This is a genomic window from Oryzicola mucosus (genome assembly GCF_014534685.1).
Taxonomy (GTDB): Bacteria; Pseudomonadota; Alphaproteobacteria; order Rhizobiales; family Rhizobiaceae; genus Oryzicola; species Oryzicola mucosus.
The window spans coordinates 621030-677022 of sequence record NZ_JACVVX010000002.1; the positions used below are offsets into that span (position 1 = coordinate 621030).

The window sequence follows — 55993 nt, forward strand, 5'->3', positions numbered from 1 at the left end:
CGGTCAAGCTTCTGCTTTATCTCGGGACTGACTCGAATTGTCATTGTCGTGCTGGCTGCCACGATCGTCCTCCTGTGTTGAAGTGTGTACACCTTTAGCACAGGCGCACTCGATCCGCCAGTTCTGCCAGTTTTGCGACCGTCAACCGCCCGCCCTGTAGGCGCTCATGGAGTTACCGTGCCAGATCGGCAACCACTGCGTCCAGCACGATCATGCCTTGCGGCGTGGCGCGCAATCGTGAATTGCCGATGGGCGCGACGAGCCCATCCTGTTGCAGCCGGCTGAGATAGCGCCCCGACAGCGTCTTGCCCGAGAGCATCTCGTAGCGGGCGAGGTCGATGCCCTCGGCCAGCCGCAATCCCATCAAAAGAAACTCGTCGGCCTCTTCGCTGCGCGACAGCACTTCGCCATCGACAATGCCGTGTCCTTGCGCCTCCACCAGTCCGGCCCAAGTCTCGGGATGCTTTTCGGCGATGGTGACGATGCGCGTGCCGTCTTCGAGGAAGCGGCCATGCGCGCCGGGGCCGACGCCGACATATTCACCGTAGCGCCAGTATGTCAGGTTGTGGCGGCTTTCGGCACCCGGTCGGGCGTGGTTCGAAATCTCATAAGCCGGCAGTCCACGCGCCGCCGTGATCTCCTGCGTGGCGGCATAGAGATCGGCGGCGTGGTCGCCATCGGGAATCTGGAATTTCCCGGCATGGTACAGCGCGTGAAAGCGCGTGCCTTCCTCGATGGTCAGTTGATAGAGCGACAGATGGTCGACGGCATAGCCGATTGCCTGTTCAAGCTCCGCCGTCCACGCCTCGGGCGTCTGGCCGGGGCGGGCATAGATCAGGTCGAAGGACAGGCGCGGAAAAATCTCGCGCGCCAGCCCGATGGCATGCAACGCTTCCGACACGCTGTGCATGCGGCCCAGAAAGCGCAGATCCTTGTCGTTCAGCGCCTGCACGCCCAGCGATACGCGGTTGACGCCGGCTGCGCGATAGCCGCGAAACCGCTCGGCCTCCACCGAGGTCGGATTGGCCTCCAGCGTGATCTCGGCATCGGCCGCTATCGTCCAGTTTTGGGCGATGGCGTCGAGCACGGCGCCCACCGTTTCGGGCCGCATCAGCGATGGCGTCCCGCCGCCGAGAAAGATGCTGGTGACTTCATGCGCCCCGGTGCGTCGCCGCATCGTCGCAAGTTCGGTCGCGAAGGCCGCTGCGAACCGCTCCTGATCCACCGGCTGGTGGCGGACATGGCTGTTGAAGTCGCAATAGGGGCACTTGGCCGCGCAGAACGGCCAATGCACATAGACGCCGAAACCGGGCGAGAGGTCCAGTGTCATTGGCCATTGCCTGGACGGTCAGTGCCGAAGAATATCCCGACGCCTGACATCGGCTCCCAGGGGCTGGCGATGGTGGCCAAGCACCCCCTCACCGACCCTTCGGGCCACCTCTCCCCCTGCCCGGGGGAGAGGAACCGCTGCCTTTGAGGGCGCATCGTCTGCAGAACTTGGGTTCCTCGCCCCCACGGAGTGGGGGAGAGGTGGCGAGCGTAGCGAGCCGGTGAGGGGGACTGGCGCTGCCATTTCTTCATATGCGATGTCCCTGGCCCAAAAAATCAGGGGTTAGGGGTGGGGGTGAGCCGCGCTGGTCGCGAGACGGCATCATCCCTTTACGCAACCCCCAGCATGGCGCGGGCGAATTTCTGGAAGGCGCGGGCGCGGTGCGACAGCGCCTCTGCCTGGCCCGGCGTCCAGCCGTGCTTTTCCTGCGCGGTCATCTCGCCGAAGGTCTTGTCATATCCCCTCGGCAGAAACGCCGGATCGTAGCCGAAACCGTCCGTGCCGCGCGGCGGCCAGACCAGCGTGCCTTCCGCCTCGCCTCGGAAATATTCGGCATGGCCGTCCGGCCAGGCGACGCAGATGACGGCGACGAAGCGGCCGCTGCGTTGCGTGGCCTCGGTGGCGCCGCGCTCGAGAAGGGCCGTTTCGGTGCGCTGCATGGCCATGGCGAAGTCGCGCGTGCCGTCCGGCAATTCCGCCCAGTTGGCGGTGTAGACGCCGGGCGCGCCGTCAAGCGCGTCGACGACGAGGCCGGAATCGTCCGACAGCGCCGGCAGGCCGGTGGCCTTGGCCGCTGCGAAAGCCTTGATGTAAGCGTTTTCCTCGAAGGTCGTGCCGGTCTCGTCGGGCTCGGGCAGACCATAGTCCTTGGCCGATTTCGCCTCGAAGCCGAACGGCGCCATCAGGTCGGCGAATTCCCTGAGCTTGCCTGCATTGTGGCTGGCGACGACGATCTTCCGCTCTTCCAGTATGCGCATCACAGCCCCCATATCCTTGGTTCGGCGAACTCAAGCGAGTTGCCGGACGGGTCGCGGAAATAGATCGACCGTCCGCCTGCCGGCCATTCGACCCCGCCTTCGATCTCGACGCCTTTTGCAGTCAGCCGTTCTTCCCAGGCCAGAAGTTCCGCGGCCGTGGCCGAGAAGCACAGATGCCCTTGCCCGGTCGCGCCATGCGGCGGCACCTGAAGCCTGGCGTCGGGGGCAGGCGGCACGCGGGTGGCTTCGGCGTTGAACAGCAGCAGCACGCCCTGGCCGCAGCGGAAGAAGACATGCCGGTCCGGCACCTTGGCGAGCTTTTCAAGCCCGAGAACGTGCTCGTAGAACTGCTCTGCTGCGTCGAGGTCATCGACATACAGCGCGGATTCGAGAATGGCCGACGGCTTCATCCCTATGCCACGGCCATCTGCTGCAGGCTGACGAGACGGGTGATGCCCTTGCGGGCCAGGTCCATCAACGCTGCGAACTGCTCTTCGCTGAACGGCTCGCCCTCGGCGGTGCCCTGGATCTCGACGATCCCGCCCTTGCCGGTCATGACGAAATTCGCGTCCGTGCCGGCCGACGAATCCTCGAGATAGTCGAGGTCGAGCACCGGCTGGCCGTCATGGATGCCGCAGGAAATGGCGGCGACATGATCCTTCAGCACCTTGTCGACCTTCACCATCTGCCGCGCTTCCATCCAGCGCAGGCAGTCGTGCAGCGCCACCCAGGCGCCGGTGATGGAGGCCGTGCGGGTGCCGCCATCGGCCTGGATCACGTCGCAGTCGACCGTGATCTGCATCTCGCCCAGCGCCTGCATGTCGACCACCGCGCGCAAGGACCGGCCGATCAGACGCTGGATTTCCAGCGTGCGGCCACCCTGCTTGCCCGAAGAAGCCTCGCGCCGCATGCGGTCGCCGGTCGAGCGCGGCAGCATGCCATATTCGGCCGTCACCCAGCCCTTGCCGGTGTTGCGCATCCAGCCCGGCACCTTTTCCTCGAGGCTCGCCGTGCACAGCACATGCGTGTCGCCGAACTTGACGAGGCAGGAGCCTTCCGCATGCTTGGAAATGTTGCGCTCGAAGCTGACGGCGCGCATTTCGTCGAACTGGCGTTTGGAAGGGCGCATTTTTTAGTCTTTCTGTTCAAAATCGGAGTCTGGCGGGGCTTGTAGCCGCATGAGACCACCAGCGCAAAGGAAAAGGCGCCACCTTAGCTGTGCTGGCTGCCTGGCGGCTGTTGTGTTCGACGCCACGGAGCCTATATCCTTCTGCCCGGAGGTTGTTCGACCAGATGACCAAGGCGATGATCGATACCACACTGCAGTCGCTCGACACGCGTTCCCGCGACATCTTCCGTTATATCGTCGATTCCTACCTGCGCGACGGCGAGCCGGTCGGCTCGCGCAACTTGTCGCGTATGCTGTCGGCGTCGCTCTCACCCGCCACCATACGCAATGTGATGAGCGATCTGGAGCAACTCGGTCTGATCTATGCGCCGCACATCTCCGCGGGCCGGCTGCCGACGCAAAAGGGGCTGCGCTTCTTCGTCGACGCCTTTATGGAAATCGGCGACCTGTCCGACGAGGAACGCCGCGCCATCGATGCCCAGGTCAAGGCCTCGGGCAGCGGCGCGTCGCTGGAGCACATGCTGACCGAGGCGAGCCAGATGCTGTCGGGCCTGTCGCGCGGGGCAGGGCTGGTGCTGGCGGCCAAGAACGAGACCTCGCTGAAACATGTCGAGTTCATCCAGCTCGAACCCACCCGCGCGCTTGCCGTGATGGTCTCGCAGAACGGCGATGTCGAGAACCGGGTGTTCGAACTGCCGCCGGGCGTCACCGTTTCGCAACTGCATCAGGCCTCGAACTTCCTCAACGCCCATATTCAGGGACGGACGCTCGCCGAGGCGAAGATCGAGATCAACCGCATCAAGGACGAGACGCGCGCGGCCCTCGATGCGCTGTCGCAGGACCTGATCGAGCGCGGCTTGGCTGTCTGGGCCGGGGCTGAGAGCGGTGTGCCGGGGCGCACTCCCGGACGCATCATCGTGCGCGGCCGGTCCAACCTGCTCGAAAACGTCACCGCCCAGGCCGATATCGACCTGCTCCGTCATCTCTTCGACGACCTCGAAACCCAGGACGGCATGATCCAGCTTCTAGACCTGGCTGAGCAAGGATCGGGCGTGCGCATCTTCATCGGCTCGGAAAACAAGCTGTTTTCGCTGTCGGGCTCGTCTTTGGTGGTCGCGCCCTACCGCGACAAGGACCAGCGGGTCGTCGGCGCGCTCGGCGTCATCGGCCCGACGCGGCTCAACTATGCCCGCATCGTCCCGATGGTCGACTACACCGCGCAGGTCATCTCGCGTATGCTGCGCTGACCGCCGCCTCGGCGGAGACCTGAAAGGATTGTCCCATGGCGTTTGAAGACATCAAGGCCGAACTGGCGCTGCTGATGCAGGAGATGGTCAACCAGCCGGAGGATATCCGCGAACTCGAAGAGCAGGTGCGCGCCAAGCTGATCGAGCTGCGTGCCCAGGGGCTGCCGCTCCCCGCCGATCTGGTCGAACTGGAACGGCGTCTCGACGCCGATCTGGACGCCGAGGTCGAGGATGATGCGCCGGCGGCTGAAATCTGATCGTTCGCTTTCGGGGCTGCTGATCTCCCCAATGCGGGGGAGATGTCCGGCAGGACAGAGGGGGGTCAACCTAGGAAACCGTCCCTAGCGTCGTGTTCCTAACTGACCCTTTGCCTCACCCGAACTTCCGCTGTGCGTCCAGCGCGAGCCCGAGCCCGACCGAGCCGAACATATCGCCTTCCACCACCTGAGCACCGGGAACCAGCGCCAGGATGCTCTGCCGCGCGAGCGGGATGGCGGTCGAACCGCCGGTCAAAAACACTGCCGTGATGTCCGACGCCGCAATGCCGGCGTCGCGGATCGTCTGTTCGACCGTAGCCGTCACCCGGCCGACATCTCCGCGGATCGTCTCTTCCAGTCCAAGCCGTGTCAGCGGTGCGCTGAAGGTCGCGCCATGGATGCCGACATCGATGCTCGTCCGCTCATGGTCGGTCAGGGCAATTTTCGCGCGCTCGACGATGGTCGCCAGGGCATGGCCGTAGCGGCGCTCGACAATCGCCATCATGCGGTCCACCAGATCGGGGCGGGCGGCCTCGTAGCGGATCTGCTTCAGGTCGTTCATCGCCTTGGCGGTGTAGAGCAGGTTGATCCGCTGCCAGGTGGCGAGATCGATGAAATAGCCCGCCGGCAGGTTGCGCTTGCCGTCCTTGGTCGGCGTCAGATAGCCGAGTTCGGGCATGACGTGGGCAATGCTCAAAAGCCGGTCGAAATCCGTGCCGCCGATATGGATGCCGCGATTGGCGAGGATGTCGTCCTTCCGGTCGGTGGAGCGGGCGCGCTCGGGCGAGACGCGCACCACCGAAAAGTCCGAGGTGCCGCCGCCCATGTCGACGATCAGCGCCAGTTCCTCGCGGGCCACGCCCTGCTCGTAGTCGAGCGCGGCCGCGATCGGCTCGAACTGGAAGGCGATGTTCTTGAAGCCTTGCGCGCGGGCGGCTTTCTCGAGCTCGTTCTGCGCATCGGCGTCGGCCTTGTCATCCTCGTCCACGAAACGCACCGGACGGCCCAGCACCACGGTGTCGACCGCGTCGCCGACATCGGCCTCGAGCTTGGCCTTCAGATTGGCCACGAACATGCCGATAATGTCGGTGAAGGCGATGTATTTCGCCTTGATGCGCGTTTTCTCATGCACCAGCGAGCTGCCCAGAACGCTTTTCAGCGCGCGCATCAGCCGTCCTTCGGCGCCGTCTGTGTATTCCGAGATAGCCTTGCGGCCGAGATAGGTCTGGTTGTCTTCGAAGTTGAAGAAAACGGCGCTCGGCAGCGTCACCTGCTCGCCTTCCAGCGCCACGAGGCGGGCGCGGTTGCCGGTCATCACGCCCACGGTCGAGTTGGAAGTGCCAAAGTCTATGCCGCCGAAAACCGGTCGCATCGTGTCGTCCTCTGTGTCGTGCCCGAGACGGAAGGGGCGGCCCTGCCGCGGCGGGACGCTGCGATTACACAAGCCGGCGCTCGATGTCGATGCCGGGAGACGGTTTTTTGTCTACAAACTCAACTTGGTTCACAATTCCCCTTTATAGTTCGCTAAACCATGCTGGGGCCGTCGGGGAGGAAACCAAAGTGGAGTGGCGTGAATGATGGATGCGATCGAGTTCTCCCGGGCGCAACTGAGGCCGGTAAACGAAGCAGATCGACAGCTTGTGGTGAGAAGTCTTCTCCCGTCCCAGATGCCGGACATGCCGGAACTTAAGGCCCTGTCATTCCTTGTTCGCGAAATCTTCGATATCGCCACCTGTTCTGTCTCCATCATCGATGAAGACTGGCAGCGCATTGCCGCAAGTTCGGGGCTTCCGACGTCCGACTGCGCCCGCGACGAGTCGATCTGCACCCGTGTCGTCTACAAGAACGCGCCGTTCATCGTGGAAGACCTTCGCAAGCACCCCGAGCTTTCCAAGATGCCTTACGTCACCGGCGAGCCGGGCTACCGCTTTTATGCCGGCGCGCCGCTGCAGCTCGACCCGGGCATCAGCATCGGCGCGCTCTGCGTCATCGACACCAAGCCGCGGCGGCTGGAGAAAAGCCAGCTCGAGCAGCTCCGGCATTTTGCCACCGTCGCCACAGGCTTGATCAAGCTGCATCGCGCCAACGTCATGCTGCAATATGACGAGGCGGCGTTGAAGCTGGCGGCCATGACCGATCCGCTCACCGGCCTCTACAATCGCGGTGCGTTGCGCGATCTCATCGACCGGGCGTTGGACACGGCAATTTCCAGCGGCGGTACGCTCGGCGCGATCTATATCGACATGGACAAGTTCAAGTCGGTCAACGACACCCACGGTCATATCGTCGGCGACATGATGCTGAAGGAAGCGTCCGACCGCATCCGGTCCGTGCTGAGGGCCAGCGACTATCCATTGCGCATGGGCGGCGACGAATTCGCCGTTCTCTTCAATGCGCCGATGACGCGAGAAGCGCTGGAGTCGGTCGCGGTCCGGCTGCTCGATGTGTTCCGCAAGCCGTTCGAGCTCAATGGGCTCCAGTTGCAGACGCATGCCAGCATCGGCATCGCGCTCGCCCCGCAGGATGGCAATACGTGGGAAGAGCTCGAGCGAAACGTCGACAAGGCGCTTTATGCAGCCAAGGCGGCGGGACGCGACCGCTTCGTGTTCTTCGACACGCTCGGTCCCAACAAAATACACTGAACGGCTGCGCCAACGGGCGGGGATGGCTGCGTCATTTCCATGAGCTTCGGTTCATGCGAAAGGTCGCAGCATCATCGACGTCTGGATATCTGTCATGACCTTGTCGGGTTTCGTTGCCTATAGCGGTGCGCTCGCGCTTGCCGCCGCCATTCCCGGGCCGGGGGTTACCGCTCTCGTCGCGCGAGCGCTGGGCTCCGGCTTCCGCTCGTCGCTGGCGATGTCGTTCGGGCTGATCCTCGGCGACCTGACCTATCTCACCGCCGTCGTTCTCGGCCTGGCCTTCCTGGCGCAGACCTTCGGGCTCGTCTTCCTCGCCATCAAATGGTTCGGCGTCGCTTATCTCACCTGGCTCGCCTACAGCTTCTGGACCGGCGGCATTTCGGCCGAAACGGTCGAGGCGAAGAAGAGCAGGGGCGGCATGGTGTCGGCGTTCCTGTCTGGGCTGACCGTCACCCTGGGCAACCCCAAGACGATGATCTTCTATGTCGCCATCACGCCGACGATCGTCGATCTGAAGGCCATCACGCTGTCCGACTATGCCATTCTCGCGGCCGTCACCATTGCCGTGCTTCTGATCGTGCTGGTGCCGTATCTCGTGCTGGCGGCGAAGGCGCGCTGGTTTCTCCGGACGCCGCGGGCGCTCAAGCTGCTCAACCGGACCGCGGCAGTGTTCATGGCCGGCGCAGCGGCCGCTATCGCCGCTCGCCAGTAAGGTGCTGGATTAAATTTTCTTCATTTGCGTATTTGAAGAAATCAGTTTCCATTCGAAGCTATTAATCAGCACGTCATCCTCTCGGATTTTCGCTTCGCGCGCACTATCTTTGAGCTTGGAAATTTATTCCAGGCAATCCGGGAGCACTACCGATGAACCAACCCGTCACCTCCACGCGCGCGCCGGGGCGTGGACGCGTCTACGACTCCATCACCGAGACCATCGGCGATACGCCCATCGTGCGGCTCGACAAGTTTGCCAAGGAAAAGGGTATCGTCGCCAACCTCCTGGCCAAGCTCGAATTCTTCAATCCGATTGCCAGCGTCAAGGATCGTATCGGCGTGGCGATGATCGAGTCGCTGGAGGCCGAAGGCCGCATCACGCCCGGCAAGACCACGCTGGTCGAGCCGACCTCCGGCAACACCGGCATTGCGCTTGCCTTCGCTGCGGCCGCCAAGGGCTACAAGCTGATCCTGACCATGCCCGAGACCATGTCGATCGAGCGCCGCAAGATGCTGGCGCTGCTCGGCGCAGAACTGGTGCTGACCGAAGGCGCCAAGGGCATGAAGGGCGCCATCGCCAAGGCTGAGGAACTGGTGCAGACCATTCCCAACGCGATCATCCCGCAGCAGTTTGAAAACCCGGCCAATCCCGAGATTCACCGCAAGACGACCGCCGAGGAAATCTGGAACGATACCCAGGGCGGCGTCGACATCATCATCTCCGGCATCGGCACGGGCGGCACCATCACCGGCGTCGGCCAGGTGATCAAGCAGCGCAAGCCTTCCGTGCATGTCGTGGCGGTCGAGCCCGAGGCCTCGCCGGTTCTGTCGGGCGGCCAGCCCGGCCCGCACAAGATCCAGGGCATTGGCGCCGGCTTCGCGCCGAAAATCCTCGACACGACGATCTATGACGAGATCGTCAAGGTCTCCAACGACGAAGCCATCGCCAATGCGCGTCTCGTCGCCCGGCTCGAAGGCGTGCCTGTCGGCATTTCCTCGGGTGCGGCGCTTCAGGCCGCCATCGTTGTCGGCTCGCGTCCGGAAAACGCCGGCAAGAACATCGTCGTCATCATCCCGTCCTTCGCCGAACGCTATTTGTCGACGGTTCTCTTCGAAGGCCTCGGCGGCTGAAGCATTCTCCCAGGCTTCAAGGAAAACGGGCGGTCTTCGGGCCGCCCGTTTTCGTTAAGCAATAAGGCGCTTTCGCACGCGTTCCGTCGGCACTTCGCAGGTTTCCGTCCGGCCGAACAGGCGATAGCGGTTGCGCGCGATCAGGCTATAGATGCTGTCGCGGATCGGTTTCGGCACCAGCTTGAATATCACCGCTGCCCGCCACGGCCAGCCCATCGCACCGAGAAGGGCGACCAGGCTACCCGATTTCAGGTTCGGCGTGCCGCCGACAAAGACGATGTTGGTCTGGTAGACATCCGTGTCAAGCCCGAGGTGGTGGTAGAGCGCTGCACCGAGCGGTGATTGCGCGGTAACGAATTCGAAGCGCTGCTGCGTGTCGAAGCGGGCGGTGAAGCGCATCAGTGCCGAGCACATCACGCACACGCCGTCGAATACCACGACATCGCGCCGGCCTGCGAGAATATCGGCCAGCACGGCGTTCGTGGTTTCGACCAAGGTGTGTGCCTCCGCTTCCATCGTGGAAGCATAAGGCTTTTAGCGCATCGAGCCCATATCGAGACGGCGCGAGCAGGCGGGGCCGGGGCCGCGCATATAATGTCGTTCGGGACGGTAGGTCGGCGAGACGAATTCGCGGAATGCCGCGGCGAGTTTAACGATGCTGTTCCAGACTTTCATGTCCATTGTCCCTGTCCGTTCGGATGTCCCTTCCGAAGCGGTGCCGATGTTAGCGTCCGCGGGTGAATAAGCGGTGAATGCGATGTTAACCTTTGCCCTAAAATGCGCCGGATCGTGACCGGATTGCGATCTATTCGAGGCGATTCGAAGCCTTGCAGCGACATTCCCGCCGGTGTTGCTTTTGCGTCACGTTTGTTTCGGTCTTATGCCGCTGGAAAGGACAGCTGTATCGCTGAGCCGGCGATCCTGAGTTTTTCTGTCCGGGTACGATTTCATTCGGAACGGACCAAACCGGCGGGCGTTGATTGGGCAGTGGCGGCGTATCGGCCGCCCCAATCATTTCATCGAACGTGATCAACGGAAGGCAAGAACAATGGGCTTTTTCTCGAAAGACATCAAAACGCTGGACGACCTCTTCGTGCATACGCTGCGCGACATCTATTATGCCGAAAAGCAGATCGAAAAGACGTTGCCGACCATGGCCGAGAAGGCCACCAACCCTGAATTGAAGGCCGGCTTCGAAAAGCACCTGATGGAGACCAAGGGTCACATCGAACGGCTCGAGGAAGTCTTCGAGATGCACGGCGTCAAGGCCAAGGCGGTCAACTGCCCGGCCATCGACGGCATTCTCAAGGAAGCCGACGAGATAACCGGCGATATTGCCGACAAGCGCGTCCTCGATGCGGCGCTGATCGCCTCGGCGCAGGCGGTCGAGCATTACGAGATGACGCGTTACGGTACGCTCGTCGCCTGGGCCAACGAGCTTGGCCGCAGCGACTGCGCCGCCGTGCTCACCAAGAACCTCAAGGAAGAGCAGGCGACCGACAAGAAGCTCACCAAGCTGGCCGAAGGCGACGTCAACCTTCAGGCGGCCGAGTAAAGCCTACTACCCGTTATCGGCCTACCCACTACCGAAGCGGTCGGCCCCGCCGGCCGCTTCGTGCTGTCAAAGCTTCGGCAAAAACGTCTTCTCGAAGGCGCGCTTGCCCGGCGGCGTGAAGCTGATGACCCGGCTGCCCTCGATGCGGCGTGCCCATTTCTCGGTCAGAATCTTGTCGAGGATCGCTGCCCCCAGCGTGCCCGCCAGATGCGAACGCCGGACGCTCCAGTCGAGGCAGCCGCGGCAGACCGGGCGCCGCGATTTCTTTCCCAGCGTCTCTATGTCGATTCCCCGCGCAGAAAAGAAGCCGTGCCCCTGCGGTCCGAGGCTCACCGTTTCGTCTTGCACCTCGAGGATGCCGCGGGCTGCAAAGCTCTCGAACATGTCGACCGCATGGATGCCGGCGAGATGATCGTAGCAAATCCTCGCCTCGCGCAACGAGCTGTCGCGTGGCCCGGGCCGCGTCCGAGTCGGGCCGGAGCTCGCGGCGACGCCGGAGATCGATTCCAGCATGGCCGCCACCTGATATCCCGATAGCGCGTAATAGCGGTGCCGACCCTGGCTCTTCAGTTTCAGAAGCCCGCCCTCGGTCAGCTTGGCGAGATGCGAACTCGCCGTCTGCAGGGTCACGCCGGCCTCCAGCGCCAATTCGCTTGCCGTCAGCGCGCCGCCATCCATCAGCGCCGACAGCATGTTGGCGCGGGCGGGGTCGCCGACCAGAGCGGCGATGCGGGCGATGTCAGGTCCGTCTTTCATGGTTCGATCCTAGTCGAAGCATTCCCGTCAGGCAATCCGTATCCTTGGGCCATTCAAGGAGACGAAAATGTCCACCCGTTCCAAAATACTCTCGCATCCCGCACCATCCCGGTCACTGGTTCTGCGCTGCGCCCTTCGCCTTGTGCGCAGGTGGCATCAGCGTCATCGCCAAAGGCTGCATCTCGACGAACTCAGCGACGACCATTTGCGCGATATCGGGCTCAGCCGCCGCGATGTGGAACGCGAATGTGCCAAGCCGTTCTGGCGCTGACCGGGCATCCTACGCGTTCCAACCCGCCGATGTTTCGATCCGGCTCGAAGCGTGGTTGCGTTAAGGGTCTGGTTGAACCGCTTTCGCGCAGTTTCCAACAGACGCTATGCGCTGCCGATCAGGATGCCGGCGGCGAGCACCAGTCCGCCGCCCACCACGACCTGAAGTGCGGCGCGCAGGAAAGGCGTTTCCATGAAGCGGTTCTGGATGAAGGCGATGGCCCAGAGTTCGACGAACACCACGGCGATGGCGATGCCGGTGGCAATGGCGAAGTTCGGGATGAGGTAGGGCAGGGCATGCCCCAGCCCGCCCACCGCCGTCATGATGCCGGAGGCCAGGCCGCGCTTGATCGGCGAGCCGCGACCCGACAGCTTGCCATCGTCATGAGCCGCCTCGGTGAACCCCATCGAAATGCCCGCGCCGACCGCCGCCGACGTGCCGACGAGAAAGGTCTGCCAGGTGTCCTGGGTGGCGAAGGCCGCGGCGAAGATCGGGGCGAGGGTGGAGACCGAGCCGTCCATCAACCCGGCCAGGCCCGGCTGCACATAGGTCAGGATGAACTGGCGGCGCTCCTTCTGGTTCTCGTCGGAGCGCGCGTCCTCCGGCAGATGCTCGTCCTCCAGCCGGTGCGCCAACGCGCCATGCGACTGTTCGGCGGCCGCCAGATCGCCCAGAAGCTTGCGGGTCGACACGTCGCTCGTCCGCTTGGCCGCCTCCTCGTAGAAGCGCTGCGCCTGCTGCTCCATGATCTCCGCCTGGGCGCGGACGGTATCCAGCCCCAGCGGCTTGACCAGCCAGTCCGGCCGGCGCTCGTAGTAGCCTCGGACGTGCTCGCGCCGGATCAGCGGCACGCGCTCGCCGAAGCGGCGGCGGTGCAGGTCGAGCAGGCTCGCCCGATGATGATCCTCCTCCTCCGCCATGGCGTCGAACACCTTGGCCGATTGGGGAAAATCGTCGCGCAGCCCGTCTGCGTAAGAGCGGTATATGCGGCCGTCATCCTCTTCGGAGGAAATGGCGAGCGCCAGAATCTCCTGTTCGGACAGCGTATCGAACGACCGCTTTCCGGCCCCGAAAATCAGCGAAAACATGTGTTGGACCGCCTAGTTTAGAATAATTCTAAACTAGGCCTGCGCCGCGCGTCCGTCAATATGCTGTGGACGCCTGTGACATTTCTGCCAAATGCGGCACCGCACCGCATCCTCCGTCTTGTGACGCCGCCCAGCATAGCTATATAGGCTAACATCAGCCTATAAGAGGATAGCGCATGTCCAGCCGTCGCCAGACACCCGGCCTCGATCCGAAACCCGTTCTGGAACTCATCGCCAGCATCGAGACCGACCTGCAGCGGCTGAAGGATATGCTGGCCTGCAAGGCCGAGCAGTTCGATCCCGCCAATCCGCACAACAAGACCTGCGACGGCAAGCTCACCGCCGATGGCGTGGAATGCTGCTACCGCATGTTCGACGAAGGCAAGTCGCGCTATTCGGTGGCGCAGTCGATGAAGATTTCCTTCGCCGCCGCCACCCATCGCTTCAACGCCTGGCGCAAGGCCGGCGGCGAAAAGCGCCAAAAGACGCTCTTGGGCTAGTGCAAGATGCGTTCAGATTGAGGCGTTCCGTTTCACCGCTGGCGAAACGATCCGGCAGGAGAGTCGCGCAGGTCGATGGGGGTCCAACGTCCGAGCGGCTCGACGTACCGGGTGTCCGCCAGCGGGAGACCCTTCGGGCTGGGTTAATTCGGCAGAACGCTTCAATCTGAGCGCATCTTGCTCTAAGCGCCGTCACGGCCGATAGCCGATGCAGATCGCGCCCATTGCCACCACGGCACATGCCATGACACGCCTGGCGGTCAGGCTTTCTCCCAGGAACAGCCGGCCGATCAGCGCTGCGAACACGACGCTGGTTTCCCGCAACGCGGTGATCGGGCCTGCCGGCCCCAGCGCGAAAGCCGCCACGACGATGCCATAGGCGGCCAGCGCCACGACGCCGCCGGCAAGCGCGTTCCACGTCTCGGGCGAACCGATCTCGACGGAAATTCTGCCGCGCACCGCCAGGAAGGCCGCGACCATCAGCACGCCGTAAACAGCCACCACCCATACCGTATACGCGCCGCTGTTCCCCGCCAGCCGCACGCCGATCGCATCGACAGTGACATAGCTTGCGATCACCGCCCCCGTCGCCAGGGCAAACAGGATGGAATGCGCCGAGGCCCTGCCTCTGCCGAGCGAAAGGCTCATGATGCCTCCCGCCACCAGTACGACGCCGCCGATCTGATACGGCCCCGGAACCTCTCCGGCCAAGGCGACGCCGCCCAGCATAACCAGCAGCGGCACGGTCCCGCGCACGATGGGGTAGACCTGGCCCAGGTCGCCGGTTCTGTAGGCGGCGACGAGAAAGACGCTGTAGCCGACCTGCAGCGTCGCCGAAAGCACGACATACACCCAGGCCGAAGGGTCGGGCAGGGGATAGAGTGCGATCAACGGCAGCGCCACGGCCGAACTCGCGAAACTCATCACCGTGACCGTCCACAGCCGGTCGGCGCCGGTGCGCAGGAAGGCGTTCCATGTCGCGTGAAGAAGCGCCGCCGACAGCGCCAGCGCGATGACCAGGACGCTCATTAGCCGGGCGCGTCGAGAATGCGGGCTGCTGCCTGGCGCATATCGGCAATGGCGGCCTTGCCCTGTCCCATCTGCGCCAGAAGCGTGGCGCCCTCCAGAAGCATCAGCAATGTCGCGGCGATGCTTGCGGCGCGTTCGCCCGGCATCCGGGCCGCAAGGATGTCGCGCATGCGGCGCTTCAATCCATCCTTCTGCCTGGTGACGGCCTTGAAGACCACATGGTCCGGCTCGCCGAACTCGGCCAGCGCGTGCTGGAACAGGCAGCCGTGGAAGTCGGGGCTGTCGAACCAGCGCTGATACCAATCCAGGATCGTGGCGATCTTGTCGTCCGGCGTCTGCGCCGTCTCGGCAAGCCGGTCGAGCTGACGTTCGAACCGTGCGGTGCGCCAGTCCAGCACCTCGGCGATCAGCCCGTCCTTGTTTGGAAAATGCCGGTACATCGTCATCTTGGCCACCTCGGCCTCGGCGATGATCCTGTCGATTCCGGTGGCGTGAAAGCCGCCGCGCTTGAACAGCCGATAGGCGGTTTCAACGATATGCTGGCGTTTTTCGGCGGCGAGGCGGCTTGGTGCCATGGATTTTACTCAAGTGAGACAGACCTGTCTCACCTTTGCGCCCGTTGGGGTGCTCCGTCAAGGGCCCAGGTGCGACTGGACCGAGCCCGTCCGCTCAATCCAGAGTGCGCCTGAAGCGCAGCAGCGCCATCCCGGCGAAGACGAAGACGAACAGCCACAGCGCGCCGATCTCGATGGCGATGTCGGAGAAGCCGGCGCCCTTCAGCATCACGGCGCGGATGATGCGGATGAAATGGGTGAGCGGAAACACCTCGCCCAGCGCCTGCGCCCATTCGGGCATGCCCCGGAACGGGAACATGAATCCCGACAGCAGGATCGACGGCAGGAAGAAGAAGAACGACAATTGCATCGCCTGCATCTGCGTGCGCGCCACCGTCGAAATCGTGTAGCCCAAAAGCACCAGCGACATGACGAACACCAGGATCGAGAACAAAAGCAGCGTCAGGCTGCCGATGAACGGCACGCCGAACAGATATTTCGCCGCCGGCAGCACCACCAGCACCTGCACCGCGCCCACCGCCGCATAGGGCAGCACCTTGCCCAGCATGATCTCGGCGGGCGAGGCGGGCATGGCGAGCAGGTTTTCCATCGTGCCGCGCTCGCTCTCGCGGGTCAGTGCCATCGACGTCATCATCACCATGGTCATCTGCAAAATGACGCCGAGCAGGCCGGGCACGATATTGTATTGCGAGATGCCTTCCGGATTGTAGCGGCGATGCACGATCACCTGCAGGCGGCTTGCCTGTTCCTCCGCCGCCTCCGCTTGTTTGCCCTGCTCGCGCAGCAGCGCCTGGCTGGCAACCGTGCCGAGCGTCGAAATCGCGCCCGATGCCACAGAAGGATCGGTCGCGTCCGCCTCGATCAGGATGGTCGGGTTGTCGCCGCGCGCGACGCGTCGGGCGAAATCGCCGGGTATGGTCACGACGAACGCCACGTCGCCGCGCGCCATCAGGCTTTCCGCTTCCTCCGTATTGGCCACCAGATGCTCGAAGCGGTAATAGCCGGTCATCTCAAGCGCCGAGACGATGGCCCGGGTGTAGTTGTCGTTGCTGGTCGCCACCAGGGCTGCGGGCAGGCTTTTCGGGTCGTTGTTGATGGCGAAGCCGAACAGCACCAGAAGCATCAGCGGCACGCCCAGCATCATGGCGAAGGTGACGCGGTCGCGCCGCATCTGGATGAATTCCTTCGACAGCAAGGCGCCGAGCCGGGTGAGGGAGAAGCCGCCGTTCATGGCATATTGTCCTTCGAGCCGGCCATGAACTGGATGAACACATCCTCCAGGCTGGTTTCGCCGGCTTCGACCGTCACGCCGGGACGGGCGCGGATGTCGGCCAGGGCGGTCTCCAGCTTGTCCTTGTCGGAGCCCACCACATGCAGCGTCGTGCCGAAGGGCGCGACCTGGTCGACACCGTCGCGGCCTTCCAGCGCGCTGGCGACTTCGTTGAGCGTGTCGCCGCGCAGCACGAAAGTGGTCAGCCCGGCATTCTTCACCACCTCGTCCACCGTGCCGGTCGCGAGCAGCTTGCCATAGGAAATGTAGCTGATGCGGTGGCAGCGCTCGGCCTCGTCCATGTAGTGGGTGGAGACCAGCACGGTCAGCCCGCCGCGCGCCAGGAGATGGATTTCGTCCCAGAACTCGCGCCGCGCCTTGGGGTCGACGCCGGCGGTCGGCTCGTCCAGCAAAAGCAGCTTCGGCTTGTGCATGATGCAGGCGGCCAGCGCCAGACGCTGCTTCCAGCCGCCTGACAGCGTGCCGGCAAGCTGCTTGCGCCGCGAGGTCATGCCGAGATCGGCCAGCGTGTCGGCGACATGCTTGTCCACCGGGCTCATGCGATAGAGGCGGGCGACGAACTGCAGGTTTTCCTCGATCGTCAGATCCTCGTAGAACGAGAATTTCTGCGTCATGTAGCCGACTTCGCGCTTGATCTTCAGGCCCTCGTGGCGAAGATCGAAGCCCAGAACCTGGCCTTCGCCCTCGTCGGGCGTCAGCAGGCCGCACATCATGCGGATGGTGGTCGTCTTGCCCGAGCCGTTGGGGCCGAGAAAGCCGACGATCTCGCCCTCCGCCACGCTCATCGAGACATGGTCGACGACGGTCTTGTCGCCGAAGCGCTTGACGAGGTTGCGGACGTCGATGGCGTTCATCGGACGCGGTCCGATGAGAGCGAATAGCGAGTAGCCAATAGCGAATAGGGAAGAATAGAAGAACCGTTTGACATCAAAGACCTGCCTGTAATCTCTCGCTACTCGCTACTCGCTACTCGCTACTCGCTACTCGCACATCCACGATCTGCCCTGGCTGCAGCGCCCGCGCATCGCCTTCCGGCCGGGCCTCGACGAGGTAGACGAGCTTCTGGCGGTTCTCGAGCGAGTAGATCACCGGCGGGGTGAATTCCGGGTCGGGCGAGATGTAGCTGATGCGGGCGCGCATGCCTTGCGGGCAGCCGTCGCAGCCGACCTCGAGCAGACCGCCCACCTTCAGCGAGGAGAACGCCGCCTCGGGCACGAACACCGACAGCTTCACCGCGCCGTCGGGCAACAGCGAGATCACCGGCGCGGCCGGGCCGGCGGTGTCGCCGGGGTTGCGGATGACGTCGTCGACGCGGCCGGGCGAAGGCGCCGTCAGCGTGCGCTTGGAAAGCTGCCATTGCGCCTGTTCCAGCGTCGCGCGCGCCTGCTTGACCTGATTTTCGGCGGCTTTGATCTCTTCGGGCCGCGCCGGCAGGCGAGCGACATCCAGATTGGCCTCGGCCTGGCCGACGGCGGCGTCGGCGACCTCGACCTGTGTCGTCGCCTCGTCCTGCTGCGCCTGGGTGGCGGTGCCGCGGCGAAACAGGTCCTGGATGCGGTTCAGCACCCTGGCGGCTTCCGCCGACTGCGCCTGGGCCGAGCGCACAGCGGCCTGCAGCACGGCGATTTCCTCGGGCCGCTTGCCGACCTGCAGATTGGCCAGCTGCGCCTCCGCCTGGGCAAGCGCTGCTTCCGCCTGCGATACGGCGATCACCGCATCGGTGTTTTCCAGCGTGACGATCGGCGCGCCGGTCTCGACGCGGTCGCCGCGCGCAACCTTGACCTCCAGCACCTGCGCGACCTCGATCGGCGCCATCAGCACGAAATCGCCCTCGACATAGCCGACGGCCAGCGGGCCGGGTGCCGCGCAGGACGCAAACAGGCTGGCTGCGAAAGGGATCGAACACAAAAGGCTCATGCGGGCTTCCCTTTCCGGGCTGCGAGAATGGCTGTCAGATTGGTGCGCACGGCATCGACGATCTGCGCCGACTCCGCCGTGCCGATCTCGGCCCACCCCATCCGGCGCAACACCGCCTCGCGGCCGATGCGGAAATAGATGACCTGGCCGATCATGGTGAACACGGTCAGCTTGGTGGCGTCGGCTTCGGCCTCGTCGTCCGTGGCGCGCTGCCAGATCAGGCACAGGCGGCGGTGCAGCGGCTCGAACAGGCCATCATAGATGCGGTCGAGCGCCTCTGTGGGGCGGGCGAGTTCGCGCAGGACGAACTGCACGATGTCGCCGGCCTCGGGCCGCGCCACCATGAAGGAGACCATGCGGTCGACCGCCGCGTAAAGCTGCGCCTCCGCCTCGTCGCGGCCGGCCGGCGCGCTCTCGGCGTCGAGCTTGCCCAAAACGGGGCCGGCAATGGTCTGGATCATCTCCACGATCAGGTCGGCAGCTGCAGTCCGCAAGCCGTCCTTGCCGCCGAAATGATAGGCGATGGAGCCGATATTGGCCTTCGCCTCGGCTGCGATCTCGCGCGTCGATGTGCCGTCGAAACCTTGCTGGCCGAATAGCTTCAGCGCCGCCATGGCAAGCGCCTTGCGGGTGGCCTCCGGACCGGATGAGGGCTGCGTCTCTTTCATGTCGAGCATTTAATCAATCGATTGATTAAATGTCAAGGCCAGCCTTAATCTGCCTACCCGTCGCTTTTCATCGAGTGGTCGTCAAATGTTATCGGGCGCCGTATCCTGGCGTCCCAGCCACTGGCTTGCCAGCCAGCACAAGGTCGCCCAGGCAAAGCCGGCGCACCAGCCGGCAAGCACGTCGCTCGGCCAATGCACGCCGAGATAAAGCCGGCTCATTCCCACCATCAGCGTGGTCAGTATGGCGACGCAGAAGACATAGAGGGTCGCCGCCCGGTTCGGCATGGCGCGCGATAGCAGCGCGCCCAACGTCAGGTAGGTCACCGCCGACAGCATCGCATGGCCGCTGGGGAAACTCATCGTGTGCACCTGCGACAGATGCGAGACCAGTTCGGGGCGAGGGCGGTCGATGCCCAGCTTCAGCAGGCTCGACAGCAGCTGCCCGCCGGCGATGGACACGAAGGCGAACACAGCCAGTCCCCAGCGCCGGACGAGCAGGAGATAGATGATGACGATGGCCGTGAAATAGATCAGAACGACCGCGCCGCCGAGGGCTGTGATGTCGCGCACCGCTTCCTCGAACCAGCTCGGCCCGATCGGGTCGGATGGGTCCCCCGCCGTGCGGAAGGCGAGCAGGATCCTCATGTCGAAGGCATGCGGGTCGCTGTCGCGCGCCACTTCGGAGAGTTCGACGAAGCCCCACAGCCCGCCGGCGATGATCAGGCCCGCGATCAAAAGCGAGAGCTGGATCCTGTTCCTGAGGCTCTGGAACATTCCGCCCATGCGACATCTCTCCTGTTTGAATGGCACCACATAGGATGCGACCCCACGCAAGGCCATAGGGCTACGGCGTTTTCCTCCGTTTGCGATGCCACGCCTCGTGCTGCGAAAAATTGTCTTCGATATCTTGCTCTGAATCGACCTCACTCTATTTGAGCCGCGATTGAGCTGCGTTCACGAGGGTTTCAGCCGGCAACTGCTGCATTTCGGAATCGGGGGGTCTTGCCACTTGAGCACACAGGACGCGTCGTTCAGGGCCATTGTCGACAGCACGCTGTCGTTTGCCATCATCGCCACCGATCGCGACGGCCTCATCACCCATTGGAACAGCGGTGCCGAGCATGTCTTGGGCTGGCCGTCCGCCGCGATGGTCGGTGGCTCCATCGCCGGCATTTTCACGCCCGAGGACCGCGCGGCGGGACGTCTGGAGCAGGACCTTGCACTGGCGAAACAGTCCGGCCGCGCCAATGGCCAGCGCTGGTATATGCGCGGCGACGGCTCCCGCTTCTGGGCGTCGGGCGAACTGACGCCGCTGCGCTCGGAACAGGGCGATCATATCGGCTTTGTCATGGTCCTGCGCGACGCCACCGGCGAGGAAGACGCGCGGCGCGAACTTGCCATGCGGCGGGAGCATCTGTCTCAGATGTTCGAGCAGGCGCCCACCTTCATGGCGATCCTGAACGGGCCGGAGCACCGCTTCGAGCGTGTCAATCCCGGCTACCGCAAGCTGATCGGCCACCGCGAAGTGCTTGGCATGACGGTGGCGGAGGCCTTGCCCGATGCCGTCGAGCAGGGCTTTCTGAACATTCTCGACGAGGTCTATCGCACAGGTGTGCCGTTCCAGGCCGACGGCTATCGCTATGCCGTGCAGACCGAGCCCGGCGGGCCGGTTGACGAACGCTTCGTCAATTTCGTCTACCAGCCGTTGCGCGACGGCGATGGCGCCGTCACCGGCATCTTCGTCGAAGGCGCCGATGTCACCGACCGCACCGTCGTGGCCAACACGATGCGCGAGAACGAGCAGCGCTACCGCACGCTGTTCGACGCCATCGACGAAGGCTTCTGCATCATCGAGTTCTTCGACGGGCCGCATGGTCCGCTCAGCGACTACATCCATGTCGAGGCCAACGCCGCCTATGCGCGCCATGCCGGCATTCCCAATGTCGTCGGCCAGAAGCTGCGCGAGATGGTCGGCGAAGAGGCCGATTCCTGGGTGGCGCGCTATGGCGGCGTGCTCAGGACCGGCCAGCCCATCCGCTTCGAGCAGGAGCTGATTGCCACCGGCCGCTATCTCGAACTCGCCGCCGTCCGGATCGAGCCGCCGAGCCGCAAGCAGGTCGCCGTCATCTTTCAGGACATCTCCGCCCGCAAGCAGGCGGAGGTCGCCCTGCGCAAAAGCGAGGAACAGTTCCGCGTCTTCGCCCAGGCCGTGCCCAACCATGTCTGGGCCGCGCGCCCCGATGGCGAGCTCTACTGGTTCAACAACCGCGTCTACGAATATGCCGGCGAGGCGGTCGGCACGCTCGACGGCGCGAAATGGGCCGCCATCGTTCATCCCGCCGATCTGCCGCATGCGTCCGAAGCCTGGTCGGCAGCGCTTGCCACCGGCAAGATCTATGAGACGGAATTCCGCATCCTGCGCGCCGACGGCGCCTATCGCTGGTTTCTGGTGCGCGCAGAGCCGGTCTTCGGACCCGATGGCGCTGTCCTGTCCTGGATCGGCACCAACACCGACATCGAAAACAGCCGCCGCCAGGCGCATGAACTCGCCATCCTCAATGAAACGCTGGAACATCAGGTCGAGCAACGCACCCATGAACTGATGGCGGCGGAAGAGGCGCTCCGGCAATCCCAGAAGATGGAGGCGGTCGGCCAGCTCACCGGCGGCCTGGCGCATGATTTCAACAATCTGCTCGCCGGCATCACCGGCAGCCTGGAAATGCTGGAGAAGCGTATCGCCCAAGGGCGCTCCAACGAGGTCGAGCGCTATGTCACGGCGGCCCAGGGTGCTGCCAAGCGGGCGACCGCGCTGACGCATCGTCTGCTCGCCTTCTCGCGCCGCCAGACGCTCGATCCCAAGCCCACGGACGTCAATCGTCTCGTCGCCGGCATGAACGAGCTCGTCCGCCGCACCATGGGTCCGCAGATCGAGGTCGAGGTGGTCGCCGCCGCCGGTCTGTGGCCGACGCTGGTCGATTTCAACCAGCTCGAAAATGCGCTGCTCAATCTGTGCATCAATGCGCGCGACGCCATGCCGGACGGCGGCAAGCTGACCATCGAGACCGGCAATCGCTGGCTTGACGAGGTCGCCGCGCGCCAGCGCGAAATCCCCCCCGGCCAATACATCTCGATGTGCGTGTCCGACAACGGCACCGGCATGGCGCCAGAGGTCGTCGCCAAGGCTTTCGATCCGTTCTTTACCACCAAGCCGATCGGCGTCGGCACCGGCCTCGGCCTGTCGATGATCTACGGTTTCGCCCGCCAGTCGGGCGGTCAGGTCCGCATCTATTCCGAAGTCGGGCAGGGTACCATGGTGTGCCTCTATCTGCCGCGTTATCACGGCGCGATGGAAGACAGCCAGCACATCGACCCTGGTCCGGAAGCCGAGCGCGCCGATGGCGAGACGGTGCTGGTGGTCGACGACGAGGCGCTGGTGCGCATGCTCGTGGTCGAGGTGCTGGAGGAACTCGGCTATGCCGTCATCGAAGCCGAAGACGGCGCGTCGGGGCTGAAAATCCTCCAATCGGATGCGCGCATCGACCTGCTGGTCAGCGATGTCGGCCTTCCCGGCGGCATGAACGGGCGCCAGATGGCGGATGCCGCGCGTGTCAAGCGGCCCAACCTGCCGGTGCTGTTCATCACCGGTTATGCCGAAAACGCCGTCGTCAGCCACGGCCATCTCGACCATGACATGCACGTCATGACCAAGCCCTTCGCGCTCGACGCGCTCGCCGCCCGCATCAAGGAACTGGTCGGCAGCAAGTAGCGGCGAGCACCGGCGCTACCGGCGATGCAGCAGGCGGTCGAGCGACAGCCAGCCGCCGCCATAGACCACCAGTGTCAGTGCCATGGCCGCCCAGGGCAGATGGAAATTGGCCCATCCTTCGGGCACAGTCAGCTGGATGATCGCCGTCATCGCCAGAATGCCGAGTGCTGCAAAACGCGTTCCCAATCCGAGCACGAGCAGGATCGGCAGGACGATCTCTCCGATACCCGATAGCGTCGCCATCAGGATCGGCGCCGGAAAGGGGTACAGCCCGCCGAAGATGTGCAGTTGAAACTCCTGGGTGAACAGATAGCGCGCACCGTTGGAGAGGGTCAGGAAACCGTCCCATTTGGTCAATCCGGATTTGAAGAAGGGGACCGCCAGAGCGACACGCAATGCGGCCAGCGGCAGCGCGGCCGGAATAGCGGCCAGAAGCGTCTCGGCGCGCGCCAGGGGCGAAGTCGGTTTCGGTGCGGATGCGAGGGCGGTCATGGTTTGCTCTCCTGCGGTAACAAGGCTTGAAATGCGCCCAGCGAGACGAGCCCGACCAGAGCGGGCCCGAAGGCGAAGCCGCTGTCGGCTTCCAGCGCCAATTCGGCGGCGGCTTGCATCGTCTGCCCGGCAAAAAGCGCGCGGGCGAATGCGGCATCGCGGTCGGGAATGATGTGGACGCTCACCTCCATCCCGGGCCGGGCGACAACAACGGTTTCGCGGCCTCGCACAGTGATCTCGCCCGCGCTGTCCGTCTGATGCGCCTGCCAGATGCTGCCTGCCGGATATGGCGAAGTCAAAAGCGCTGCGGCTGGATGCGGAACCAGCGCGCAGTTGGCAATATCGGCCGCATCGGCCAGCGCCGAAGCGCCGATCGCATCCGTGTCGGCAGCGTGATAGGCGCGGGTCCACAAGGCCTCCAGCGCGGCGGTATCGGCGAGATAGGGCAGGCTCCTGGCCGGCTCGAAGGTTGCGATGTATTCGGGGAAGCCGTCGCCATAGTCGAAGATCAGCGGCGATGCCGGCTTTTCCCTGGCGATGAAGCCCCGCGCCATAACGGCGAAGAAATCCTCGCCGACAAGGCGGCGCGTCACCGGAAACCGGTTCGCCAGCGCATTGTGCAAGGCAACGGCGACATTGTTGCGATAGACGGCGAAGCGCTTGGCGTCGGGCAGGCCGCGCGCCGTGGTCACGCCGACGGGCAGGGGAGCCGCCGGATCGAGCAGCGCCGTGACGAAATCGTGCTGGAAGGCGGCGTGGTTCATGCTCAGGCGCGCTTTCGGCTGGGCGACACCGATGCCATGGCTGCGTCGGCGTGGCGGGCCTCTTCGAGCAGCACCGCGAAATCTGGTATGTCGTTGTCCCATTCGATCAGTGTCGGCAGGGGGCCGCTGCGCGCCAGCACCGCCTGGTAGAGCGCGAACACATCGGGGCTGACGCGCGAGCCATGCGCGTCGATCAAGAGCCGCTCGCCGGCGCCGTCGGTCGTCTCGTCATAGCCGGCGAGATGGATTTCGCCGACGCGGAACAGCGGAAAGCGCGCAATATAGGCATAAGGGTCGAGACCGTGATTGACGGCCGAGACCATGACGTTGTTGACGTCGAGCAGCAGGCCGCAGCCGGTGCGCTCGGCGATCCTGTCGAGAAAATCGATTTCGTCGATGCTGCTTTCGGCAAACAGGATGTAGGTCGAAGGGTTCTCAAGCAGCAGGCGGTAGCCGGTTTCCTGCTGCACCGTATCGACATGCTCCACCACGCGGTCGAGCGTTTCCGGCGTATAGGGGAGCGGCAGCAGATCGTTGAGAAATCCGCTGTCATGGGTCGACCAGGCGAGATGCTCGGAAAAGGATTGCGGCTTGTAGCGGTCCAGCGCGCCGCGCAGCCTTTTGAGGTGTTTTCGGTCGAGCGGGCCGGCCGAGCCGATGGACAGGCCGACGCCGTGCAGCGACAGCGGATAGCGTTCGGCGATGTCGCCCAGCATGCGATGCGGTGCGCCGCCGTCGCCCATGTAGTTTTCGGCGTGGACTTCGAAGAAGCCGACATCGGGCCAATCCCGCGCGATCGCCTCGAAATGCTCGGGCTTGAAGCCGAGGCCCGCGCGGCCGGGCAGGGTGGTCTGGTTCAGCGTCATGAAAAGTCCTCGCCAAAAGAAAAGGCGAAGGCCCGCCGGGGCCTTCGCGGTTCCGCCGTCAGAGTCTGTTTGAAAACGCTCTGACGCAGCAGTTCAAAAAGACTCTCAGCCCTTGGAAGGCTCGAGCATCCCCATATGCCCATCCACGTTCATCGTGGTGCAGGTGCCGGCCGGCACTGCCTTCCAGGCATCGGCCTGATAATCCATCGTCGAAGTGCCTGCGCAGGTCGTGCCGGCGCCGGCGGCGCAATCGTTCTGGCCCTTCAGCGAGATGCCGTAGCATTTTTCCATGCCGACCATCTTCTCGGGGGGCAGGGGGGAGGCGCTGGCAATGCCGGAAAGGGCGGTGGCAAGCGAGCCGGCAAGGGCGAGTGCGAGCGTCTGACGGTTCATGGTCGTCTCCTGTGTGGGTTGGAAGGAACGCTCCCTGCGCTCCTCACCGATGACTTCGCGATGTCGCCGCTCTGTGTTACGCCCTGCGCCGAACACGGTTTCGTGATCGCATTTGGGGCTTGGACAAAATCCGCCGCCGCGCGTAACAAACCACCATTGGCTGTCGTATGAGGAGGAAGATGCGCGTGACCAAGGCTGACGAAGCCCGGCTGTCGCGTCTGTTGCTGGCCTCGCTCGATGGCGACGAGCGGGCTTATGCCGCGTTCCTGTCCGAGATCGCCGCTCTGGTGCGCGGCTTCGCAAGGCGGCGGCTGACAGGCGGCGGGATCGACGCGGAGGATGTCGTGCAGGACACGCTTCTGGCCATCCACCTGAAGCGCCATACCTGGCTTGTGGGCGCGCCGGTGTTGCCCTGGGTGTTCGCCATCGCCCGCCACAAGCTGATCGACGCCTTCCGCAAGAAGGGCCGGCGGGTGGAGATCGACATAGACGACTTCGCCGGCGTGCTCGCCGAGCCGGAGACCGAAACGGCAAGCGAGCGCGACATTGCGCGCGCGCTGGAAGGGCTCGCCCCGGTGCAGCGCAGCGTGGTCGCCTCGATCTCCGTCGATGGACGCTCCATCGCCGAGACGGCGGACGGATTGAAGATGAGCGAGACGGCGGTGCGGGTGGCGCTGCATCGCGGGCTTGCGGCGATTGCCCGCCGTTTCGGAAGGAACTGAGATGGACACCGAACGACTGATCAGGACCCTGGGCAAGGATACCGCCGCCGCGACGCCGTTCCGCGCCACGCTCCTGCGCGGCCTTCTCGCAGCCGCGGCCCTTGCCGGCATCGTCTTCTTCGCAGCGCTTGGGCCCCGCGCGGATCTCGCGGCGGCGCTGGAGACGGCGCGTTTCCTGTTCAAATTCGTCGTCACCCTGGCGCTGGCCATCGCCGCCTATGGCGCGGTCACTGTCTTGTCGCGCCCCGGCGCTGCTCTTGCGCACCGTCTGCTCCTGCTTTTGGCGCCGGTGGTGCTCCTGGCGCTCGCTGGTGTGGCCGAGGCCGTCAGCGTGCCCGAGGCGGAATGGGCATCGCGCGCGCTGGGCACCAACAGCGTCTTGTGCCTGACCTTCATCCCGCTGATCGGTATCGCCCCGCTCGCCGTGCTGCTTCATGCGCTGCGCGCGGGCGCGCCGACCCGCCCCGTTCTGACGGGGGCGGTGGCCGGGCTTCTGGCCGGCGGAGTGGCCGCCACCTTCTACGCCATCCACTGCTTCGACGATTCGCCCTTCTTCGTGGCGGTGTGGTACAGCCTCGCGGTGGCCATCCTCGCGCTCGCCGGTGCCGTGGCCGGGCGCGTGGTCCTGCGCTGGTAGTGCTGCCTTTGCGCCCTTTCGCGCGCTTGTGGAAGGGCGGGTCTCCTGCTAAAGCGCGCCCATGAGCACGCCCATTTCCCACATCCGCAATTTCTCCATCGTCGCCCATATCGACCATGGCAAGTCGACGCTCGCCGACCGTCTGATCCAGTCCACCGGCGGGCTGGAGCTGCGCGAGATGACCGAGCAGGTCCTCGACAACATGGACATCGAGCGCGAGCGCGGCATCACCATCAAGGCGCAGACCGTGCGCCTGAAATACCGCGCCAACAATGGCGAGGACTACACCCTCAACCTGATCGACACGCCCGGCCATGTCGACTTCGCCTATGAGGTGTCGCGCTCGCTGTCGGCCTGCGAAGGCTCGCTTCTGGTCGTCGACGCCAGCCAGGGCGTCGAGGCGCAGACGCTGGCGAACGTCTACCAGGCGATCGACAACAACCACGAGATCGTCGTGGTGCTGAACAAGATCGACCTTCCCGCCGCCGAGCCCGAGCGCATCCGCGAGCAGGTCGAGGAGGTCATCGGCATCGACGCCTCGCAGGCCGTGCTGATCTCGGCCAAGTCGGGCATCGGCATTCCCGACGTGCTGGAGGCCATCGTCAACCAGCTGCCGCCGCCGCGCGAGGGCGACGCCACCAAGCCGCTCAAGGCGATGCTGGTCGATTCGTGGTACGACACCTATCTCGGCGTCATCGTGCTGGTCCGCGTCATCGACGGCGTGATGAAAAAAGGCCAGACCATCCGCATGATGGAGGCCAACGCCAAATATCTGGTCGAGCGCACCGGCTTCTTCACGCCCAAGATGATCCAGGCCGACGAGATCGGCCCCGGCGAGTTCGGCTTCTTCACCGGCTCGATCAAGGAAGTGGCCGACACCCGCGTCGGCGACACCATCACCGAGGACCGCCGCCCCACCGCGCATGCGCTGCCGGGCTTCAAGCCGGCGCAGCCCGTCGTGTTCTGCGGCCTGTTTCCGGTCGACGCCGCCGATTTCGAGGACCTGCGCGCCGCGATGGGCAAGCTGCGCCTCAACGACGCCTCGTTCTCCTTCGAGATGGAAACCTCGGCAGCCCTCGGCTTCGGCTTCCGCTGCGGCTTTCTGGGCCTTTTGCATCTCGAAATCATCCAGGAGCGGCTGGAGCGCGAGTTCAACCTCGACCTCATCGCCACAGCCCCCTCCGTCGTCTACCGGATGGCGATGACCGACGGCTCGGTGAAGGAGCTGCACAATCCCGCCGATATGCCCGACCTGGTCAAGATCGCGCATATCGAGGAGCCGTGGATCCGCGCCACCATCCTGACGCCCGACGACTATCTCGGCGGCATCCTGAAACTCTGCCAGGACCGTCGCGGCATCCAGGCCGACCTTTCCTATGTCGGCAAGCGCGCCATGCTGGTCTACGACCTGCCGCTCAACGAAGTCGTCTTCGACTTCTACGACCGGCTCAAGTCGATCTCCAAGGGCTACGCCTCCTTCGACTACCATCTGACCGACTATCGCGAGGGCGATCTGGTCAAGATGTCGATCCTGGTCAATGACGAGGCGGTCGACGCGCTGTCGATGCTGGTCCACCGCACCGCCGCCGAAAAGCGCGGCCGCACCATGTGCGAGAAGCTCAAGGAGCTGATCCCGCAGCATATGTTCAAGATTCCGATCCAGGCGGCCATTGGCGGCCGCATCGTGGCGCGCGAGACGATCTCGGCCCTGCGCAAGGACGTGACGGCGAAATGCTACGGCGGCGACGTCACCCGCAAGCGTAAGCTGCTCGAAAAGCAGAAAGAGGGCAAGAAGCGCATGCGCCAGTTCGGCAAGGTCGACATCCCGCAGGAAGCCTTTATTCAGGCGCTGAAGATGGGGGATAACTAAGCGCCAATCCTCCCCCGTTTACGGGGGAGGTGGCCCGAAGGGCCGGAGGGGGGGCGACGGGCAGTGGCAGCGTTGCACCTTTCTATGACCTCTGTGATTGGCGAAAGCCGACGTGACGGCTAATCTCCCCACCTGAGGGGGAGATGTCCGGCAGGACAGAGGGGGGCGCTGTCCCGCACCCCTCTCCACTTCGTCATTCCCGTGGTGGAGCCGAGCGCAGCGAGGCGGAAACCCGGGAATCCATTCCGTGGAGATGACGCATCCACCCTTTTCCTTCTCCCCCTGCGGGAGAAGGTGGCCGAGCCGAGCGCAGCGAGAGTGAGGTCGGATGAGGGGTGCTGGACGGAGCGCTACGCCCGCGATTGCGTGCCCGGTCCGCACCGGGTCACCCGTCTCCTGTACCGCCTCGTTTCTTCCAGCACCCCTCATCCGACTTCGCTTCGCTCAGCCACCTTCTCCCGCAAGGGGAGAAGGGCATGCGGCCGCGTTGCACCTCTTCTGCGACCTCGGCGATTGGCGACCACCTTTCCGCTTCGTCATTCTCGAGGGGCTTTGTTGGCAGCGCCACTGTCCGCACTTGAGCGGCGCTGCCCTCTTTCCCTTCTCCCGCAAGAGGAGAAGGGCAGGTTGCAGCATCCCTCACCCCATGCCTGCAACTTTCTCCGGCCGGATGCGGTAGTTCACGCGCACCTCGCCCGCTCTGCGGAACGGATATGTGTCCTGGCCGAGATATTTCTTCGCCAGCGCATCGATCTGCGCGTCGGCGCCGTCGGTGCTGATGTCGATCACCCGCCCTTGCACCATCAGCGCGTGGTACGGATTGGCCGGGTCCACGGCAGACAATGCGACGCGCGGGTCGCGGCGCACATTCTTGTCCTTCAGGCGCCCGACCGCCGAATTGACGATGAGGTCGTCGCCATCGACAGCGACCCACACCGGGCTGGTCGACGGGCTGCCGTCATCATTCAGCGTGGTGAAATGGATCAATACCGGCTGGTTTAAAATTGCTTTCCACGTGTCGGACAATGCCATGCATGCTCTCCCTGCGTTCGACGGAAAAGCCAACCATAGGCTGGCGCGCGAGCGGAGCAAAGTGGATTGGTGACGCCGTGAGCAACGAGCGCCTTTTCGTTCGGGGAGAAGGGCAGGCGACGCCTTGGCCCTTCTCCAGCCCCGGCGATTGGCGTCCACCTTTCCGCTTCGTCATTCACGGGTGGAGGCGAGCGCAGCGAGGCGGAAACCCGGGGATTCATTCCGTGACGTTGATGCCATCCGCCCTTTCCCTTCTCCCCTTGTGGGGCCCGAAGGGCGGGCGAGACCCGTGGCTCGCCCTGGGTGGTGGCCGAGCCGAGCGCAGCGACAGCGAGGTCGGATGAGGGGTGCTGGACGGAGCGCTACGTCTGTGATTGCGCACCGCACCGGGTCCCATAGCCTGTACCGCCTCGTTTCTTCCAGCACCCCTCATCCGACTTCGCTTCGCTCAGCCACCTTCTCCCGCAAGGGGAGAAGGGCAGGCGGCCGCGTTGCACCTCTTCCGCGACCCCGGCAACTGGCGTTACCCCCACTTCGTCATTCCCGTGGTAGAGCCGAGCGCAGCGAGGCGGAAACCCGGGAATCCATTCCGTGACATCGACGCCATCCGCCAAGGTCCAGACCAGCGCTCCAACCTGCACCGCCCCATCCACGATCACCGCCACGGAATGGATTCATCGTTGTTCTGGGAACAGTCCGCCTCCCCAATACCGCAAGTTGTAGTTTCGCAAAAATTCCCTAAGATTGCCATTTCTCTAAAGCGCGCCGACCTAGCATGGATGTGTTTCTGTCATACCGATGACAGCATCTTTAAAAGGTAAAAATCTCCTGGTATTGTCGACGAAAATCTATCTTAATATGGTGAAATATGGATTTTAATGGCTTTTTCTCTTATTCTCGTCAGGACTCGGAAAATGATCCTGAGTTATTTGAAGAGATACATAAAGAAGTACAGAGCCGAGTCCAGCAGCGCTTAGTAAACGCGAATTTTAAGCTTTGGCGTGATGTAAAAAACCTGCGACTTGCAGATCAATGGTCAAGCGAATTAGAGATCGCCGTTAAACGTTCTGATGTTTTTATCGCGTTGGTATCACCTTCTTGGATGAGCAGCGCGATTTGTCGACAGGAGTACAATTGCTATTTAAAAAGAGATGATGAAATTGGGGAGGGTGTTATACCCTCTATAGTTTCTATCATAATAAGAGATTTGGAATCTCAAGTAAAATACTTTGATGATGATCAAACAGCGCTATATGCAGATATTAAAAGTAGGCAGTATATCCATAAAGATATAGTCGACATTAAAGCTCTCGCTCTGGGTGATCGTTCTAAGTGGGTGGATCGGATAGCTGACGACGTTTCCGGTATCATTGAGCGGAGAAGGTGTGCCGGAAATCCCGCCGATGCGGATTTTCGTGCCAATCCGATTAGATACAATCGAACCAATCTAACAAAAGAATTTTCAACTAAAGCATATAACTTCGAGGAGGTAGATTTTCTTGGAGATCATGAACTTCTGTTGAAAGATGCAGAAGATGGTGGCTCAAAAATCTACGGACAATTTGATTTTGTAGATAAATTGTATGTTTCTGGAGAATCTGGCCGAGTTGAGTTCGGTGTTAGAAGAGCGATGCTATGCATATCCGACAAAGGTGGGGTCCGTGGCGGGCCGACCGAGCATCTGAGAAGGGTGACATCTTGCGCGAAATATCTGAACCTTCATAAGTTTCCTGGTGCTTTGGCAATTGGAATTGACCCTCCGCCTGGTAAAACTGCATTGTCTGAGTTGGCACTCCCGCCTGGGCCGGCGCCAGAAAACCGGTTATCAGAACTAGGTATATTTCGGAGCGATGGTTTAGACTTATCAGCTGTTCTCACAGTAAGTTTAAATACGGAGGGTATATTTATAAAAGGAATGTCTGATTCGGAACTGTCTAATGTGCAGCTTTCGAAATTGGACGCGATACTCTCTGTTGCGGCGGAGAAGTACGCTGGCGCTGACGAAGGCTCAATTAATAGAGACTTAGAAATACAAGATGATAGAAAAAAGCGCTAGCTTCTCACGTTCGGTCGAAACTTTGCTGCGTGAAATCGGTAGTAGTGGCGGACCGAGTTTTCGTCGAATGGCTGAACTCACAGGCCTTGATCCGGCTAAAGATTTTATGGGATCAAATCTTTCCGGCCTTGATTTTCGAGATGATGATTTATCAGGGTTCAATTTTTCCGGTGCAGACTTGCGTTTTTCAGATTTTAGGAGAGCAAAGATAGAGGGGATAATTCTCTCGGGCGCGCAGTTAGTGGGTGCGATTGGCCTTCCTTCTGATGCTCAACTTAACTACGAAAAGATGTTTTATACTCTTAGAGAAATTAAGAAGATGCTTGCTAGTGGAATACTTCCACCAGAGTATTTTCTTGAATCTATCAAGCAACTTAGGTTTGGAGATACGTCTATTAAAAGTATAGATATTTTGCTAAATTTTAGAAAATTGGAGACGCTTTCTCTTATAAACAGAACTATAGATTCTTATGCGCCGATTTCTGATTTGCCAAAACTCACGACATTAGAGCTCAATGGTTCAAACATTCGGGCTCTATCGGAGATCGGCTGTCCTCCTGAGTTGCGGCATGTTGATGTTTCATCTAGTAGATTAGAGGATCTGAGTGGCGTTGAATATATAACAAAACTTCGTACAATCGATTTTTCGAGTACAATGGTAGATAATGTTTCACCTATTGTGAATAAAGAACTCATAAAGGTTGTCGGAATCGCTACTCTAGTAAAAAATATAGAGAGTCTCTCATCGCTTGATAATATTGAAGAGATAAACTTTGCAGGAAGTTTTGTGGAGTCGGCATCCGAGGTTTCCAAAATAAAAAATTTGAGGAGATTAGTCCTTAGCAGTACTCTAGTTTCTAGTTTGGAGAACTTTATCAGCAATCCATCGATAAAAATATTAGATCTCAGTAACACCAAAGTTGTCAGTTTTGTGCCCATTCTAGGGCTACCAAATCTTGAGACGCTTTCTGTTTCACAAAATGCCAATATTGGACCTTTTGATGGTTTTTCTAGGCTGCGATCCCTAAAGCGAATTTTCTGCAGCGGATGTTCGATAAACGGCACACTTGCTTCTCTTTTTGATATGGAGAGTTTGTCAGAGATCGATCTCAGTGAAAATCAAATTGTCAATGTTGAGATAAAGAATGAAAATAGTAAATTGCTGCACCTAGATATTTCTAATAATCCTTTATCTAATATCGATTTTATTTTAAAGCTTCCGCGACTTTCTTCTATTTATTTGAATGGAGTAGGAGATATAGATGAAGAAGTTTTGAAGAAAATGAACGGAATCGATTATCTATGGGCTGATCGCCTGCATCATGATACTGTATTGGAGCTTTCTTCTAAGAAATTTACAAGATTTGTTGTAGGATCTGAATGCTTTGAGGAGATGAAGGATTATTTTGGCGATAAGTTTTCTATTGTCGGTTATGATGTTCATCACAATAGAAATATATATAAACAGTTTTATTTGAGAAAAGTGTAGAAAAAATTATATATGTCGTCACTTTGAAAAATATGTCTATTGATTGATTTAATATATTTAAGATATGCTCTATTTGTGGCAATAGTTTTGGCGAATCTGAACGTTGTTTTTGGTTAACCCCTTGAATCCCCTCACATCTCCAACTTCCCCACCCCAATTTCCTCCACACCTTTCCCACCCACTTCATAATCCGTCGCATTCGCCCACAGGGACGCCGCGATGGACTGGACGGCCGCAATCGACAAGCACCGGGACGCGCTGAAGCGCGTGGTGGCCATGCTCGTCGCCATGGCGGGTTTTGCGGAGCCGGGCGCTGCGCAGGCCAGCCTGCCGCGCTGCGTGCATCGCGCCGTGCTGTGCCTGTTGCGGCCGGCCGAGGCCGCCGCCCGCCGGCTGATCGTCGTCGCCGCGCGCGGTCTTATCCTGCCGCCCCAATACCAGCGGCCGTCGCCACGCCGGCCGGCCGCAAACTCCGCCGCGGCGCGGCCCAGCCTGGCCCTGTTCGACAGCCTGCGCGGGCAGCCGCGCCGCAGGCGGCCGGTCCTAACCGTCGTGCCGCGCATCCGCGTCATCGGCTGGAGCGACCCGGCGCCGCTGCCGGTGCGCCCAAAGCCCTTGCCCGACGATCCGCTCGATGCCGCCCGCCTGCGGTGCCGGCTGACCGCCCTGGCCGCAGCGCTCGACGATCTGCCGCGGCAGGCGCGGCGCCTGGCGCGCTGGCGCTACCGCCGCGACGCTGCCGTTCGGCGCGGCCGGGCGCATCGGCTGAGCCCGCTGCGGCCCGGCCCGCCGCCGGGCTTGCCGAAGCCCGTCACCGGTCGCGCCCACGCCGTCCATGCCACGCTGGACGATCTTCATGGGCTCGCCTTCTGGGTGCTGCAGCATCCCGACACCTCGTGATCTCCGGCCATCGCGTCCTCACACCGCCCGCAACCCCTTGGCCCGCCGTGGCCGAGGCCGCCGGCGTTCGCCCGGCGAGCCGGCTCCCACACTTTCCCGCGAAACAACTTTGCCCGACAGGACAGTTGACCCGAACCGCTCAGCCGTGTTGAACGGGCGCGACGCGCCGCGCTGTCGCGGCCTGCTTTCGGAAAGGGGAGTTTCGGATGTCGGATCGCATCGAGTTGAACGGGCTCAAAGTGTCGCCGGTGCTGGCGGACTTCGTGGCGCAGGAGGCGCTGCCGGGCACCGGCATCGACGAGCGCGCCTTCTGGGCCGGCTTTTCCGCCATCGTTCACGATCTCGCGCCGAAGAACCGGGCGCTTCTGGAGAAGCGCGACGCCATTCAGGAGCAGATCGACCACTGGTATCGCGAGCATGGCGCGCCGTCCGATATGGAGGCCTACCAGGCCTTCCTGAAGGAGATCGGCTATCTCGTCGAGGAAGGCCCGGCGTTTTCGGTCGCCACCGGCAATGTCGATGCCGAGATCGCCCAGGTCGCCGGCCCGCAGCTGGTCGTGCCGGTGATGAATGCGCGCTACGCGCTCAACGCGGCGAATGCGCGCTGGGGCTCGCTCTACGACGCGCTCTACGGCACCGACGCGATTCCCGAGGAGGGCGGCGCCGAAAAGGGCAAGGGCTACAACCCCGCGCGCGGCGAAAAAGTCATCGCCTGGGCGCGCCATTTCCTCGACGAGGCCGCGCCGCTCGACGGTGCCTCGTGGTCGGATGCCCGGGGTCTTTCGGTTGCCGACGGCAAGCTTGCGGTCGATCTCGGCGGCAAGAGCGTCGGGCTGAAGGACGCGCACAAATTCGCCGGCTATCTCGGCGAGGCGGCGTCGCCGACGCAGCTTCTGCTCGTCAACAACGGCATGCATATCGAGATCCTGATCGACGCCGCCTCGACCATCGGCAAGGACGATCCGGCAGGCATCTCCGACGTCTGGCTCGAATCGGCGCTGACCACGATCATGGATTGCGAGGATTCGGTCGCCGCCGTCGATGCCGAGGACAAGGTCATAGCCTATCGCAACTGGCTCGGCCTGATGAAGGGCGATCTGACCGAGGAGGTCGCCAAATCGGGCAAGACCTTCACCCGCAAGCTCAATCCCGACCTCGACTACACCGCGCCCGACGGCTCGACCTTCTCGCTGGTCTGCCGCTCCTTGATGCTGGTGCGCAATGTCGGCCACCTCATGACCAATCCGGCGATCCTCGACCGCGACGGCAACGAGGTTCCCGAGGGCATCATGGACGCGGCGCTGACCGCGCTCATCGCGCTGCACGATGTCGGCATCCATGGCCGCCGCAAGAATTCCCGCGCCGGCTCGATGTATGTCGTCAAGCCCAAGATGCACGGTCCGGAGGAGGTCGCGTTCGCGGTGGAAATCTTCGGCCGCGTCGAAGACCTGCTCGGCATGGCGCCCAACACCATCAAGATGGGCATCATGGACGAGGAGCGCCGCACCACCGTCAACCTCAAGGAATGCATCCGCGCCGCGAAGGATCGCGTCGTCTTCATCAACACCGGCTTCCTAGACCGCACCGGCGACGAGATCCACACCTCGATGCAGGCCGGCCCGATGATCCGCAAGGGCGACATGAAGCAGGCGGCGTGGATTTCGGCCTATGAGAACTGGAACGTCGATATCGGCCTGGAATGCGGTCTCGCCGGCCATGCGCAGATCGGCAAGGGCATGTGGGCGATGCCCGACCTGATGGCGGCGATGCTGGAGCAGAAGATCGCCCACCCCAAGGCCGGCGCCAACACCGCCTGGGTGCCGTCGCCGACCGCTGCGACGCTGCATGCGACCCACTATCACAAGGTTGACGTGCATGCCGTCCAGGCGCAGCTGAAGAGCCGCCCCCGCGCCAGGCTGTCGGACATTCTGTCGGTGCCTGTCGCCGTCCGTCCGAACTGGTCGCCGGAGGACATCCAGCGCGAGCTCGACAACAACGCGCAGGGCATTCTGGGCTATGTCGTGCGCTGGGTCGACCAGGGCGTCGGCTGCTCCAAGGTTCCCGACATCAACAATGTCGGCCTGATGGAGGACCGCGCGACGCTGCGCATCTCCGCCCAGCATATGGCCAACTGGCTGCATCATGGCGTGGTTACCCGCGACCAGGTGATGGAGACGCTGAAGCGCATGGCCGGCGTGGTCGACCGGCAGAACGAGGGCGATCCGCTCTATCGCCCGATGGCGCCCGACTATGACAATTCTATCGCCTTCCTCGCGGCTTGCGACCTGGTGTTCAAGGGCGTCCAGCAGCCCAACGGTTACACCGAGCCGGTCCTGCACGCGCGGCGGCTGGAGCTGAAGGCGCAGGACCGGGATTCGCATGGCTGACGGGCTGCGATGATAATCCTCGCGCTCGATTGTTCGGCAGCGCTCTGCGCGGCGTCGGTCTACGATGCCGCCACGGGACGCGAGCTCGGCCGTGAGGTGCGCGACCTCGGCAAGGGCCATGCCGAGCATTTGATGCAGGTGATCGAAACCGCGCTTGAAAGAGCCGGTATCGGCTATGAGGCCGTCGCCCGCATCGCGGTCTCCATCGGTCCCGGCTCGTTCACCGGCATCCGCGTCGCGGTGTCCACGGCGCGCGGCCTTGCGCTCGCGCTGAAGGTGCCCGCGGTCGGCGTTTCGACGCTGGAAGCGCTTGCCGCGGAAGCGCGGGAGATTGCAGCCGGCCGGCCGGTTCTCGTCGTGCTGAATGGCGGGCGCGGCGAAGTGCATGGCGCGCTCTATGACGCGTCCGGCGGAACGCTGGTTGCGCCCAGCGTGATGACGCTGGACGATACAGCCGCGCTCGTGCGAGATTCCGGCCCGGTGCTTGCCGGCAATGCCGCGCAGGCGGTGGCGGAGGCTTCGTCCATGTCGGTCGATTTCGGTCCTTTCGGTGCGACGGCGGATATCGCGGTCTACGCCCGGCTGGGCGCCGACAAACCATCTTCGGAAAGGCCCAGCCCGCTTTATCTGCGCGCACCTGATGCCAAGCCGCAGGCGAGCTTCGTTTTGCCGCGCAAGGCTGACGAATGAAGATCCCGTTCTGGCAATCTCGGCGCGATTTTGCGCTGCAAAGGCTCGAGCCCGGCGACAGCGAGGCGCTCTCGGTGCTGCACCAAGAAGATTTCACCCGACCGTGGAGCCCGGACGAGTTTGCCTCGCTGCTGGAGCAGGACACCGTGTTCGGCTTTGCCGCGCGGGAGACCGGGCACGGCAAGGCCGCTCCGGCAGGCTTCGTGCTGGCCCGTCTTGCGGCGGGCGAGGCCGAAATCCTCACCATCGCCGTGGATCGTGCGCAGCGGCGGCAGGGGCTGGGGTGGCAGCTGATGGACGCGGTGCTGCGCGAGTTGCACAACCAGCGGGCCGAGGCGCTTTTCCTCGAAGTCGACGAGACCAACGCGCCGGCCATTGCGCTTTACCGGCGTTTCGGCTTCCATGAGGTCGGCAAGCGACCGAATTACTACCAGTCGGCGCGCGGCGCCACCGGCGCGCTCGTCATGCGGCGCGACCTTCGTTAGCCTCGATCTGCAAGGGTGCCGCCAGGTGTCGATTTCCGAAACCGTCCCCCTCGACCGGCCTGAGTTTCCGCTGGGCAGCAGCCGTGGCGTCCGGTTTTTGCGGCTGTTTCGCACCGGCCTCGGCCTGGCGTTTGCCCTGCTTGCCTGCCTGGTGCTGGTCCCGCTTCAAATGATCTCGATGAAGACCGGTCTGTGGCCGGAAACCGTGATCCTGAAGATCTGGCATCGCTGTATCCTCATCGCGCTGGGCATCCGGGTGACGATGAAGGGCAGGCTGTATGACCAGCGTCCGCTGCTGGTCGTGTCCAATCATATTTCCTGGACCGATATCTGCGTGCTCGGCTCGAAGGTGAACGTCACCTTCATCGCCAAGGCCGAGCTGTCGAAATGGCCGATGGTCGGCGGGTTGTCGCGGCTGCAGCGCACGGTGTTTATCGAGCGCGAGCGCAAGCGCAAGTCGGGACAGCAGGCCAGCGAGATCGCGCAGCGCCTGGGGCAGGGCGATGCGATGGTGCTGTTTGCCGAAGGCACCACCAGCGACGGCACGGTGATCCTGCCGTTCAAGAGCACCTTGTTCGGCGCGGCCACCATGGCGTTGGCCGAAGGTACGGCGGAGCGGGTGTTCATCCAGCCGGTCTCGATCGCCTATACCAGGCTGCAGGGCATCGCCATGGGGCGCAGGCAGCGCGCCGTCGCCTCATGGGTCGGCGATACCGATCTGGCCACGCACGCCTTCGAACTGCTTGCGCAGGGCGGGATGGATGTCGAGCTCACCTTCGGCGAGCCGATCGAATTCGCGGCGGGGTCGAGCCGCAAGGAGGCGACGCGCATCATCGAGGCCCGCGTCCGCGAGATGGCCGCGGTTTCCCTGCGCAATCCGATCTAGGTTTGGATCGCATCCGCAGTTTCCGCGCCGTCTTTTGTTGCAGCTTCGCATCGGCGCTCCTATCTGCGCCGCCGGGCCATACTGAAAATCGTTTCGATTTGACGGCCTATGCGTTATGAGGCGCAGCATGGAACTCAAAGAAGCTCACCACCAAGCGCCTGACGCTCTGCTGACGCCGGCCAAGAAGGTCTTCATCAAGACCTATGGCTGCCAGATGAACGTCTACGACTCCCAGCGGATGAACGATGCGTTGTCCGCCGACGGCTATACGTCGACCGATGTAATCGAAGATGCCGACCTCGTTTTGTTGAACACCTGCCACATCCGCGAGAAGGCTGCCGAGAAGGTTTATTCCGAGCTCGGTCGTTTGCGCGACATGAAGGCCGAACGTGCCGGCGCAGGCCGCGAGATGGTGATCGGCGTGACCGGCTGCGTGGCGCAGGCCGAAGGCGGAGAAATCCTGCGACGCTCGCCTGCCGTGGACCTTGTGGTTGGTCCGCAGACCTATCATCGCCTGCCCGATGTGGTGAGGCGGGTGCGCGGCGGCCAGAAGGTCGTCGAGACCGAATACGCGCTGGAAGATAAGTTCGACCACTTGCCGCAACCGCGCAGGCAGGACGTGATCAAGCGCGGGGTGACCGCGTTTCTCACCGTGCAGGAGGGCTGCGACAAGTTCTGCACCTTCTGCGTTGTGCCCTATACGCGCGGATCGGAAGTCTCGCGTTCGGTTGCACAGATCGTCGCCGAGGCGGAGCGGCTGGCCGACGCCGGCGTTCGCGAGGTCACGCTGCTCGGCCAGAACGTCAATGCCTGGCATGGCGAAGGCCCGGACGGCAGCGAATGGGGTTTGGGCCGGCTGCTCTACAGGCTTGCTGATATCCCCGGCCTGTCGCGGCTGCGCTACACCACCAGCCATCCGCGCGACATGGACGACGAACTGATCGCCGCCCATCGCGACCTGCGGACGCTGATGCCCTATCTGCATCTGCCGGTGCAGGCGGGCTCGAACCGAATCCTCAAGGCGATGAACCGCAAGCATACGGCTGCCGATTATCTCAAGCTGATCGACCGCGTGCGCGCCGCGCGCGACGATATCGCGCTGTCGGGCGATTTCATCGTCGGGTTCCCCGGCGAGACGGATGCCGATTTCGAGGACACGATGACGTTGGTGCGCGAGGTGCGTTATGCGTCTGCGTTCTCGTTCAAATATTCGCCGCGTCCCGGCACGCCCGGCGCCGACATGAAGAACCATGTCGAGGAAGCGGTGAAGAACGAACGCCTGCAGAGGCTGCAGGCATTGCTGACCCAGCAGCAGCAGGATTTCGTCGACAGCCTGATCGGAAAGACCATCGAGACGCTTGTGGAAAAGCCCGGCCGCGAGGCTGGACAGGTCATGGGACGGTCACCTTGGCTGCAGACAGTTATTCTTGATGTAAACGCCGCCCGAATCGGCGACATTGTGGATGTGAAAGTCACCAAGACGGGCTACAACAGCCTGTACGCCGAACGGATTTGAACCCGACGGCAGATGAGGAGAGACGTTTGAGCGCTGCCGAATTGAAGAATCTGCCCTCCGGGGCGTCTGACATCGCGCACATCGTACTGACTTTCGACAACAACAAGCTAGCCAGCGCGCTGTACGGCCAGTTCGATGAGAATCTGGCGCGTCTGGAACAAAAGCTCGGCGTCGATATCCGCTCCCGCGGCAACCAGCTGAACATCAAGGGCAACGCCACCGCGACCAATCAGGCGCGGCGCGCGCTGGACCACCTCTATGGTATTTTGCAAAAGGGGGCCGATATCGCCCAATCCGATGTCGACGGTGCGGTCCGCATGGCGCTGGCGCCAGACGACCAGCTGACGTTGCCGACGCTGGAGCGCAAGGGCAAGGTGGCCGCCGCGCAAATTTCGACCCGCAAGAAGACCATCTATGCCCGTTCGCTCAACCAGGACGCCTATATGCGCGCGCTGGAACGGTCTGAGCTGGTGTTCGGCATCGGGCCGGCGGGCACCGGCAAGACCTACCTGGCGGTGGCACATGCGGCCATGCTTTTGGAACGCGGCATGGTCGAGCGCATCATCCTGTCGCGTCCGGCTGTCGAGGCCGGCGAGCGTCTCGGCTTCCTGCCCGGCGACATGAAGGAGAAGGTCGACCCTTATCTGCGGCCGCTCTACGACGCGCTCTACGACATGATGCCGGCCGATAAGGTCGAACGGGCGATTGCTGCGGGCGTGATCGAGATCGCGCCGCTGGCCTTCATGCGCGGGCGGACGCTGGCGCATGCGGCGGTGATCCTGGACGAGTCGCAGAACACAACGCCGATGCAGATGAAGATGTTCCTCACCCGCCTGGGCGAGAACTCGCGCATGATCATCACCGGCGACCCGACGCAGATCGACCTGCCGCCGAACACACGTTCGGGTCTGGTGGAGGCGCTGCGCATTCTGGACGGAGTGACGGGAGCTGTGACGGTGCGGTTCAACGACGGAGACGTTGTGCGTCATCCGCTGGTGGCCGAGATCGTCAGGGCCTATGATCGCGACGGCAAGGTTGCGCGCGGCCTGGGCTCCGAAAGCTGAGGCATGGCTTCGGACACTGAGCAGACGGCGCTTACGGTGGCGGGCGTCGAAGTCGACCTCATGGTCGAAGCGGGGAACTGGCCCGACGAGGTCGAACTGCGCGGCCTTGTCGCGGCCGCGCTGGGCGCGGGGCTGGCTGAGGCGGAAGCCGAAGGCGAGGGGTCGGAATTGAGCCTCGTCTTCACCGACGATGCGTCTATCCGCGACCTGAATGCGCAGTGGCGGGAGAAGGACAAGCCGACCAACGTGCTGTCCTTTCCGGCGTTCCCGGTGGCGCCGGGCGACAAGCTGCCGCCGATGCTGGGCGATATCGTCCTGGCGTGTGAGACGGTTTTTCGCGAGGCGGAGCTGGAAGACAAGCCGCTCGGCAACCATATCACCCATCTCGTAGTTCATGGATTGCTCCATCTGTTGGGCTACGACCATGAGACCGACGAAGAGGCGGAGGAGATGGAGGAACTGGAGCGCCGCGCGCTTGCAAGGCTTGCCATTCCCGACCCTTACGCTTAACACGGAAGTTCAATTGACCGGACGACGATGAACGAGAAACCTGAGACGACCGCAATTCCCGAGACCGGGAGCGCGGCCAAAGCCTCCGAAACAGCCGAAGACGGGCCTAGTACGAGCGCGGCATCTGCCGCAACCATCACCCAGCCGGCTGTAGAAGGCCCTTCTTTCCTGGAAAGAATCGGGCGGCTTTTCCGTCAGCGCAATGGCGGCAATATCCGCGAGGAGATAGCCGACGCGCTGGCCGAGTCCGGGGCCGACACGGATTCCTTCTCGCCTGGCGAACGCGCCATGCTCGGCAACATCCTTCGCCTGCGCGAAGTGACGGTCGAGGATGTCATGGTGCCGCGCGCCGACATCCAGGCCATCGAGATCACCACCAACCTGTCCGATCTTCTGGCGATGTTCCAGGATTCGGGGCATTCGCGCATGCCGGTCTATGCCGGGAGCCTGGATGATCCGCGCGGCATGGTGCATATCCGCGACGTGCTTGTGCATATCACATCCGCTGCGAGGATCGGCGTGAAGCCGCCCGGCGAAGGGGCGGGCGCTTTGCTCGACCTGTCGCGGGTCGATCTCAGCCAGTCCATCGAGACGCTCGGACTGATCCGCAACGTTCTGTTCGTGCCGTCCGCGATGCTCGCTTCCGAACTGATGACGCGCATGCAGGCGACCCGCACGCAGATGGCGCTGGTCATCGACGAATATGGCGGAACCGATGGCGTCGTCTCGCTCGAAGATATTGTCGAGGTGGTGGTCGGCGACATCGAGGACGAGCATGACGAGGATGTGCCGCTGATCACCCATGCGGGCGACGGCGTGTTCATCATCGACGGCAAGGCGGAGATCGAAGACGTCGCGCCGATGATCAGCGACGATTTCAAGCCGGGCGAGCATCTCGAATATGTCGACACGATCGGCGGCATGGTGCTCAACGCCTTTGGCCGCGTGCCTCTGCGCGGCGAGGTGATCCAGGCTGTGCCGGGCTTCGAATTCCATGTGCTCGATGCCGACCCGCGCAGGGTCAAGCGGGTTCGCATCGTCGATCTGAGCAAGGTCGAGGAGCATCGCCGCGAGCCGAAGGTGGCGCAGGGGTAGACCCCGCGCCGAGTATCCTGAAAACGAAAACGGCGGCCCTTTGGACCGCCGTTTTGATTCCAAGTACCGGTGGCGTCAGACGATGCCGCCGCTGCCGCCTGCAACCGCGGGGCGCTCGGCTGCTACCTTGGCGCGATAGCCGGCCTCGCGATAGGCCGCGACGGGCTCGATGGCGCCGCCGGCATTCAGCCGCGCCATGGCCAGGATCGGCTCGACGTCGGTGCGGTAGGCTGTCTTGAGCGTCTGGGTGGCCATCAGCGCGTCATTGTCTTCCTGGAAACCTTCCAGCCCCTTGCGGTCGACCAGCAACGCCTGGGCATAGGCGCGCTGCACCTCGACCGCCGACAGCATCAGGCTCTCGATGGGGTCGGTGACGTTGTGGCTCTGGTCGAGCATATGGGCGGGGTCGAAGCCTTCCGCGCCGTTCAGTTCGGCATCGACCAGTTCGTTGAAGACCAGGAACAGCCGGTAGGGGTCGACCGAACCGGCGTCGAGGTCGTCGTCGCCATATTTCGAATCGTTGAAGTGGAAGCCGCCGAGCTTCTTGAACTGGATCAGGCGGGAGACGATCATCTCGATATTGACGTTGGGTGCGTGGTGGCCGAGATCGACCAGGCAGAAGGCCTTGGCGCCGAGTTCCTGGGCGATGATGTAGTTGGTGCCCCAGTCCTGCACGACGGTGGAGTAGAAGGCCGGCTCGTACATCTTGTGCTCGGTGAAGAGCTTCCAGTCGTCGGGCAGGGCCTTATAGATTTCCTTGGCCGAGTCGAGATAGCGCTCGAAGGAACGGGCGAAATTGACCTGGCCGGGGAAGTTTGAGCCGTCGCCGATCCAGATGGTCAGCGCCTTTGAGCCGATGGCCTTGCCGATCTCGATGCATTCGATGTTGTGCTCGACCGCCTGGCTGCGGGCTCCGGCGTCGGCATTGGTCAGCGAGCCGAATTTGTAGGACTGTTTCTGGCCGGCGGCGTCTGAGAAGGTGTTGGAGTTCATGGCGTCGAAGCCGAGGCCGAAGCGGCTCGCGGCCTGCTTGAGGCGGTTCGGCTCGGCCTTGTCCCATGGAATGTGCAGCGAGACGGTGTTCGTCGCCCGGGTCAGCTGGCTGATGACGGCGCAGTCCTCGATCTTGTCGAAGATGTCGCGCGGCTCGCCCTGGCCGGGGAAGCGGGCGAAGCGCGTGCCGCCGGTGCCGACGCCCCAGGAGGGAACGGCGACATTGAACTTCGACACCTTGTCGAGGATCGCAGCTATGTCGATGCCGCGACGCGACAGGCGCTCGCCCAGAGCGTCGTAGTCTCTGGTGAGGTCGGCCTGCCGGCTCGCATTGTGTTTGGCGACGATATCGGCGGAAATGATCTGTTCGGTCACGATGGTATCCTCCGGAATTGTTCTAGCCTTTATCAGGGGTCGTCTGCGAAGTGGGGCGATCGGAGGGTGGAACCCCCACCCCGTCTCGCAACTCTACGCTTCCCTGCGATGGCTCGCCGACCCTCCCCGCAAGGGAGGAGGGTAAAGGCTTCAGCGCGTAAAACTCTGGGCGTTGCCGGCGTCGACGTTGAGGATGTTGCCGGTCGACTTGGCCGAGGCGTCGGAGGCGAAGAAGTATATCGCCTCGGCAATGTCCTCGGGGAACACGGAGCGCTTCAGCATGGAGCGCTCGCGATACATTTCCTCCAGGCCGTCCTTGTCGGTCTTGTAGGTCGATGCGCGCTGCTCGAGCCATTCGCCGGCCCAAATCTTGGAGCCGCGCAGCACCGCGTCGGGATTGACGACGTTGACGCGGATCTGCTCGCCTGCGCCTTCCAGCGCAAGGCAGCGGGCGAGGTGGATTTCGGCCGCCTTGGCGGTGCAGTAGGCAGCGGCGTTGGGGGAGGCGGCGAGGCCGTTCTTGGAGGCGACGAAGACGACGTTGCCGCCGATTTTCTGCTGGCGGAACAGGCGGAAGGCTTCGCGCGAAACCAGGAAATAGCCCGTGGACAGGATATCCATGTTCTTGTTCCAGAGCTCCAGCGAGGTCTCTTCGATCGGCGCCGAAGAGGCGAGACCGGCGTTGGAGACGAGAATGTCGATGCCGCCGAACTCGACCACGGCATGGGCGAAGCCGGAGACGACCTGTTCTTCCCTGGTGACGTTGATGTTCACCGGCCGGACGAAATCTGCGCCGAAGACGCCGGAGAGCTCAGAGGTGGCATTGTCGAGGGCGGCCTGGTCGATATCGGCCAGAACGACGCAGGCGCCTTCGCGCAGCAGGCGGACGGCGGTGGCCTTGCCGATGCCGCCGGCGCCGCCGGTGACCAGCGCGATCTTGCCAGCGAGGGATTTTGGCTTGGGTAGGCGGGCCAGCTTGGCTTCCTCAAGCAGCCAGTATTCGATGTCGAAGGCCTCCTGTTCGGGCAGGCCGACATAGGTCGAGACCGTCGAGGCACCGCGCATGACGTTGATGGCGTTGACGTAGAACTCGCCCGAAATGCGGGCGGTGGCCTTGTCCTTGGCGAAAGTGAACATGCCGACGCCCGGCATCAGGTAGACGACGGCGTTGGGGTCGCGCACGGCGGGCGAATTGTCGTGCTTGCAGCGGTCGTAATAGGCCTGGTAGTTGACGCGGTAGGCGGCGATGTCGTCGCCGATCTTTGCGATGACGGCATCGACATCCGGGTTTGCCGGATCGAAGTCGATGACCAGCGGGCGGATCTTGGTGCGCAGGAAGTGGTCGGGGCAGGAGGTGCCAAGGGCCGCCAGCGGGCGCAGATCGTTGGAATTGACGAATTCCAGAACCGCTGCGCTGTCGTCGAAATGGCCGAGCTTGTGGCTGTCTTCCGAGATCAGGCCGCGAATTTTTGGCATCAGCCTGGCGGCGATGGCGCGGCGCTCCTCGGCCGGCAGGGGCGTGACAGCTTCCCCGCCGAAGATGGTCTTGCCGGCGGTCTGCTGCTCGAACCATTCGATGGCCTGGTTGATGATCGCAATCGTGGTTTCGTAGCACTCCTTGGGCGTGTCGCCCCAGGTGAACAAGCCGTGCGACTCCAGGATCAGGCCCTTGGCGTTGGGGTTTTCCTCGCAGAACTTGCCAAGCCACAGGCCGAGCTCGAAGCCCGGCTTCTTCCAGGGCAGCCAGCCGATGCTGTCGCCGAAAATCTGCCGGGTCAGTTCCTTGGAGTTCTTCGATGCCGCGATGGCGATGATCGCATCGGGGTGCATGTGGTCGACATAGGCGTGGTTCACATAGGCATGCAGCGGCGTGTCGATGGAGGCGGCGCGCGGGTTCAGGTTGAACGTTGCGTGCGGCAGGTAGCCGACCATCTCGTCCTCGAACTCGACGCCGCGATAGAGGCCCTTCAGCGCGCGCAGCTTGTCCATATAGAGGGTCGAGAAGCCGTCGAGCTTGATCGAGGCGCTGTCGCCGCCCGAGCCCTTGACCCAGAGGACTTCGACATCCTGGCCGGTGAGGGGATCTTTCTGCCAGATTTTCGAGGAGGTGTTGCCGCCGCCGTAGTTGGTGACGCGCTTGTCCGAGCCGAGCAGGTTGGAGCGGTAGACGAGACGTTCCGGTTCGCTCATCGCCGCCGCCTTGGCGTCATCCCAAAGGTTTGCGAGGCGCGAATTGGGGCGCGATTCAGACATGTCGTTCCTCCCGTCGGTGCACGGATTTGCTGATGCTAGAGTTGCGCGCAAATTCACATGGGGCCCGTACGCTGTCAATCATAAACAATCAATTTCAATCATATTGCACTGCACAATGAAAAATAATGATTGGAAATGATTGACACTGCGCGGTTTGAATGAGCTAATGACGCCATAGGGGAGGAGCAATGCACGAAAAAGAGCGCCACCGGATCATCCTTTCAGCCGTCCAGGAAAAACCTGTGGTGACGGTTCAGGAACTGGTCGACTTGACGGACTCGTCGGAAGCGACGATCCGGCGTGACATTGCCGCGCTGCATGTCCAGAAGCGCCTGCGCAGGGTGCGCGGCGGGGCGGAGGCGATCACGCCGCCGCAATTCGTCGGCCTTGCCGGCCGGCCCTTCAGCGTCAACGAGACGATCAACACGTCGAAGAAGCGCGCCATCGCCCGCGAGGCGGTCGAGCTGTGCAAGGACGGCGAGCCGATCATCATCAATGGCGGCACGACGACGTTCCAGATGGTGCATTTCCTGGCGTCGCGCCGAATGCCGATTTTCACCAACTCGTTTCCGATCGCAGAGCATCTGCTCAAGCATTCCAAGAACACGGTGATGCTGTCGGGCGGCACGATCTATCGCGAGCAGAACATCATCCTGTCGCCCTTCGACAACGACGTGACGCGCAATTTCTACGCGCGCCGCATGTTCATGGGTGCGCAAGGGCTGGCGCCGCTGGGGCTGATGGAGGCCGATCCGCTGCTGATCCAGGCCGAGCAGAAGCTGATCGACCAGGCCGACGAACTCGTCGTGCTGGTGGACTCCTCGAAGTTCCGCCAGCGTTCGAGCCTGATCCTGTGCGGTCTGGCGCGGATTTCGACCGTCATCACCGACGAGGACATCGAAGACAGGGATGCCGCCATGCTCGAGGCGGCGGGAGTTTCGCTGATCGTTGCGAAGGGCACGGCCCAGAGCGCGAGCCAGTCGAGGGAAGGATCTTCGCTGCAGGCTTGAGCGCCGCAGGGACGATGAAAGACTTAATCGCTCAAGGGAGGTTTTCATGGGCATTCTCAAGAAACTGATGGTAGCGGCAGCCCTTTCGGCAGCCGTATTCTCGACCGCCGCGCAGGCCGCCGACGCCAAGATCGCTCTGGTCGTCAAGTCGCTCGGCAACGGCTTCTTCGACGCCGCGCACAAGGGTGCGCTGGAAGCGGCCAAGGAACTCGGCGGCGTGGAAATCATCTACACCGGCCCGACCAAGGCGACCGCCGAAGCCCAGATCGAGGTCGTCAACTCGCTGATCGCCCAGAAGGTCGACGCGATCGCGATTTCGGCCAACGATGCCGACGCGCTGGTGCCGGTGCTGAAGAAGGCCATGGATCGCGGCATCACCGTGATTTCATGGGACTCGGGCGTTGCGGCGGAAGGTCGTCAGCTCCACCTCAACCCGTCCGACACCGACCTGATCGGCGAGACCATCATCAAGCTGGCAGCCGACCATCTGCCGGATGGCGGCGATGTAGCGATCCTGTCGGCGGCGTCTACCGCAACCAACCAGAACGCCTGGATCGACGCGGCCAAGAAGGCGCTGCCGGAGAAGTTCAAAAACATTAACCTGGTCTCGGTGGTCTATGGCGACGACGACTCCGCCAAAAGCACCGACGAAGCCAAGGGCCTGCTCAAGTCCTATCCGAACCTGAAGGCGATCATCGCTCCGACCACAGTCGGCGTCGTGGCCGCTGCTCAGGTGGTGACCGACGAGAACCTGATCGGCAAGGTCAATGTGACCGGCCTGGCGCTGCCTTCGGAGTTCAAGAAGTTCATCGACAACGGCGCGTCGCAGGGCGTCGCCCTGTGGAACCCGATCGATCTAGGCTACTCCGCCGTCTACCTCGCCTATGACCTGGCGGTGAAGAAGGAAGAGGCCAAGCCGGGCGCGAAGCTCTCCATCGGCCGCGTCGGCGAGATCACGCTCGACGATACCAACTCGGCTCCGATGGCTGCGCCCTTCACCTTCGACAAGTCCAACATCGAAGAGTTCTCCAAGATCTACTGATCCATCCTCCCAAGGATGACTGCCGGCGTGGCGGCGCTTTTGCCGCCACGCCTGTTTCCAGGTTCCAAAAAACATGAATGCCACCGCCGACATCATCAAACCGCATGCGGTTCTGCCGGACGCCCAGCCGCTGCTGACGCTGAAGGGCGTGACCAAGACGTTTCCCGGCGTGCGCGCGCTGCACAATGTCAGCCTGTCGCTCTATCCGGGCCAGGTGACGGCGCTGATCGGCGAGAACGGCGCGGGCAAGTCGACGCTGGTCAAGACGATGACCGGCATCTACCAGCCGGATGGCGGGGAGATTGCCGTCGACGGCAAGGTGGTCGCGCTCAACGGCGCACATGACGCCTTCGCGCAAGGCATCACCGCGATTCACCAGGAGACCGTCCTGTTCGACGATCTGTCGGTGGCGGAGAACATTTTCCTCGGCCATGCCCCGCGCACCGGCCTCGGCCTGATCGACTGGCGCACCATGCGGGCAAAGTCGCGCGCGGTGCTGAACGGCATGGGCGCAGGCCATATCGGCCCCGACGACCGCCTGAAGGATCTCGGCATTGCCAACAAGCATCTCGTGGCGGTGGCGCGTGCGCTGTCCATCGATGCACGCATCGTCATCCTCGACGAGCCGACGGCTGCGCTTTCGGCCAAGGAAATCGAGGACCTGATGATGCTGATCGAGCACCTGCGGGCAGAGGGCAAAGCGATCCTCTTCATCAGCCACAAGTTCGACGAGATCTATCGCATCGCCGACCGCTACACCGTCTTCCGTGACGGCGAGATGGTGGGCGAGGGGATGCTGGCCGGCACGCCGCAGAACGACATCGTGCGCATGATGGTGGGCCGCGCGGTCGACCAGATTTTCCCCGTGCGCGATAGCCAGCCCGGCGATGTCGTGCTCAGCGTCAAGGGACTTTCGCATCCGACCGAGTTCGACGACATCAGCTTCGATCTGCGCAAGGGCGAAATCCTCGGCTTCTACGGCCTTGTCGGCGCCGGCCGCAGCGAGGTCATGCAGGCGATTTTCGGCACCACACAGACGAGCGCCGGCACGATGACGCTGGACGGCAAGGCGGTGGCACCGAAATCGGCGGCCGAGGCGATCGAATCCGGGGTCGTCTATGTTCCGGAAGAGCGCGGCAAGCAGGGCGTGATCATCGGCATGCCGATCTTCAAGAACGTCTCGCTGCCCTCGCTCAGGAAGACGTCGAAGAACGGCGTGCTGCAACTGGCTGAGGAGTTTTCGCTGGCCCGCCAATACACCCAGCGGCTCGACCTGCGGGCCGCATCGCTGAGCCAGGATGTCGGCACGCTGTCGGGCGGGAACCAGCAGAAAGTAGTGATCGCCAAATGGCTGGCGACCAGCCCGAAGGTGATCATTCTCGATGAACCGACCAAGGGTATCGACATCGGCTCGAAGGCCGCCGTTCACGGCTTCATGGCCGAACTGGTGGCGCAGGGGCTGTCGGTGATCATGGTGTCGTCGGAACTGCCGGAAATCATGGGCATGTCCGACCGCGTGGTCGTCATGCGCGAGGGGCGCGTCGCTGCCGTGCTCGACAACAAGGATTTGAGCGCCGAGACGCTCGTCCGCACCGCGGCGGGGATTGCGGCATGAATGCGCTCCTGAAAAATCGCGAAATCTGGCTGGTCGGCGCCATCGCCGTACTGATCGCCGTGATCGCGACCCGGTTTCCGGGTTTTGCCGCGCCGCGCAACCTGAGCACCGTGTTCAACGACACCTCGATCCTGATGATCCTGGCGCTCGGGCAGATGGTGGTGATCCTGACGCGCTCGATCGACCTGTCCATGGCATCGAACCTTGCCTTCACCGGCATGGTGGTGGCGATGATCAACGCGGCCTATCCCGGATTTCCGATCCCGTTGCTGATCTTGGTGGCGATTGGCGTCGGCCTGATCCTGGGCGCGATCAACGGGTTTCTGGTGTGGAGGATCGGCATTCCGCCCATCGTCGTGACGCTCGGCACGCTGACCATCTATCGCGGTGCGACCTTCGTCATCTCCGGCGGCGCCTGGGTCAATGCCGACAAGATGAGCCCGGACTTCATCGGCCTGCAGCGCATGCAACTGCTGGGCCTGCCGGTGCTGAGCTGGTTTGCCATTGCCACCATCGTGCTTTTCTTCGTCATGATGACGCGCACCGCGCTCGGCCGTTCGCTCTACGCCATCGGCGTCAACCCGACGGCATCCGTCTATGCCGGAATCGATGTCGGACGCACCAAGTTCTTCGCCTTTTGCATCTCGGGCGCAATCGCCGGCCTGGCAGGCTATCTGTGGATTTCGCGCTACGTCATCGCCTCGGTGGAGGTTGCCAACGGCTATGAGCTCAACATCATCGCGGCCTGCGTGATCGGCGGCATCTCCATCGCCGGCGGCATCGGCTCGGTCGGCGGGGCGGTGCTCGGCGCGCTGTTCCTCGGCATCATCAGTTCGGCGCTGCCGGTCGTCAACATCTCGCCGTTCTGGCAAATGGCGATTTCGGGAACGGCCATTCTTCTGGCCGTGGTGCTGAACGCGCGCGGCGAGCGCAAGCAGGGCCGCATCATCCTCAAAAAGGCGGAGGCCGCGGCAGCATGAGTGCTATCGGAACCACACGTCAGATCCCGGATCGGCTGGACAACCCGCTGCGCTCCCTGGTGTTTTCCTGGGAGGCGCTGCTGGTCGCCGTCGCGGTGGCGATTTTCATCGTCAACAGCCTGGCGTCGCCCTATTTCCTCGATGTCTGGTCGCTATCCGACCTCACCTTCAACTTCACCGAGAAGGGGCTGATTGCGCTCGCCATGGCGCTGCTGATCATCTCGGGCGAGATCGACCTCTCGGTGGCGGCGATCATCGCGCTCGCTTCCACGCTGATGGGAATGGCGGCGGTTGCCGGTGTCGGCACGCCCGGGCTGGTGCTGATCGGCGTGGGTGTCGGCATTGCCTGCGGCGCGTTCAACGGTTTCCTGGTGACAGGCCTGGGCCTGCCGTCGATCGTCGTGACGATCGGCACGATGAGCCTGTTCCGGGGCATCGCCTTCATCATCCTCGGCGACCAGGCCTATAACAGCTATCCCGCCTCCTTCGCTTTCTTCGGGCAGGGTTATGTCTGGTGGGTGATCTCGTTCGAGCTTGTGCTGTTTCTGGTCGCGGCCGTGATTTACGGTTTCGTGCTGCACAAGACGAGCTTCGGCCGCCGGGTCTTTTCCATCGGCAACAATCCGATTGCCTCGCATTTCACCGGCGTGCGGGTGGCGCGGACCAAGTTCATCCTGTTCTGCCTGACCGGGCTGATGGCCGGCATCGCCTCGGTGCTGATCACCTCTCGATTGGGTTCGACGCGGCCGTCCATCGCGCAAGGCTATGAACTGGAAGTCATCACCATGGTGGTGCTGGGCGGCGTCAGCATCCTTGGCGGCGCGGGCAGCATATTGGGCGTGGTTCTGGCGGCGCTGATCATGGGCATGGTCACCTTCGGGCTCGGCCTGCTCAACGTGCCTGGCATCGTCATGTCGATCTTCATCGGCCTGCTGCTCATCCTCGTCATCGCGCTGCCGATCCTGTGGAAGCGCTTAAGCCGGAGGCGGATCGCGTGAACGCCGAGAAATATGCCTTCAAGATGACGCTCAACCCCGGCATGAAGGCCGAGTACAAGAAGCGCCACGACGAGATTTTTCCCGAGTTGGTGACCCTTCTGAAGGAGGCCGGGGTGTGGGATTACTCCATCCATCTGGACGAGGAGACCAACATCCTGTTCGGCGTGCTGTGGCGGCGCAGGGACCATGGCATGGATGCGCTGCCGGAGCATCCGGTGATGCAGCGCTGGTGGGCTCATATGGCCGACCTGATGGCCACGAAGCCGGACAACGAGCCCGTGGCGGTGCCGCTGCAGACCTTGTTCCACATGGCCTGAACGGCACGGACGCCCCATGACAGTCAGGTACGTCGCCGTCGTCGATATCGGCAAGACCAACGCCAAGCTGGCGCTCGTCGACATGGACACGCTGTCGGAAGTGGCCGTGCGGCGCATGCCGAACGCGGTTCTGACGGACGGGCTCTATCCGCATTTCGACTGCGACAGGCTTTGGAGTTTCATCAAACAGAGCCTTGCCGAGCTGAACGCTCAGACGCCGGTGCAGGCGATTTCGGTGACGACGCACGGCGCGACGGCCGCGCTGCTGAAGGCGGACGGTTCGCTGGCGATGCCGGTGCTGGACTACGAGCACACCGGCCCGGACGAGCTGACGGTCGAGTATGACGCAGTGCGCCCGCCCTTTGCGGAGACCGGCACGCCCCGCCTGCCGATGGGGCTCAATCTCGCGGCACAACTGTTCTGGCAGGCCAAGCGGTTTCCCGAAGCCTTTGCCGAGGTTGCGACCATCGTCACCTATGCGCAATATTGGGCCTGCAGGCTGACGGGGATTGCGACGACGGAGGTTACCTCGCTGGGCTGCCATACCGATCTCTGGCAGCCGGGGTCGGGCAGGTGGTCGAGCCTGGTGGACCGCATGGACTGGGAGCCGCTGATGGCTCCTGTCCACAAGGCCGGCGACCGGCTGGGCGCTGTCTTGCCGGACCTGGCGGCGGAACTCGGCCTTGCGCCTGATATGCAGGTTTTTTGCGGCATTCACGATTCCAACGCATCGCTCTATCCGCATCTGCTGCAGCAGACAGCGCCGTTCTCCGTGGTGTCGACGGGAACCTGGGTGATCACCCTGACGGTGGGCGGGGCGGCGGACAGGCTCGATCTGGACCGCGATTGCCTGATCAACGTCAACGCGCTGGGCGAGCCGGTGGCGTCATCGCGCTTCATGGGCGGGCGCGAGTTCTCGAGCCTTGTCGACGGCGTCGACCGGTGTGAACAGGACGATATCGACGCGGTGCTGGCGCGAGGGATCATGCTGCTGCCGTCGCTGCATCCGGGTTCAGGGCCGTTTCCGGACCGTCAGGGCGGCTGGGTTGGCGACGAACGCACGCTGTCAGGCGCCGAGCGCTTCGCAGCCGTTTCGCTCTATCTGGCGATGATGACGGCGACATGCCTCGAGCTTACGGGTGCGACCGGCCCGGCTATCGTCGAGGGACCGTTTGCGAAAAACGACGTCTACAAGCGGATGCTGGCGGTTGCGACCGGGCGGCCGGTGCTGACCAGCGGCGGCAGCGCGACCGGCACCAGCATCGGCGCGGCCCTTCTCGCCGCCCCGGATCGGGTGCCTTCGGTGGAGTTCGAAAGCGTTGAACGCAGCGCGAACGACGGGGAACTGCTGAGGTATTTTGAGGGTTGGAAGAAGCGAGTAGGGAATAGCCAATAGCGAATAGGGGTTTTTGACTTGCGGTAGCGGGAGGCTGAGTAAAACTCGCTACTCACTACTCGCTACTCGCTACCTCCCTCGCTATCCACTCATCCAGCCGCGCCTTGCGGATATCGCGCAGCAGCGTCACGAAGCCTTCGGCCTGATGGCGGGCGGTCAGCCGGCCTTTTTCGACGGTGGCGACGGAAGCATTGCCGACGACGCCGGCCGGGTTGAGGTCGGCCGACAGCCAGGCAAAGGCGTGCGGGCCGGTGGGGCGGAGCAAGTCGAAGGTCTTTTCGGCGCTGTTATAGCTGGAGGCGAAGTTTTCGGCTTTCGCCATGTCTACCAAGTCAGGCCGGAAATGCAGCATCAGCGATGTTTCGACGTCGCCGCCATGGATGCCTTGCTTCATTTCGATTTCGGGGAAGAGCCCTTCGGGGCGGCCGAACCGCTCCCAGCTCGTCTTCACGGCCAGCATGCGAAAGCGCGCGCGCAACTCGCGGGTGACGATGCCCATCACCTCTTCATTGCCGCCATGCGAATTGACGATGACGAATTTGCGGATGCCGGCGCGGGCGATGGATGTGCCGATCTCGGTCCAGGCATCGATCAGCGTGGACGCCGAAAGCGTAAGAGTGCCAGGCACTTCCACGTGTTCGTTCGACTTGCCTATGGCCTGGATCGGCAGGAAACGGACGTCGAGGTCGTCGGGCAGCAGGGGAAACAACTCGGCCAGCATGCCTTCCATGATGGCGGTGTCGGTCGACACAGGAAGATGCGGGCCGTGCTGCTCGATGGCGGCGACGGGCAGAATGGCGATGGTCTTTTCCGGGTCGAGGCCAGAAAAAGCCGATGCCGGAAAATCGCCCCACCAGATGCGTCGTTTCGCAGTCGTCACGTGTCCATCCTGAATTCAGCGGCAGTGGCTGTACTATAGAGGCGCTTGCGGCTCGGGCCAAACCCGCCGGTTCAGTCGAAGCGGTCGCCGATCAGGCGGCTCCAGTGCTCGCCCGCCAGCCCGTTGAAGAAGCCCTTGCCCTCTCGGAACGCGGCGACGATTGCCGGGTCCTTGGCGCGGATGACGGAGGAGGCGAGGTGGGTGAACGAGATGCGCCGCCCCAGCATGGCGTCCATCAGGGCAGGCTGGGTGCGTCCGCGCAGCGCCGAGGCGCCGGCCGCCGCCGCGTGGTCGATGAGTGCGTCGATGACGCTGCCCTCTTGTCCCGGCATGGCGAGAATCTGCAGCACTCTGGCGATGCCGCCCGGCTTGAAATGATAGACGAAGGCGCCGACCGGCGTGCCGGTGCGGGCCGTGACCTGCGCGAGCGTCATCGGGCCGTAGTCGCTCTTGCGAGCGGCGTCGGAAAGAATGTGCTCCAGCTGGCCCGGCGCCCAATCCGGCCTGACGGCGAAATGGGCGGTGAATTTGTCCATAAGCGGAATGAAAGCCTGGGTATCGATCTCCGCGACCGAGAAGCCTCCGCGCGGGGTGCGTGCCGATGGAATGCCCGACCAGCGCAACTCGTCGGCGCCCATGCGGCCGAGCAGCATGCGGTCGGCGCGCTGGACGACGGGCGAAAACATGCGCAAGGGGCGGATGCGTTCTGAGCCGACCTGGAGCGCGAACGCGCCGGGCCGGATGATGCGCAGCCAGTCGAGGCTGTAATTGGTCATCACCACGCCGCGCAGGCGGGTGAACATCGCCACCGAGGTTTCGCTGGCGGTTTCGCTGAACGAAATGTCCTGCGGCCCCGACACGAAAGCCTTGAGAAGCCGGGCGCCTGCGAGCGGGTCGGTCTCGTGGCCGTCGACCATCAGCGAGCCGCAGACTCCGGCCCGCAGCTTCGTGCCGTTGAACGTCATCGGCAGAGCGTTGCCGCCGACAAAACCGGAGATTAAGCCGTCATCGCCGACATAGACCAGCGACGGTATCTCCGGGTCGTTGCCCGGCGCATCGATGTAGAGATTTTTCAGATAGGCAGCCAGCGAGGCCGGGGGCGGGGTGCCGCGATCGCGGAAGACGCGCTGAAACAGGCCGGCGACGGCTTCGATGTCGTCTGGTCTGAGCGGCCGCGTCTCGCTCATGGAAGTTTCCGGACCTTGGCCACGCGGGGCCGCCCCTCGTCGTCATGAACGAACTCGACAGGCTCATAAGCCTTTGCGCGGGTGACCAGCGAAGCGGCCTGCCGCTCCTGCCCGACGCCGAACTCGAAGGCGAGCCAGCCACCCGGTTTCAGGAACGCAACCGCGTCCCGGACCAGCCGCTGGTGAATCGAAATGCCGTAGGGTCCGCCGTCGAAAGCCTCGCGCGGTTCGCTCTCCAGCAGATGCGCGC

Annotated in this window: 57 protein-coding genes (2 of these 57 only partly in view); 30 read left to right on the plus strand and 27 right to left on the minus strand. The window is 63.0% G+C overall.

All coding sequences use genetic code 11. From position 1 onward, the window contains the following. The 5 genes from ICI42_RS09425 to rph all read right to left on the minus strand — a co-directional run. Positions 1-62 carry the beginning of a CopG family ribbon-helix-helix protein gene (locus tag ICI42_RS09425; RefSeq protein ID WP_188164286.1) on the minus strand. Its footprint begins 208 nt before the window's first position, so only the first 62 of its 270 coding nucleotides appear in the window; it begins with the start codon at positions 60-62; its stop codon lies off the left edge, out of view. Between the two features lie 110 nt (positions 63-172). Then, positions 173-1330, minus strand: a complete 1158-nt coding sequence (gene hemW, locus ICI42_RS09430) for a radical SAM family heme chaperone HemW (protein WP_188164287.1) — start codon at positions 1328-1330, stop codon at positions 173-175. Between the two features lie 329 nt (positions 1331-1659). Then, entirely contained in the window at positions 1660-2307 is a 648-nt protein-coding gene (rdgB, locus tag ICI42_RS09435; RefSeq protein WP_188164288.1) for an RdgB/HAM1 family non-canonical purine NTP pyrophosphatase, read from the minus strand. Beyond that, complete coding sequence (locus ICI42_RS09440) at positions 2307-2717, minus strand: VOC family protein (RefSeq protein ID WP_188164289.1); 411 nt, start codon at positions 2715-2717, stop codon at positions 2307-2309. The genes rdgB and ICI42_RS09440 overlap by 1 nt, the downstream gene beginning before the upstream one ends. Positions 2718-2719: 2 nt before the next feature. Continuing rightward, a complete protein-coding gene (gene rph, locus ICI42_RS09445; RefSeq protein ID WP_188164290.1) occupies positions 2720-3436 on the minus strand; it encodes a ribonuclease PH in 717 nt (238 codons plus the stop codon). Between the two features lie 164 nt (positions 3437-3600). On the opposite strand from rph, the gene hrcA reads away from it, so the two are divergent. Both hrcA and ICI42_RS09455 read left to right on the plus strand, forming a co-directional pair. Beyond that, positions 3601-4683: a heat-inducible transcriptional repressor HrcA gene (gene hrcA, locus ICI42_RS09450; protein WP_188164291.1), complete on the plus strand. Its 1083-nt coding sequence runs from the start codon at positions 3601-3603 to the stop codon at positions 4681-4683. 35 nt (positions 4684-4718) lie between these two features. Further along, positions 4719-4940, plus strand: a complete 222-nt coding sequence (locus ICI42_RS09455) for a hypothetical protein (protein WP_188164292.1) — start codon at positions 4719-4721, stop codon at positions 4938-4940. Between the two features lie 115 nt (positions 4941-5055). On the opposite strand, the gene ICI42_RS09460 is transcribed toward ICI42_RS09455, so the two are convergent. Next, the gene (locus tag ICI42_RS09460; protein WP_188164293.1) at positions 5056-6312 is read right to left on the minus strand and encodes an Hsp70 family protein; all 1257 of its coding nucleotides are present in this window, start codon (positions 6310-6312) and stop codon (positions 5056-5058) included. A gap of 304 nt (positions 6313-6616) precedes the next feature. On the opposite strand from ICI42_RS09460, the gene ICI42_RS09465 reads away from it, so the two are divergent. From ICI42_RS09465 to cysK, 3 genes are all read left to right on the plus strand, one after another. Then, positions 6617-7582: a sensor domain-containing diguanylate cyclase gene (locus ICI42_RS09465; protein ID WP_230980234.1), complete on the plus strand. Its 966-nt coding sequence runs from the start codon at positions 6617-6619 to the stop codon at positions 7580-7582. A gap of 94 nt (positions 7583-7676) precedes the next feature. Further along, positions 7677-8294: a LysE family translocator gene (locus ICI42_RS09470; protein WP_188164294.1), complete on the plus strand. Its 618-nt coding sequence runs from the start codon at positions 7677-7679 to the stop codon at positions 8292-8294. Between the two features lie 152 nt (positions 8295-8446). Next, on the plus strand, positions 8447-9427 hold the full coding sequence (gene cysK, locus ICI42_RS09475) for a cysteine synthase A (RefSeq protein ID WP_188164295.1): 981 nt from the start codon (positions 8447-8449) through the stop codon (positions 9425-9427). 54 nt (positions 9428-9481) lie between these two features. On the opposite strand, the gene ICI42_RS09480 is transcribed toward cysK, so the two are convergent. Together ICI42_RS09480 and ICI42_RS09485 are read right to left on the minus strand one after the other, a co-directional pair. After that, positions 9482-9922 carry a thiol-disulfide oxidoreductase DCC family protein gene (locus ICI42_RS09480; protein WP_230980235.1) on the minus strand — a complete coding sequence of 147 codons (441 nt, stop codon included), beginning with the start codon at positions 9920-9922 and terminating at the stop codon, positions 9482-9484. Between the two features lie 39 nt (positions 9923-9961). After that, positions 9962-10108 carry a hypothetical protein gene (locus ICI42_RS09485; protein WP_188164499.1) on the minus strand — a complete coding sequence of 49 codons (147 nt, stop codon included), beginning with the start codon at positions 10106-10108 and terminating at the stop codon, positions 9962-9964. 367 nt (positions 10109-10475) lie between these two features. Between ICI42_RS09485 and ICI42_RS09490 the strand changes: the two genes are divergently transcribed. Beyond that, positions 10476-10982: a YciE/YciF ferroxidase family protein gene (locus ICI42_RS09490; RefSeq protein WP_188164297.1), complete on the plus strand. Its 507-nt coding sequence runs from the start codon at positions 10476-10478 to the stop codon at positions 10980-10982. A gap of 66 nt (positions 10983-11048) precedes the next feature. Here the strand turns inward: ICI42_RS09490 and ICI42_RS09495 are convergent, their stop codons facing one another. Continuing rightward, complete coding sequence (locus tag ICI42_RS09495; protein ID WP_188164298.1) at positions 11049-11738, minus strand: ArsR/SmtB family transcription factor; 690 nt, start codon at positions 11736-11738, stop codon at positions 11049-11051. Positions 11739-11805: 67 nt separating this feature from the next. Here ICI42_RS09495 and ICI42_RS09500 point away from each other — a divergent pair, with 67 nt between their 5' ends. After that, positions 11806-12009, plus strand: coding sequence for a DUF1127 domain-containing protein (locus tag ICI42_RS09500; RefSeq protein WP_188164299.1), 204 nt, complete (start codon positions 11806-11808; stop codon positions 12007-12009). A gap of 104 nt (positions 12010-12113) precedes the next feature. Here ICI42_RS09500 and mbfA read toward each other — a convergent pair whose 3' ends face one another. Next, on the minus strand, positions 12114-13097 hold the full coding sequence (gene mbfA / locus ICI42_RS09505) for an iron exporter MbfA (RefSeq protein WP_188164300.1): 984 nt from the start codon (positions 13095-13097) through the stop codon (positions 12114-12116). A 176-nt stretch (positions 13098-13273) separates the two neighbouring features. Here mbfA and ICI42_RS09510 point away from each other — a divergent pair, with 176 nt between their 5' ends. After that, on the plus strand, positions 13274-13597 hold the full coding sequence (locus ICI42_RS09510) for a hypothetical protein (protein WP_188164301.1): 324 nt from the start codon (positions 13274-13276) through the stop codon (positions 13595-13597). 192 nt (positions 13598-13789) lie between these two features. Here ICI42_RS09510 and ICI42_RS09515 read toward each other — a convergent pair whose 3' ends face one another. The 7 genes from ICI42_RS09515 to ICI42_RS09545 form a co-directional block, all read right to left on the minus strand. Next, entirely contained in the window at positions 13790-14626 is an 837-nt protein-coding gene (locus ICI42_RS09515; protein ID WP_188164302.1) for a DMT family transporter, read from the minus strand. Beyond that, positions 14626-15201, minus strand: coding sequence for a TetR/AcrR family transcriptional regulator (locus ICI42_RS09520; protein ID WP_188164303.1), 576 nt, complete (start codon positions 15199-15201; stop codon positions 14626-14628). The genes ICI42_RS09515 and ICI42_RS09520 overlap by 1 nt, the downstream gene beginning before the upstream one ends. Positions 15202-15295: 94 nt before the next feature. Further along, a complete protein-coding gene (locus tag ICI42_RS09525; protein ID WP_188164304.1) occupies positions 15296-16432 on the minus strand; it encodes an ABC transporter permease in 1137 nt (378 codons plus the stop codon). Further along, complete coding sequence (locus ICI42_RS09530; protein WP_188164305.1) at positions 16429-17346, minus strand: ABC transporter ATP-binding protein; 918 nt, start codon at positions 17344-17346, stop codon at positions 16429-16431. Before ICI42_RS09530 ends, ICI42_RS09525 begins: the two co-directional genes overlap by 4 nt. A 112-nt stretch (positions 17347-17458) precedes the next feature. Next, positions 17459-18409, minus strand: a complete 951-nt coding sequence (locus tag ICI42_RS09535) for an HlyD family secretion protein (RefSeq protein WP_188164306.1) — start codon at positions 18407-18409, stop codon at positions 17459-17461. After that, positions 18406-19086 (minus strand): CerR family C-terminal domain-containing protein, encoded by a 681-nt coding sequence (locus ICI42_RS09540; protein WP_188164307.1) that lies wholly within the window; start codon positions 19084-19086, stop codon positions 18406-18408. Before ICI42_RS09540 ends, ICI42_RS09535 begins: the two co-directional genes overlap by 4 nt. 72 nt (positions 19087-19158) lie before the next feature. Beyond that, positions 19159-19851, minus strand: coding sequence for a phosphatase PAP2 family protein (locus tag ICI42_RS09545; RefSeq protein WP_188164483.1), 693 nt, complete (start codon positions 19849-19851; stop codon positions 19159-19161). A gap of 235 nt (positions 19852-20086) precedes the next feature. On the opposite strand from ICI42_RS09545, the gene ICI42_RS09550 reads away from it, so the two are divergent. After that, the gene (locus ICI42_RS09550; protein WP_188164308.1) at positions 20087-22843 is read left to right on the plus strand and encodes a hybrid sensor histidine kinase/response regulator; all 2757 of its coding nucleotides are present in this window, start codon (positions 20087-20089) and stop codon (positions 22841-22843) included. 15 nt (positions 22844-22858) lie between these two features. Here the strand turns inward: ICI42_RS09550 and ICI42_RS09555 are convergent, their stop codons facing one another. From ICI42_RS09555 to ICI42_RS09570, 4 genes are all read right to left on the minus strand, one after another. Continuing rightward, a complete protein-coding gene (locus ICI42_RS09555) occupies positions 22859-23335 on the minus strand; it encodes a DoxX family protein (protein ID WP_188164309.1) in 477 nt (158 codons plus the stop codon). After that, positions 23332-24099 (minus strand): HvfC/BufC N-terminal domain-containing protein, encoded by a 768-nt coding sequence (locus ICI42_RS09560; protein ID WP_188164310.1) that lies wholly within the window; start codon positions 24097-24099, stop codon positions 23332-23334. Before ICI42_RS09560 ends, ICI42_RS09555 begins: the two co-directional genes overlap by 4 nt. Positions 24100-24101: 2 nt before the next feature. Further along, complete coding sequence (gene bufB / locus ICI42_RS09565) at positions 24102-24965, minus strand: MNIO family bufferin maturase (RefSeq protein ID WP_188164311.1); 864 nt, start codon at positions 24963-24965, stop codon at positions 24102-24104. A gap of 105 nt (positions 24966-25070) precedes the next feature. Next, positions 25071-25358, minus strand: coding sequence for a BufA1 family periplasmic bufferin-type metallophore (locus ICI42_RS09570; protein ID WP_188164312.1), 288 nt, complete (start codon positions 25356-25358; stop codon positions 25071-25073). Positions 25359-25543: 185 nt separating this feature from the next. Here ICI42_RS09570 and ICI42_RS09575 point away from each other — a divergent pair, with 185 nt between their 5' ends. The 3 genes from ICI42_RS09575 (at position 25544) to lepA (ending at position 28587) form a co-directional block, all read left to right on the plus strand. After that, a complete protein-coding gene (locus ICI42_RS09575) occupies positions 25544-26080 on the plus strand; it encodes a sigma-70 family RNA polymerase sigma factor (protein ID WP_188164313.1) in 537 nt (178 codons plus the stop codon). A 1-nt stretch (position 26081) separates the two neighbouring features. Then, on the plus strand, positions 26082-26717 hold the full coding sequence (locus ICI42_RS09580; RefSeq protein WP_188164314.1) for an NrsF family protein: 636 nt from the start codon (positions 26082-26084) through the stop codon (positions 26715-26717). Positions 26718-26778: 61 nt separating this feature from the next. Beyond that, a complete protein-coding gene (gene lepA / locus ICI42_RS09585) occupies positions 26779-28587 on the plus strand; it encodes a translation elongation factor 4 (protein WP_188164315.1) in 1809 nt (602 codons plus the stop codon). Between the two features lie 639 nt (positions 28588-29226). On the opposite strand, the gene ICI42_RS09590 is transcribed toward lepA, so the two are convergent. Continuing rightward, a complete protein-coding gene (locus ICI42_RS09590) occupies positions 29227-29619 on the minus strand; it encodes a PPOX class F420-dependent oxidoreductase (protein ID WP_188164316.1) in 393 nt (130 codons plus the stop codon). An 868-nt stretch (positions 29620-30487) separates the two neighbouring features. Between ICI42_RS09590 and ICI42_RS09595 the strand changes: the two genes are divergently transcribed. The 11 genes from ICI42_RS09595 (at position 30488) to ICI42_RS09645 (ending at position 42697) form a co-directional block, all read left to right on the plus strand. Continuing rightward, positions 30488-31675 carry a toll/interleukin-1 receptor domain-containing protein gene (locus ICI42_RS09595; RefSeq protein ID WP_188164317.1) on the plus strand — a complete coding sequence of 396 codons (1188 nt, stop codon included), beginning with the start codon at positions 30488-30490 and terminating at the stop codon, positions 31673-31675. Beyond that, positions 31656-33164 (plus strand): pentapeptide repeat-containing protein, encoded by a 1509-nt coding sequence (locus tag ICI42_RS09600; RefSeq protein WP_188164318.1) that lies wholly within the window; start codon positions 31656-31658, stop codon positions 33162-33164. The genes ICI42_RS09595 and ICI42_RS09600 overlap by 20 nt, the downstream gene beginning before the upstream one ends. A gap of 219 nt (positions 33165-33383) precedes the next feature. After that, positions 33384-34064, plus strand: a complete 681-nt coding sequence (locus ICI42_RS09605) for a hypothetical protein (protein WP_188164319.1) — start codon at positions 33384-33386, stop codon at positions 34062-34064. A 206-nt stretch (positions 34065-34270) separates the two neighbouring features. Then, positions 34271-36451, plus strand: coding sequence for a malate synthase G (locus tag ICI42_RS09610; RefSeq protein ID WP_188164320.1), 2181 nt, complete (start codon positions 34271-34273; stop codon positions 36449-36451). Positions 36452-36460: 9 nt separating this feature from the next. Continuing rightward, entirely contained in the window at positions 36461-37141 is a 681-nt protein-coding gene (tsaB, locus tag ICI42_RS09615) for a tRNA (adenosine(37)-N6)-threonylcarbamoyltransferase complex dimerization subunit type 1 TsaB (protein WP_188164321.1), read from the plus strand. Then, a complete protein-coding gene (gene rimI, locus ICI42_RS09620) occupies positions 37138-37626 on the plus strand; it encodes a ribosomal protein S18-alanine N-acetyltransferase (protein WP_188164322.1) in 489 nt (162 codons plus the stop codon). The genes tsaB and rimI overlap by 4 nt, the downstream gene beginning before the upstream one ends. A gap of 97 nt (positions 37627-37723) precedes the next feature. Further along, positions 37724-38512, plus strand: a complete 789-nt coding sequence (locus ICI42_RS09625) for a lysophospholipid acyltransferase family protein (protein WP_269140764.1) — start codon at positions 37724-37726, stop codon at positions 38510-38512. Positions 38513-38639: 127 nt separating this feature from the next. Beyond that, positions 38640-40028 (plus strand): tRNA (N6-isopentenyl adenosine(37)-C2)-methylthiotransferase MiaB, encoded by a 1389-nt coding sequence (gene miaB / locus ICI42_RS09630; RefSeq protein WP_230980236.1) that lies wholly within the window; start codon positions 38640-38642, stop codon positions 40026-40028. Between the two features lie 26 nt (positions 40029-40054). Further along, a complete protein-coding gene (locus tag ICI42_RS09635) occupies positions 40055-41092 on the plus strand; it encodes a PhoH family protein (RefSeq protein WP_188164324.1) in 1038 nt (345 codons plus the stop codon). A gap of 3 nt (positions 41093-41095) precedes the next feature. Beyond that, positions 41096-41602, plus strand: a complete 507-nt coding sequence (gene ybeY / locus ICI42_RS09640; protein ID WP_188164325.1) for an rRNA maturation RNase YbeY — start codon at positions 41096-41098, stop codon at positions 41600-41602. Between the two features lie 27 nt (positions 41603-41629). Continuing rightward, the gene (locus ICI42_RS09645) at positions 41630-42697 is read left to right on the plus strand and encodes a hemolysin family protein (protein WP_188164326.1); all 1068 of its coding nucleotides are present in this window, start codon (positions 41630-41632) and stop codon (positions 42695-42697) included. A 75-nt stretch (positions 42698-42772) separates the two neighbouring features. Here the strand turns inward: ICI42_RS09645 and rhaI are convergent, their stop codons facing one another. Both rhaI and ICI42_RS09655 read right to left on the minus strand, forming a co-directional pair. Then, complete coding sequence (rhaI, locus tag ICI42_RS09650; protein ID WP_188164327.1) at positions 42773-44065, minus strand: L-rhamnose catabolism isomerase; 1293 nt, start codon at positions 44063-44065, stop codon at positions 42773-42775. Between the two features lie 150 nt (positions 44066-44215). Beyond that, positions 44216-46318: a bifunctional rhamnulose-1-phosphate aldolase/short-chain dehydrogenase gene (locus ICI42_RS09655; RefSeq protein ID WP_188164328.1), complete on the minus strand. Its 2103-nt coding sequence runs from the start codon at positions 46316-46318 to the stop codon at positions 44216-44218. Positions 46319-46506: 188 nt separating this feature from the next. Here ICI42_RS09655 and ICI42_RS09660 point away from each other — a divergent pair, with 188 nt between their 5' ends. The 7 genes from ICI42_RS09660 (at position 46507) to ICI42_RS09690 (ending at position 53676) form a co-directional block, all read left to right on the plus strand. Then, a complete protein-coding gene (locus tag ICI42_RS09660; RefSeq protein ID WP_188164329.1) occupies positions 46507-47328 on the plus strand; it encodes a DeoR/GlpR family DNA-binding transcription regulator in 822 nt (273 codons plus the stop codon). Between the two features lie 46 nt (positions 47329-47374). Next, positions 47375-48370 (plus strand): rhamnose ABC transporter substrate-binding protein, encoded by a 996-nt coding sequence (gene rhaS / locus ICI42_RS09665; RefSeq protein WP_188164330.1) that lies wholly within the window; start codon positions 47375-47377, stop codon positions 48368-48370. Positions 48371-48443: 73 nt separating this feature from the next. After that, positions 48444-49985, plus strand: coding sequence for a sugar ABC transporter ATP-binding protein (locus ICI42_RS09670; protein ID WP_188164331.1), 1542 nt, complete (start codon positions 48444-48446; stop codon positions 49983-49985). Continuing rightward, on the plus strand, positions 49982-50965 hold the full coding sequence (locus ICI42_RS09675) for an ABC transporter permease (RefSeq protein ID WP_188164332.1): 984 nt from the start codon (positions 49982-49984) through the stop codon (positions 50963-50965). The genes ICI42_RS09670 and ICI42_RS09675 overlap by 4 nt, the downstream gene beginning before the upstream one ends. After that, positions 50962-51963 (plus strand): ABC transporter permease, encoded by a 1002-nt coding sequence (locus ICI42_RS09680; RefSeq protein ID WP_188164333.1) that lies wholly within the window; start codon positions 50962-50964, stop codon positions 51961-51963. The genes ICI42_RS09675 and ICI42_RS09680 overlap by 4 nt, the downstream gene beginning before the upstream one ends. Beyond that, complete coding sequence (gene rhaM / locus ICI42_RS09685; RefSeq protein ID WP_330999140.1) at positions 51960-52280, plus strand: L-rhamnose mutarotase; 321 nt, start codon at positions 51960-51962, stop codon at positions 52278-52280. The genes ICI42_RS09680 and rhaM overlap by 4 nt, the downstream gene beginning before the upstream one ends. A 16-nt stretch (positions 52281-52296) precedes the next feature. Further along, positions 52297-53676, plus strand: coding sequence for an FGGY-family carbohydrate kinase (locus ICI42_RS09690; protein ID WP_188164334.1), 1380 nt, complete (start codon positions 52297-52299; stop codon positions 53674-53676). Positions 53677-53731: 55 nt separating this feature from the next. Here ICI42_RS09690 and ICI42_RS09695 read toward each other — a convergent pair whose 3' ends face one another. The 3 genes from ICI42_RS09695 to ICI42_RS09705 all read right to left on the minus strand — a co-directional run. Continuing rightward, positions 53732-54556, minus strand: coding sequence for a creatininase family protein (locus tag ICI42_RS09695; protein WP_188164335.1), 825 nt, complete (start codon positions 54554-54556; stop codon positions 53732-53734). A 71-nt stretch (positions 54557-54627) separates the two neighbouring features. Further along, complete coding sequence (locus ICI42_RS09700; RefSeq protein ID WP_188164336.1) at positions 54628-55743, minus strand: GNAT family protein; 1116 nt, start codon at positions 55741-55743, stop codon at positions 54628-54630. Beyond that, positions 55740-55993: the 3' end of a N5-glutamine methyltransferase family protein gene (locus ICI42_RS09705; RefSeq protein WP_188164337.1), read on the minus strand. 421 nt of this gene lie beyond the right edge of the window; the window shows 254 of its 675 coding nt (coding positions 422-675); its start codon lies off the right edge, out of view; its stop codon occupies positions 55740-55742. The genes ICI42_RS09700 and ICI42_RS09705 overlap by 4 nt, the downstream gene beginning before the upstream one ends.

Excerpts from the sequence above, each read along its gene's own strand:
- ICI42_RS09500 (WP_188164299.1), top strand. The coding sequence starts at position 11,806 with ATGTCCACCCGTTCCAAAATACTCTCGCATCCCGCACCATCCCGGTCA.
- ICI42_RS09440 (WP_188164289.1), bottom strand. The coding sequence starts at position 2,717 with ATGAAGCCGTCGGCCATTCTCGAATCCGCGCTGTATGTCGATGACCTC.
- ICI42_RS09515 (WP_188164302.1), bottom strand. The coding sequence starts at position 14,626 with ATGAGCGTCCTGGTCATCGCGCTGGCGCTGTCGGCGGCGCTTCTTCAC.
- rdgB (WP_188164288.1), bottom strand. The coding sequence starts at position 2,307 with ATGCGCATACTGGAAGAGCGGAAGATCGTCGTCGCCAGCCACAATGCA.
- ICI42_RS09610 (WP_188164320.1), top strand. The coding sequence starts at position 34,271 with ATGTCGGATCGCATCGAGTTGAACGGGCTCAAAGTGTCGCCGGTGCTG.
- ICI42_RS09675 (WP_188164332.1), top strand. The coding sequence starts at position 49,982 with ATGAATGCGCTCCTGAAAAATCGCGAAATCTGGCTGGTCGGCGCCATC.
- mbfA (WP_188164300.1), bottom strand. The coding sequence starts at position 13,097 with ATGTTTTCGCTGATTTTCGGGGCCGGAAAGCGGTCGTTCGATACGCTG.
- tsaB (WP_188164321.1), top strand. The coding sequence starts at position 36,461 with ATGATAATCCTCGCGCTCGATTGTTCGGCAGCGCTCTGCGCGGCGTCG.
- miaB (WP_230980236.1), top strand. The coding sequence starts at position 38,640 with ATGGAACTCAAAGAAGCTCACCACCAAGCGCCTGACGCTCTGCTGACG.
- cysK (WP_188164295.1), top strand. The coding sequence starts at position 8,447 with ATGAACCAACCCGTCACCTCCACGCGCGCGCCGGGGCGTGGACGCGTC.
- ICI42_RS09655 (WP_188164328.1), bottom strand. The coding sequence starts at position 46,318 with ATGTCTGAATCGCGCCCCAATTCGCGCCTCGCAAACCTTTGGGATGAC.
- rimI (WP_188164322.1), top strand. The coding sequence starts at position 37,138 with ATGAAGATCCCGTTCTGGCAATCTCGGCGCGATTTTGCGCTGCAAAGG.
- ICI42_RS09535 (WP_188164306.1), bottom strand. The coding sequence starts at position 18,409 with ATGAGCCTTTTGTGTTCGATCCCTTTCGCAGCCAGCCTGTTTGCGTCC.
- ICI42_RS09680 (WP_188164333.1), top strand. The coding sequence starts at position 50,962 with ATGAGTGCTATCGGAACCACACGTCAGATCCCGGATCGGCTGGACAAC.
- lepA (WP_188164315.1), top strand. The coding sequence starts at position 26,779 with ATGAGCACGCCCATTTCCCACATCCGCAATTTCTCCATCGTCGCCCAT.
- ICI42_RS09670 (WP_188164331.1), top strand. The coding sequence starts at position 48,444 with ATGAATGCCACCGCCGACATCATCAAACCGCATGCGGTTCTGCCGGAC.
- hemW (WP_188164287.1), bottom strand. The coding sequence starts at position 1,330 with ATGACACTGGACCTCTCGCCCGGTTTCGGCGTCTATGTGCATTGGCCG.
- ICI42_RS09490 (WP_188164297.1), top strand. The coding sequence starts at position 10,476 with ATGGGCTTTTTCTCGAAAGACATCAAAACGCTGGACGACCTCTTCGTG.
- bufB (WP_188164311.1), bottom strand. The coding sequence starts at position 24,965 with ATGACGCTGAACCAGACCACCCTGCCCGGCCGCGCGGGCCTCGGCTTC.
- hrcA (WP_188164291.1), top strand. The coding sequence starts at position 3,601 with ATGACCAAGGCGATGATCGATACCACACTGCAGTCGCTCGACACGCGT.
- ICI42_RS09555 (WP_188164309.1), bottom strand. The coding sequence starts at position 23,335 with ATGACCGCCCTCGCATCCGCACCGAAACCGACTTCGCCCCTGGCGCGC.
- ICI42_RS09595 (WP_188164317.1), top strand. The coding sequence starts at position 30,488 with ATGGATTTTAATGGCTTTTTCTCTTATTCTCGTCAGGACTCGGAAAAT.
- ICI42_RS09530 (WP_188164305.1), bottom strand. The coding sequence starts at position 17,346 with ATGAACGCCATCGACGTCCGCAACCTCGTCAAGCGCTTCGGCGACAAG.
- ybeY (WP_188164325.1), top strand. The coding sequence starts at position 41,096 with ATGGCTTCGGACACTGAGCAGACGGCGCTTACGGTGGCGGGCGTCGAA.
- ICI42_RS09600 (WP_188164318.1), top strand. The coding sequence starts at position 31,656 with ATGATAGAAAAAAGCGCTAGCTTCTCACGTTCGGTCGAAACTTTGCTG.
- ICI42_RS09605 (WP_188164319.1), top strand. The coding sequence starts at position 33,384 with ATGGACTGGACGGCCGCAATCGACAAGCACCGGGACGCGCTGAAGCGC.
- ICI42_RS09470 (WP_188164294.1), top strand. The coding sequence starts at position 7,677 with ATGACCTTGTCGGGTTTCGTTGCCTATAGCGGTGCGCTCGCGCTTGCC.
- ICI42_RS09560 (WP_188164310.1), bottom strand. The coding sequence starts at position 24,099 with ATGAACCACGCCGCCTTCCAGCACGATTTCGTCACGGCGCTGCTCGAT.
- ICI42_RS09495 (WP_188164298.1), bottom strand. The coding sequence starts at position 11,738 with ATGAAAGACGGACCTGACATCGCCCGCATCGCCGCTCTGGTCGGCGAC.
- ICI42_RS09580 (WP_188164314.1), top strand. The coding sequence starts at position 26,082 with ATGGACACCGAACGACTGATCAGGACCCTGGGCAAGGATACCGCCGCC.
- ICI42_RS09540 (WP_188164307.1), bottom strand. The coding sequence starts at position 19,086 with ATGCTCGACATGAAAGAGACGCAGCCCTCATCCGGTCCGGAGGCCACC.
- rph (WP_188164290.1), bottom strand. The coding sequence starts at position 3,436 with ATGCGCCCTTCCAAACGCCAGTTCGACGAAATGCGCGCCGTCAGCTTC.
- ICI42_RS09460 (WP_188164293.1), bottom strand. The coding sequence starts at position 6,312 with ATGCGACCGGTTTTCGGCGGCATAGACTTTGGCACTTCCAACTCGACC.
- ICI42_RS09660 (WP_188164329.1), top strand. The coding sequence starts at position 46,507 with ATGCACGAAAAAGAGCGCCACCGGATCATCCTTTCAGCCGTCCAGGAA.
- ICI42_RS09510 (WP_188164301.1), top strand. The coding sequence starts at position 13,274 with ATGTCCAGCCGTCGCCAGACACCCGGCCTCGATCCGAAACCCGTTCTG.
- ICI42_RS09645 (WP_188164326.1), top strand. The coding sequence starts at position 41,630 with ATGAACGAGAAACCTGAGACGACCGCAATTCCCGAGACCGGGAGCGCG.
- ICI42_RS09465 (WP_230980234.1), top strand. The coding sequence starts at position 6,617 with ATGCCGGAACTTAAGGCCCTGTCATTCCTTGTTCGCGAAATCTTCGAT.
- rhaS (WP_188164330.1), top strand. The coding sequence starts at position 47,375 with ATGGGCATTCTCAAGAAACTGATGGTAGCGGCAGCCCTTTCGGCAGCC.
- ICI42_RS09570 (WP_188164312.1), bottom strand. The coding sequence starts at position 25,358 with ATGAACCGTCAGACGCTCGCACTCGCCCTTGCCGGCTCGCTTGCCACC.
- ICI42_RS09525 (WP_188164304.1), bottom strand. The coding sequence starts at position 16,432 with ATGAACGGCGGCTTCTCCCTCACCCGGCTCGGCGCCTTGCTGTCGAAG.
- ICI42_RS09455 (WP_188164292.1), top strand. The coding sequence starts at position 4,719 with ATGGCGTTTGAAGACATCAAGGCCGAACTGGCGCTGCTGATGCAGGAG.
- ICI42_RS09590 (WP_188164316.1), bottom strand. The coding sequence starts at position 29,619 with ATGGCATTGTCCGACACGTGGAAAGCAATTTTAAACCAGCCGGTATTG.
- ICI42_RS09690 (WP_188164334.1), top strand. The coding sequence starts at position 52,297 with ATGACAGTCAGGTACGTCGCCGTCGTCGATATCGGCAAGACCAACGCC.
- ICI42_RS09485 (WP_188164499.1), bottom strand. The coding sequence starts at position 10,108 with ATGGACATGAAAGTCTGGAACAGCATCGTTAAACTCGCCGCGGCATTC.
- ICI42_RS09700 (WP_188164336.1), bottom strand. The coding sequence starts at position 55,743 with ATGAGCGAGACGCGGCCGCTCAGACCAGACGACATCGAAGCCGTCGCC.
- ICI42_RS09545 (WP_188164483.1), bottom strand. The coding sequence starts at position 19,851 with ATGTTCCAGAGCCTCAGGAACAGGATCCAGCTCTCGCTTTTGATCGCG.
- ICI42_RS09520 (WP_188164303.1), bottom strand. The coding sequence starts at position 15,201 with ATGGCACCAAGCCGCCTCGCCGCCGAAAAACGCCAGCATATCGTTGAA.